At 64.9% G+C, this 56,903-nt stretch carries 55 protein-coding genes and 3 pseudogenes; 28 read left to right on the top strand and 30 right to left on the bottom strand.

Annotation, left to right across the window (positions count from 1 at the left end; all coding sequences use genetic code 11):
* Positions 1-618: 618 nt before the first annotated feature.
* From M3461_18655 to M3461_18640, 4 genes and pseudogenes are all read left to right on the top strand, one after another.
* Entirely contained in the window at positions 619-1,371 is a 753-nt protein-coding gene (locus M3461_18655) for a creatininase family protein (protein ID MDQ3776226.1), read from the top strand.
* A gap of 61 nt (positions 1,372-1,432) precedes the next feature.
* Positions 1,433-1,612, top strand: a pseudogene (locus M3461_18650) (phosphonopyruvate decarboxylase).
* 607 nt (positions 1,613-2,219) lie between these two features.
* Positions 2,220-3,491, top strand: coding sequence for a hypothetical protein (locus M3461_18645; protein ID MDQ3776225.1), 1,272 nt, complete (start codon positions 2,220-2,222; stop codon positions 3,489-3,491).
* A 246-nt stretch (positions 3,492-3,737) separates the two neighbouring features.
* Positions 3,738-3,911: a hypothetical protein gene (locus tag M3461_18640; protein ID MDQ3776224.1), complete on the top strand. Its 174-nt coding sequence runs from the start codon at positions 3,738-3,740 to the stop codon at positions 3,909-3,911.
* A gap of 207 nt (positions 3,912-4,118) precedes the next feature.
* Here the strand turns inward: M3461_18640 and M3461_18635 are convergent, their stop codons facing one another.
* Positions 4,119-4,613 (bottom strand): glycosyltransferase, encoded by a 495-nt coding sequence (locus tag M3461_18635; GenBank protein ID MDQ3776223.1) that lies wholly within the window; start codon positions 4,611-4,613, stop codon positions 4,119-4,121.
* Here M3461_18635 and M3461_18630 point away from each other — a divergent pair.
* Complete coding sequence (locus M3461_18630) at positions 4,524-5,429, top strand: hypothetical protein (GenBank protein ID MDQ3776222.1); 906 nt, start codon at positions 4,524-4,526, stop codon at positions 5,427-5,429. The genes M3461_18635 and M3461_18630 overlap by 90 nt on opposite strands.
* A 17-nt stretch (positions 5,430-5,446) precedes the next feature.
* On the opposite strand, the gene M3461_18625 is transcribed toward M3461_18630, so the two are convergent.
* Both M3461_18625 and M3461_18620 read right to left on the bottom strand, forming a co-directional pair.
* The gene (locus tag M3461_18625; GenBank protein ID MDQ3776221.1) at positions 5,447-6,817 is read right to left on the bottom strand and encodes a methyltransferase domain-containing protein; all 1,371 of its coding nucleotides are present in this window, start codon (positions 6,815-6,817) and stop codon (positions 5,447-5,449) included.
* A gap of 5 nt (positions 6,818-6,822) precedes the next feature.
* Positions 6,823-7,863: a glycosyl transferase gene (locus M3461_18620; protein MDQ3776220.1), complete on the bottom strand. Its 1,041-nt coding sequence runs from the start codon at positions 7,861-7,863 to the stop codon at positions 6,823-6,825.
* 598 nt (positions 7,864-8,461) lie between these two features.
* Here M3461_18620 and aepY point away from each other — a divergent pair.
* Entirely contained in the window at positions 8,462-9,613 is a 1,152-nt protein-coding gene (gene aepY / locus M3461_18615) for a phosphonopyruvate decarboxylase (protein MDQ3776219.1), read from the top strand.
* A gap of 68 nt (positions 9,614-9,681) precedes the next feature.
* Complete coding sequence (locus M3461_18610) at positions 9,682-10,782, top strand: 2-aminoethylphosphonate aminotransferase (protein MDQ3776218.1); 1,101 nt, start codon at positions 9,682-9,684, stop codon at positions 10,780-10,782.
* Here M3461_18610 and M3461_18605 read toward each other — a convergent pair.
* From M3461_18605 to M3461_18545, 13 genes and pseudogenes are all read right to left on the bottom strand, one after another.
* The gene (locus tag M3461_18605; protein ID MDQ3776217.1) at positions 10,748-11,536 is read right to left on the bottom strand and encodes an ATP-binding cassette domain-containing protein; all 789 of its coding nucleotides are present in this window, start codon (positions 11,534-11,536) and stop codon (positions 10,748-10,750) included. The genes M3461_18610 and M3461_18605 overlap by 35 nt on opposite strands.
* Entirely contained in the window at positions 11,533-12,375 is an 843-nt protein-coding gene (gene pstA / locus M3461_18600) for a phosphate ABC transporter permease PstA (protein ID MDQ3776216.1), read from the bottom strand. The genes M3461_18605 and pstA overlap by 4 nt, the downstream gene beginning before the upstream one ends.
* Entirely contained in the window at positions 12,372-13,223 is an 852-nt protein-coding gene (gene pstC / locus M3461_18595) for a phosphate ABC transporter permease subunit PstC (GenBank protein ID MDQ3776215.1), read from the bottom strand. The genes pstA and pstC overlap by 4 nt, the downstream gene beginning before the upstream one ends.
* A complete protein-coding gene (locus M3461_18590) occupies positions 13,198-14,118 on the bottom strand; it encodes a phosphate ABC transporter substrate-binding protein (protein ID MDQ3776214.1) in 921 nt (306 codons plus the stop codon). Before M3461_18590 ends, pstC begins: the two co-directional genes overlap by 26 nt.
* A 43-nt stretch (positions 14,119-14,161) precedes the next feature.
* Positions 14,162-14,600 (bottom strand): annotated as a pseudogene (locus M3461_18585) (type II toxin-antitoxin system VapC family toxin).
* A complete protein-coding gene (locus tag M3461_18580) occupies positions 14,597-14,845 on the bottom strand; it encodes an AbrB/MazE/SpoVT family DNA-binding domain-containing protein (GenBank protein MDQ3776213.1) in 249 nt (82 codons plus the stop codon). The pseudogene M3461_18585 and the gene M3461_18580 overlap by 4 nt, the downstream one beginning before the upstream one ends.
* A 143-nt stretch (positions 14,846-14,988) precedes the next feature.
* Entirely contained in the window at positions 14,989-16,899 is a 1,911-nt protein-coding gene (locus M3461_18575) for a P-loop NTPase fold protein (GenBank protein ID MDQ3776212.1), read from the bottom strand.
* Positions 16,896-19,832, bottom strand: coding sequence for a HEAT repeat domain-containing protein (locus tag M3461_18570; GenBank protein MDQ3776211.1), 2,937 nt, complete (start codon positions 19,830-19,832; stop codon positions 16,896-16,898). Before M3461_18570 ends, M3461_18575 begins: the two co-directional genes overlap by 4 nt.
* A gap of 373 nt (positions 19,833-20,205) precedes the next feature.
* The gene (locus tag M3461_18565) at positions 20,206-20,538 is read right to left on the bottom strand and encodes a nucleotidyltransferase family protein (GenBank protein ID MDQ3776210.1); all 333 of its coding nucleotides are present in this window, start codon (positions 20,536-20,538) and stop codon (positions 20,206-20,208) included.
* Positions 20,539-20,734: 196 nt separating this feature from the next.
* Positions 20,735-22,957: a hypothetical protein gene (locus M3461_18560; protein ID MDQ3776209.1), complete on the bottom strand. Its 2,223-nt coding sequence runs from the start codon at positions 22,955-22,957 to the stop codon at positions 20,735-20,737.
* Complete coding sequence (locus tag M3461_18555) at positions 22,924-24,768, bottom strand: MG2 domain-containing protein (protein MDQ3776208.1); 1,845 nt, start codon at positions 24,766-24,768, stop codon at positions 22,924-22,926. Before M3461_18555 ends, M3461_18560 begins: the two co-directional genes overlap by 34 nt.
* Positions 24,738-26,531, bottom strand: coding sequence for an Ig-like domain-containing protein (locus tag M3461_18550; GenBank protein ID MDQ3776207.1), 1,794 nt, complete (start codon positions 26,529-26,531; stop codon positions 24,738-24,740). Before M3461_18550 ends, M3461_18555 begins: the two co-directional genes overlap by 31 nt.
* An 84-nt stretch (positions 26,532-26,615) precedes the next feature.
* Positions 26,616-26,942, bottom strand: a complete 327-nt coding sequence (locus M3461_18545) for a tetratricopeptide repeat protein (GenBank protein ID MDQ3776206.1) — start codon at positions 26,940-26,942, stop codon at positions 26,616-26,618.
* A 27-nt stretch (positions 26,943-26,969) separates the two neighbouring features.
* On the opposite strand from M3461_18545, the gene M3461_18540 reads away from it, so the two are divergent.
* Positions 26,970-27,146, top strand: coding sequence for a hypothetical protein (locus M3461_18540; GenBank protein ID MDQ3776205.1), 177 nt, complete (start codon positions 26,970-26,972; stop codon positions 27,144-27,146).
* A gap of 144 nt (positions 27,147-27,290) precedes the next feature.
* Here M3461_18540 and M3461_18535 read toward each other — a convergent pair whose 3' ends face one another.
* The 11 genes from M3461_18535 to M3461_18485 all read right to left on the bottom strand — a co-directional run bounded on the left by M3461_18535 (position 27,291) and on the right by M3461_18485 (position 37,379).
* Complete coding sequence (locus M3461_18535; GenBank protein MDQ3776204.1) at positions 27,291-27,869, bottom strand: DsbA family protein; 579 nt, start codon at positions 27,867-27,869, stop codon at positions 27,291-27,293.
* Between the two features lie 351 nt (positions 27,870-28,220).
* Entirely contained in the window at positions 28,221-28,745 is a 525-nt protein-coding gene (locus M3461_18530; GenBank protein ID MDQ3776203.1) for a hypothetical protein, read from the bottom strand.
* 682 nt (positions 28,746-29,427) lie between these two features.
* Complete coding sequence (locus M3461_18525) at positions 29,428-30,057, bottom strand: hypothetical protein (GenBank protein ID MDQ3776202.1); 630 nt, start codon at positions 30,055-30,057, stop codon at positions 29,428-29,430.
* Positions 30,058-30,144: 87 nt separating this feature from the next.
* Entirely contained in the window at positions 30,145-31,518 is a 1,374-nt protein-coding gene (locus M3461_18520; protein MDQ3776201.1) for an NADP oxidoreductase, read from the bottom strand.
* 9 nt (positions 31,519-31,527) lie between these two features.
* Positions 31,528-31,782: a pilus assembly protein HicB gene (locus M3461_18515; GenBank protein MDQ3776200.1), complete on the bottom strand. Its 255-nt coding sequence runs from the start codon at positions 31,780-31,782 to the stop codon at positions 31,528-31,530.
* A 76-nt stretch (positions 31,783-31,858) separates the two neighbouring features.
* Positions 31,859-32,164, bottom strand: a complete 306-nt coding sequence (locus tag M3461_18510) for a ferredoxin family protein (protein ID MDQ3776199.1) — start codon at positions 32,162-32,164, stop codon at positions 31,859-31,861.
* 95 nt (positions 32,165-32,259) lie between these two features.
* Positions 32,260-33,063 (bottom strand): formylmethanofuran dehydrogenase subunit C, encoded by an 804-nt coding sequence (locus tag M3461_18505; protein MDQ3776198.1) that lies wholly within the window; start codon positions 33,061-33,063, stop codon positions 32,260-32,262.
* Positions 33,064-33,073: 10 nt separating this feature from the next.
* Positions 33,074-33,964 carry a formylmethanofuran--tetrahydromethanopterin N-formyltransferase gene (fhcD, locus tag M3461_18500; GenBank protein MDQ3776197.1) on the bottom strand — a complete coding sequence of 297 codons (891 nt, stop codon included), beginning with the start codon at positions 33,962-33,964 and terminating at the stop codon, positions 33,074-33,076.
* Between the two features lie 2 nt (positions 33,965-33,966).
* Positions 33,967-35,634 (bottom strand): formylmethanofuran dehydrogenase subunit A, encoded by a 1,668-nt coding sequence (locus tag M3461_18495; protein MDQ3776196.1) that lies wholly within the window; start codon positions 35,632-35,634, stop codon positions 33,967-33,969.
* Between the two features lie 17 nt (positions 35,635-35,651).
* Entirely contained in the window at positions 35,652-36,989 is a 1,338-nt protein-coding gene (locus M3461_18490) for a formylmethanofuran dehydrogenase subunit B (GenBank protein ID MDQ3776195.1), read from the bottom strand.
* Positions 36,990-37,040: 51 nt separating this feature from the next.
* The gene (locus M3461_18485; protein ID MDQ3776194.1) at positions 37,041-37,379 is read right to left on the bottom strand and encodes a formylmethanofuran dehydrogenase; all 339 of its coding nucleotides are present in this window, start codon (positions 37,377-37,379) and stop codon (positions 37,041-37,043) included.
* 219 nt (positions 37,380-37,598) lie between these two features.
* Here M3461_18485 and M3461_18480 point away from each other — a divergent pair, with 219 nt between their 5' ends.
* From M3461_18480 to accC, 15 genes and pseudogenes are all read left to right on the top strand, one after another.
* Positions 37,599-38,591, top strand: a complete 993-nt coding sequence (locus tag M3461_18480) for a GHMP kinase (GenBank protein MDQ3776193.1) — start codon at positions 37,599-37,601, stop codon at positions 38,589-38,591.
* A gap of 58 nt (positions 38,592-38,649) precedes the next feature.
* Positions 38,650-39,555, top strand: coding sequence for a methylenetetrahydromethanopterin dehydrogenase (locus M3461_18475; protein ID MDQ3776192.1), 906 nt, complete (start codon positions 38,650-38,652; stop codon positions 39,553-39,555).
* Positions 39,542-40,699, top strand: a complete 1,158-nt coding sequence (locus M3461_18470) for an ATP-grasp domain-containing protein (protein MDQ3776191.1) — start codon at positions 39,542-39,544, stop codon at positions 40,697-40,699. Before M3461_18475 ends, M3461_18470 begins: the two co-directional genes overlap by 14 nt.
* Before the next feature lie 135 nt (positions 40,700-40,834).
* Positions 40,835-41,821 (top strand): methenyltetrahydromethanopterin cyclohydrolase, encoded by a 987-nt coding sequence (mch, locus tag M3461_18465; GenBank protein MDQ3776190.1) that lies wholly within the window; start codon positions 40,835-40,837, stop codon positions 41,819-41,821.
* A 46-nt stretch (positions 41,822-41,867) separates the two neighbouring features.
* Positions 41,868-42,437 (top strand): Uma2 family endonuclease, encoded by a 570-nt coding sequence (locus M3461_18460; GenBank protein MDQ3776189.1) that lies wholly within the window; start codon positions 41,868-41,870, stop codon positions 42,435-42,437.
* A gap of 99 nt (positions 42,438-42,536) precedes the next feature.
* Positions 42,537-42,791: a DUF2283 domain-containing protein gene (locus M3461_18455; GenBank protein MDQ3776188.1), complete on the top strand. Its 255-nt coding sequence runs from the start codon at positions 42,537-42,539 to the stop codon at positions 42,789-42,791.
* 152 nt (positions 42,792-42,943) lie between these two features.
* The gene (locus tag M3461_18450) at positions 42,944-43,168 is read left to right on the top strand and encodes a hypothetical protein (GenBank protein ID MDQ3776187.1); all 225 of its coding nucleotides are present in this window, start codon (positions 42,944-42,946) and stop codon (positions 43,166-43,168) included.
* 10 nt (positions 43,169-43,178) lie between these two features.
* Positions 43,179-43,406 carry a hypothetical protein gene (locus tag M3461_18445; protein ID MDQ3776186.1) on the top strand — a complete coding sequence of 76 codons (228 nt, stop codon included), beginning with the start codon at positions 43,179-43,181 and terminating at the stop codon, positions 43,404-43,406.
* 309 nt (positions 43,407-43,715) lie between these two features.
* The gene (locus M3461_18440) at positions 43,716-43,988 is read left to right on the top strand and encodes a hypothetical protein (GenBank protein ID MDQ3776185.1); all 273 of its coding nucleotides are present in this window, start codon (positions 43,716-43,718) and stop codon (positions 43,986-43,988) included.
* A gap of 290 nt (positions 43,989-44,278) precedes the next feature.
* Positions 44,279-45,226 (top strand): RimK family alpha-L-glutamate ligase, encoded by a 948-nt coding sequence (locus M3461_18435; protein ID MDQ3776184.1) that lies wholly within the window; start codon positions 44,279-44,281, stop codon positions 45,224-45,226.
* A gap of 86 nt (positions 45,227-45,312) precedes the next feature.
* Positions 45,313-46,005: pseudogene (locus M3461_18430) on the top strand (triphosphoribosyl-dephospho-CoA synthase).
* 261 nt (positions 46,006-46,266) lie between these two features.
* A complete protein-coding gene (fae, locus tag M3461_18425) occupies positions 46,267-46,776 on the top strand; it encodes a formaldehyde-activating enzyme (GenBank protein MDQ3776183.1) in 510 nt (169 codons plus the stop codon).
* Positions 46,777-47,154: 378 nt separating this feature from the next.
* A complete protein-coding gene (aroQ, locus tag M3461_18420; protein MDQ3776182.1) occupies positions 47,155-47,598 on the top strand; it encodes a type II 3-dehydroquinate dehydratase in 444 nt (147 codons plus the stop codon).
* A gap of 17 nt (positions 47,599-47,615) precedes the next feature.
* A complete protein-coding gene (gene accB, locus M3461_18415) occupies positions 47,616-48,077 on the top strand; it encodes an acetyl-CoA carboxylase biotin carboxyl carrier protein (GenBank protein MDQ3776181.1) in 462 nt (153 codons plus the stop codon).
* Positions 48,078-48,153: 76 nt separating this feature from the next.
* Entirely contained in the window at positions 48,154-49,497 is a 1,344-nt protein-coding gene (gene accC, locus M3461_18410) for an acetyl-CoA carboxylase biotin carboxylase subunit (GenBank protein ID MDQ3776180.1), read from the top strand.
* Positions 49,498-49,660: 163 nt separating this feature from the next.
* On the opposite strand, the gene groL is transcribed toward accC, so the two are convergent.
* Together groL and M3461_18400 are read right to left on the bottom strand one after the other, a co-directional pair.
* A complete protein-coding gene (gene groL / locus M3461_18405) occupies positions 49,661-51,307 on the bottom strand; it encodes a chaperonin GroEL (protein ID MDQ3776179.1) in 1,647 nt (548 codons plus the stop codon).
* A gap of 55 nt (positions 51,308-51,362) precedes the next feature.
* Entirely contained in the window at positions 51,363-51,653 is a 291-nt protein-coding gene (locus M3461_18400) for a co-chaperone GroES (GenBank protein ID MDQ3776178.1), read from the bottom strand.
* A gap of 198 nt (positions 51,654-51,851) precedes the next feature.
* Between M3461_18400 and M3461_18395 the strand changes: the two genes are divergently transcribed.
* The 5 genes from M3461_18395 to M3461_18375 all read left to right on the top strand — a co-directional run bounded on the left by M3461_18395 (position 51,852) and on the right by M3461_18375 (position 56,094).
* Positions 51,852-52,178, top strand: a complete 327-nt coding sequence (locus M3461_18395; GenBank protein MDQ3776177.1) for a divalent-cation tolerance protein CutA — start codon at positions 51,852-51,854, stop codon at positions 52,176-52,178.
* Complete coding sequence (dsbD, locus tag M3461_18390) at positions 52,175-54,025, top strand: protein-disulfide reductase DsbD (protein ID MDQ3776176.1); 1,851 nt, start codon at positions 52,175-52,177, stop codon at positions 54,023-54,025. The genes M3461_18395 and dsbD overlap by 4 nt, the downstream gene beginning before the upstream one ends.
* Entirely contained in the window at positions 54,022-54,618 is a 597-nt protein-coding gene (locus M3461_18385; GenBank protein ID MDQ3776175.1) for a TlpA family protein disulfide reductase, read from the top strand. The genes dsbD and M3461_18385 overlap by 4 nt, the downstream gene beginning before the upstream one ends.
* A 121-nt stretch (positions 54,619-54,739) precedes the next feature.
* The gene (locus tag M3461_18380) at positions 54,740-55,714 is read left to right on the top strand and encodes an ATP-grasp domain-containing protein (GenBank protein ID MDQ3776174.1); all 975 of its coding nucleotides are present in this window, start codon (positions 54,740-54,742) and stop codon (positions 55,712-55,714) included.
* 209 nt (positions 55,715-55,923) lie between these two features.
* A complete protein-coding gene (locus M3461_18375; protein MDQ3776173.1) occupies positions 55,924-56,094 on the top strand; it encodes a hypothetical protein in 171 nt (56 codons plus the stop codon).
* A 380-nt stretch (positions 56,095-56,474) separates the two neighbouring features.
* Here M3461_18375 and M3461_18370 read toward each other — a convergent pair whose 3' ends face one another.
* Positions 56,475-56,759, bottom strand: coding sequence for a hypothetical protein (locus tag M3461_18370; protein MDQ3776172.1), 285 nt, complete (start codon positions 56,757-56,759; stop codon positions 56,475-56,477).
* Between the last annotated feature and the right edge of the window lie 144 nt (positions 56,760-56,903).

Raw genomic sequence — 56,903 nt, 5'->3', positions numbered from 1 at the left:
GACACATTACCGCGGGCGCCGCGTTAGGGTTATTCGAGTACCCTTGTAAAGATTACAAGCTCTATGCAATCCTTTCAACGTTGGCAATTTGTGGGCAAGACCACCCCATCGCTTAATACCTAATCGCGAGAAGCGTCTGGGACACAGGTCGTCATCACTGGCTATCTCGCTCCTCGCGGATCCACTGTGCGGCATTGCCCTCGAGCCGCGGCAGCCGGCTACGGAGCCGTTCCAGTTCCCGGACGATTTCCTCGCGGCGGGTGTTCTTTGGCTTTCGTCCGGTTGACGAAGCTCCCCTTGCCGAAGCCTTGCCAGCGCCGCCCAAACCTCGTCCTCCAGGATCACATTGACACGATGTGACATGGCCTATGACACCCGATCCACACTATAGTGCACGCTTAGTATACATACTGGAGACCGGACGATGATGATCGAAGCGCAGGCAGGGCTTCGTCGAAGCCGCGCGTAGCCGCGGGATCGAATGGTATGCTTGTGTCCCCTGCTTGTTCCTCACGCCGGCGCGCCGGGCGTGAAGGACGAGCCGCAGCACGAGCTGATGGGGCGCATCACCGGCCGCATGTTCGACACCATGGAGCGGCTCCAGGAGAAGTGACGACGATGCTGGGCGCGTTCCTGGAGGATCTGAGCTGGCCGGAGGCCGGGGCGCGCATCACCGCGGGGGCCGTCGTCGTGGTGCCGGTAGGGGCGGCGGCCAAGGAGCACGGGCCACACCTCCCGCTCAGGACCGACTACCTGGTCGCACGGGAACTCGGCCGGCGTGTCGCCGAGGCGCTGCCGGTGCTCGTCGCGCCGGTCATCTCGTTCGGCTACTACCCGGCCTTCATCCGCTACCCGGGGAGCCAGCACCTCCGGGCGGACACGTTCATGGCGCTCGTGACGGATGTCCTGACGGGCTTTGTCGGCCAAGGGGCGCGCCGGCTGGCGATCATCAACACCGGGGTCTCGACCGAGGCGCCGATCCGGATCGTCGTGCGGGACTTCTATGCGGTCCACGGCGTGCGGGTCGCGATCGCCGACCTGGCCACCCTTGGGCGAGCCGTCCGGCCGCGGCTCCGCCAGAAGCTCGGCGGCCATGCGGACGAACTCGAGACCTCGCTCGTCCTCGCCATCGAGCCGGACGCCGTGCGGATGGAGCGGGCGGAGGCCGACTACGGCCATGCGCCGGACGCCCCCGCGACCGTCTTCTACCAGCCGGTCGTCTTCGATGTCGACCCGGGCTCCGGCCCAGACTGGAGTCGGATCGGTGCGCGCGGCGATCCTTCGCTCGCGACCCGCGAGACCGGCGAGGCCGCCCTCCGAGAGATCACGCGCGAGCTGGGTCTCGTCGCCCTCTACCCGGACCTCCAGTAACTGCTGGCAGTTTTTTCCGGCTCGCACCGTAAGGCAGGCTCGTACTTCGGAACGGACGAGGATGATCGAAGCACAGGACTTCGTCGAAGCCGCGCGCAGCCGCGGGATCGAATGGTATGCTTGTGTCCCCTGCTCGTTCCTCACGCCCTTCATCAACTACGTCATCAACGACGAGCGGCTCACCTATATCTCCTCGGCAAACGAGGGCGATGCCGTGGCCACGGCGGCCGGTGCGGCGATCTACAGGACGATATCCGAGCGCGGCTCCTCGGCGTCTCTGGCCTTGCGCCGGAGCACTACGCCGCCGTCCTGCTCACCGGCTCCGGGACCGCGGCAGTCGAGGCGATGCTGACCAGCTTAATCCCGCAGAGCGGCGCGTTGCTGGTGCTCAGAACGGCGTCTCCGGCGAACGCCTCACTTGCTGCATCACTAGAGTACTTGCATCATGAAATACGATGTACATGAGTCAAGTTTTGAACAGGATTGCACACTAACCCCTCTCCCCCAAATAAGCAGTTTAGGAGAAGATCGGGGGCAGATGCCCGTTCGACGATCTTAACTGATCTCGACGCTCCCCATGATGGCAGTTGCCTTGAAGCCCAGCGTCCCGTGGTCGGCAGCCGCTACGCGCCCACCTGTAGGGCGATGATTGGCCATCGTGTCGGGCGAAAGGTCGAGAGGTTTCGACCAGCGACTATGTCGGAAGAGGATAACATGTCTCGTCGGTCTGAGGCGAAGCCTCGTTAGTGTTCTTCTGGCCCTTGCCGCGTTTGGGGTGTAGAAAATTTACGGGCGACAAAATGCGGCTAGAAAGAGAGAAAGTCTACTTATTAACGATACCCTTGTTGATGTCCCTAGGGGTTGCTGCGTTATTCTATCCAGGGTTTATGTCGTATGACACCCTATATGCGCTTCGCGGTGCAAGAAACGGGGTAACAGATTCGCTGTGGCCGCCGATGGTCAGTTACGTCTGGCGCGTTGTTGATCTGGTGTCATACAATCCATCTGCAATGCATTTTTCTCAGGTATTCCTTCTGCTTTTTTCTATTTTTGTTGTCCTATTTCTTTTTACAAAAACAATTGCCTACGCAACGACATTCTTGCTTATCTATTTAAGTATTCCTGTAGTGCTTGGCACTGTAGCGGTTATTTGGAAGGACGTTCTGATGGCAGCTTTTTTTCTGGCAGGCTTTGCTGTCATCGCGTTCATGAGGTCTGTAATAAACAGGTGGTGGTTTATTTTTTTATTGTTGCTGGCACTGTTCATAATATTTTTCGGCGTTTGCTCACGGCATAACGCCATCACTGGCGCCGTTCCATTGCTTTATTACCTTGCGTTGGTCGTATGCTCACGTGTGCTGAAGCGTCCCATACATTTATGGCTGGGTGTAATTTTGTTGGGCTCGGTGCTAACAAGTACAGTTTTTATCACGAAAACTCTGTTGGATAATTATTCTCTTCCTAACTTTGAGAGGCTGAGTAATAGTAGTGATATCATTATTCGATCTGTACGAGTCCTTGATGTTGCTGGAGCGAGCCTGTGTGTGGGTAGTAATCTTTTCGCCGACGTGGCACCAACTTTGTCTCTTACTGAAATAAGAAGTGTGTATGACCCAAGGCATGCAAACCTTTCAAAAGGTTTGCTGGATAGGCGGGATGTCTATAGTAGAATCGACAAAATATGGCTTAGTGTTGCGCTGCATCATCCCGTTTGCTTTTTCAATCACAAACTCCAACTGACAAAATATCTGGTTGGAGCGAACAAAGGGGCTCAATTCCTAATTACGCATCCGTCAATTGACAACAATGATTACGGATACAGTTTGCCGGAATCTTCACTACGTGACGCAGCCTCCGCGTACATAGTTCATGGTTCTCAACTGCCTTTTTTTAGGCCTTGGTTCTTATATCTCATCTCAATCGGCTCTTTCATTTACATGGTTCGGGTTAGAGCATTGACGGCAGGCTATTTGACCATTTTCCTGTCGGCCATTTTTTATTTTGCCGGCCTTGTTGTATATGGTAATGCTGCGGACGCTAGGTTGCTTTTCTATACAACGACCGCTCTTTCAATATTCACATTTATATCCATGTTGGAATTCAAAAAGAGGCATAAATGAACGCCATCATTTTCCATTCCATTTGATTATCCCTCCATCTTGGTGAAGTTTGTTACAGCGGAGCGGTTTTGAACGGCGAATGCCGGCCCGAAGGGCGAAAGCCAGGAAGGGCTTTCGTAAACGGGTGTTCGAGATCGACGCCGACCAGTGCCCCCGGGGCGGTGGCACCTTGAAGATCATCGCTGCTATCGAAGATCCTCCCGGCTCCTACTGCCGGGCCCCTCGGCCGGGATCCGCACGCTGGCAGTGCCGTACGATCAGTTGGTCGTCTTCGCGAGCCTGGTAACGCTCGCCGGGCTGCTCGTGGCCGTGGTGCTGTGGCATCGGCAGGTCGGCGCCTTGTGCGGGATCCCGGTGCTGTACATGGTTCCTCCTCTCACCCTGGCGTCGATCGATCGTTACGCGTTCCGGCGTACCTGATCGTTCTTGCGACCCTCGTGATCGTGCCGGCCCTGGTCGGTCGCGACATCTGTGCAGCACGCGCGCCGCGATGAACAATGGAATCAGGAGATAGCCCCTGTGCGCGCTGACCGCTGCCACGCCCGTTGCTTCGCTCGCAACAAGACTTGGATATCCGCGGGGATTTCGAGGGCAACCGGTTCGGCGTGATGGAGTCGAGCTTCGACCTCAGCGTCGTTCAGAAGCGAGTCGACTCTCGATCCGACGCTCCAGCGCGTCCGCGAACCCCGATTGGAGCTTGTAGTAGTCGTCGATCTCCGCGCCGACGTCTCGAACGCCGCGCGAGGCCAAGTAGTCGGCGACCCGACGCAGCCGGCAGCGGTGGGCATCGAGCTCCACGATCTGGTCCGCGATCGCTTCGTCCGCTCCCCCGACGAGGAAGCCGTCGAGCTCCGGTGTGATCCGTTCGGCGAAGCTCCCCACTTGGGTCGCCACCACGGGGACGTTGTGGGCCCAGAGTTCCGATAGCGTGAAGGAAAAAGTCTCGGGTACCGCGGACAGAAGTAGCGCCACGTCTGGACGGATCGAGGTAAGGATCTCGGGCAGGGCGGCGTGGTCGTAGGACGGGGTCACATGCACTCCGAAACGATTCGCAAATGCGTTGCTTCCCTGTCCGCTGCCGACGAAATAGAGGTCCGCGAGGCAGCGGAGTACGTCGAAGATCCGCCGTATGGTCTCGAGACCTTTGCCGAGGTGGAGGTGGCCGAGGACGATCAAGCGGAGACAACGGCCGTCGTCCGCGCCGCCAAAGGCATTGCCCTTCGCGAATGCCACACCATGTGGGATGATCGAGAAGTCAAACCGCTCGAATCGTGTATCGAGCCGCCGGAGATTCTCGACGACACCTCGGGTGGGTGCTACGTGGTGCGCAGCGCGCCGCTCAAATCGCTCAAAGAAGGCCTCGCGGACCTCGGTCCAGTAGGCTTCGTCATGTCGCCGAAAAATGCGCGAAAACGGGTTCTCACGGAGACAATGAGCAAGCTCGTCGCGCCTACAGGTCTGGCAGATCGCTCCGAAGTATACGTTGAGCGCGGGACAGAACGGGAAGTAGTCGTGGTAGACGACGGTTATCGGCAGGTCGAGAGCGTACGCATCGAGCGAATGGCCGATCACGGAAGAGATGTAGAGGTAATCGATGCCGAGGTCTTCGACCACTCGGTTCAGCAAGGTGGCGTACTCGTTGTGGGAGACGACAACCTCCGCGATTGGCCGCTGAAGTGTCCACTCGCGCACAACGCGAAGCGTTCGTCCTTCCGTGAGGCGGTACGACAGACCGTAGCATTCGGCAAAGGTCAAGGACTCAAAGACAAAATTCTCCGAGTAAGGATCAAAGCGGCAGAAATCTTCTACCCAGCGCGACGTGCCGCCACCCCAGGAGTGGGTGATGTGAAGATTACGTGGTTGAAAGCTCGTGGCTGTCAACCCGGTTCCCGCGATCATATTTGGCATGTCTGTCAATGGACACGCGTGCTGTTCTAAAGAATCCTATTAATACTCTACCTTCGTCCGACCAACTTGCGTGCGAGCCGGGAGACGGCCCGCACGGGTCGCGTCACTCGCCACGAGAACGTTCCATGGAAGGCCTCGCGTTGGCGCACGAGCTTCGCCGAGACATCTGCGACCTGTCGGGCGAGCCGCTCAATGTCCTTTCGGCAGGCGTCACGTTCCCGCGTGACCGTGGCCAGCGCGCGACTTGCCACGCCTCGAGCGGCTTCGATCTCCGCGCGGCTGGCTTCGAGTCGACTTGCCACGCCTCGAGCGGCTTCGATCTCCGCGCGGCGGGCTTCGAGTCGACTTGCCACGTCTCGAGCGGCTTCGATCTCCGCGCGGCGGGCTTCTTCGATCTCCGCGCGGCTGGCCTCGAGTCGATTCATTAACTGAAGGCTGCCGGAGAGGATGCGGGAGATCCTCTGGCGCTCGCTCGCGGTTTCCGCCCGCTCGCGCTCCAGGATAGAGTGGAGCGTCTCGCGCTCGTGAAGCAGAGCTTCACGCTCGCTCCGGACCTGATCCAGAACCGCATCGAGGCTCGCGACCTCCCCCTTCTGCCAGCTCCCGAGCTCGGTGCAGGAGTCGCCCAGGGGCTGCGCAGGCTCGCCAGGTCGCGCGGGAAGCGGCCGAGCATCGGTGGGAGCCCTCCGCGCTCCGGCGATCGGCCGGGCTATGACGAAAAACTGGTAGGTGAGTGCCTCAGGGTCCCTGGAGATCATTTCGAGCAGTTCGGAGGGGAATGCGTCAAGATCCACCCGGATCTCCGTTTCTTCCAGAGATCGAGTCACTCGCCGGCATTCCTCGACAAGGTATCCGGTGCTCTTGAAGAGTTCTTCGACGCCCGCCGAGTCGAAGAACTTCACGTGCGTCCGATCGAGCAGCCCGGCGTCTGTGTAGCGGAACCGGCCGCCCAGCAGCTGGAGCCGTACGGCCCCGTGGGCGACGTTAGGGATGGACGCCAGGACCTTGCCGTCCGCGGCCAGGACCCCTGCCGCTTTCCTCAGCGCCGCAGCCGGATCTAGCAAATGCTCCAGCACGTCCAGGAAGAGCACCACATCGAACGCCGTCCCCGCGAGGGTCTCTTCTAGGTCGAGATCCGCGATATCGCCGAGCACGACCCCTTTGCAGTATGCTCGTGCCAGCTCGGCCGCAACCCGGTCGTTCTCGACTCCCCAGACCGAGCAGCCGCGCTGCGAGAGAATTCTGGCGACGTCGCCTGCAGCGCACCCGATGTCGAGAACGCGGCTGCCGGGCCGCACTTCCAGGATCGCCATCGTGTGAGGGTGATTGGAGTTGTTCAGGTCGATCCGGCCTGCGTAACGCAAGCCTGTCGCCTGCAGGGGGCTCCCCACGCCTGATTGCACCGATTCCCGTTCCACAGTGATCACCACAAGAGCTTCGGATACTGGACGGGCCCGGAGGTCTGCATCCACCGAAGCACTCCACCGTCTTCCGTCGAATAAGGATCGGGAAAAGCAGCCTGCAAGTCCGTCCGCTCGCGATACACCAGGCGATGCGCAGACTCGATCGGAGTTCCGTCGGCGTAGGTGCCGTAGCTCCAGGAAGGCGGACCAGGGACCGAAAGCTCGGCGGTGCGCCGCACGTACCACTGCACGAGCATTCGCAGAGCCTGGTTGTCGGGCGCATACGCGCCAACGACCATTTCGTGTGCCCCGCTGTCGAAGCCCGTGAAATGGTAGAAGCCCAAGGGCTTGCCATCGACGCGGAAGCCGGCGTCGAAGTCGCCGGTCACGCAGCGTCGCGAGAGGTTCCACGGTGCGACGTTGAAGCGCGGGTTGCGAAGGATGGCCAGCTCTTCGAAGAATCCGGGGGCCAGGTCGATCCACTTCTGATCCGTGAATAGACCCGATGCGGTATCCGCCCGGCAGAAGCGCGCCGTGCGGTCGGCCCACCATTCGGCAAAGCGTAGCCCTTCCGGAGTCGGACGCAGGCCGAGGAAACCGAGGTTGAAGGCGCCGTGGCGGAGCGCGCAGATCTCATTGTCCACGATCGCCTTGGGCTCGATCTCCGGTTCGAGCAGGTGTGGCGTCAGCGCGATCGACGAACGGCGCGCAGTTTCCACAAGATCCTCAAGCGGCGAAAATAGGACGATGTCCGGATCGAAATATAGAACGAGCTCGCAGTCGCGGCGGCGCAGCAGACGAAGCGCGACCTCGGCCTTCATCGCCGTCGATAGCTCGACGATGGAGTGGCCGAAGAGTCGTTGTGGATCGCGGCCGATCGGGAGGTCGGATGCATAGATGATCTGCTCGCCGGGCAGCTCCGGGACCTGACAACCTTCGGCCCGTCGTTCGGCGAGGGCGAAGTGGAAGGTCGCCTCGGGAAGGAACTCACCCACTGAAGTGAGGAGCGTTCTCACCTTGCCGAGGTAGTTCAGCGCCGCAGACGTGAAGACGTAGATCATTCGCTTCTTCGCAGGATTGCTTACAGAGTTATCGCGCGCATGAAAGATAAAGGGTAGCAAACCCAACGCGACCTCGCAACGGGTAACGCTTCGGTGATGTTGCGGTCCGCCCTGCCGGGCCAGCGATTTGCAGTTGATCCACCATCGTGGCCCGGACGGCCAAGTGCCTCGCATGTTCGCTAGTCCCAGTAGAATGTGGTGACGAAGAAATCCTACGAGGAGTGTGGTGCGGGTCCCGAGTGTAGAGGACGAAGAGGGGCGGCGCTTACACCGGGAGCTCGCAGCCATACGCCCGGTACGAGAGATCGAGATCGCCGGCGACAAAGGCCTCACGGATGGCTTCGGGCGCGTCGGCGTAGGGCTTCATCGGCTATAGCACACCCTTCGGGATCACGGTAGCGTCTGGGAGGTACATCGCCATCGGTGACTGTCCCGTTCCTCGCGGATCCAGTGCTCGGCATTTGCCCCTTGTCGAAGCCTTGCCAGCGCCGCCCAGACCTCGTCCTCCAAGATCACGTTGACACGATGTGACATGGCCTATCTTCCCGATCCACACTATGGTACATACCCAGTATACCTACGGGAGAGCCGGACGAGGATGATCGAAGCACAGGACTTCGTCGAAGCCGCGCGTAGCCGCGGGATCGAATGGTATGCGGGTGTCCCCTGCTCGTTCCTCACGCCCTTCATCAACTACGTCATCAATGACGAGCGGCTCACCTATATCTCCTCGGCAAACGAAGGCGATGCCGTGGCTACGGCGGCCGGAGCGGTGATCGGCGGCCGGCGGGCAGCGCTCATGATCCAGAACTCCGGGCTCGGCAATGCGGTGAGCCCGCTGACCTCCCTGACCCATGTCTTTCGGATCCCGCTGCTCCTCATCTGCACGCATCGCGGCGCGCCGGGCGTAAAAGACGAGCCGCAGCACCAGCTGATGGGGCGCATCACCGGCCGCATGTTCGACACCATGGAGCTGCCATGGGAATCGTTTCCGACCGAGCCCCATGCGATCGCACCGGTGCTCGAGCGCGCCGCCCGGCACATGGCGCGCGAGCGGAGGCCTTATGGATTGGTGATGCAGAAGGGCACCGTAGCCCCCCATGCGCTGCGCCGGGGATGGAGGCCGCGGGTGGCGAATTCGAAAGCGGGTCCCGGATACGACTATCGCGGTCGGGAACGTCCCGCGCGCAGCGAGGTGCTTTCGCAGGTCCTCGCGCATGCGCCCGAAAACGCCGTGCTCATCGCGACCACGGGCTACACGGGCCGCGAGCTGTACGCCCTCGCCGACCGCCCCAACCACCTCTACATGGTGGGCTCCATGGGCTGCGCCTCCTCGCTGGGCCTCGGCCTCGCCCTCGCCAGACCGGATCTGCACGTCGTGGTCCTCGACGGGGACGGCGCGGCACTCATGCGCATGGGCAACCTCGCGACCGTCGGGGCTTACGGCGGGGCCAACCTCATCCATCTCGTGCTCGACAACGAGGCCCACGACTCGACCGGGGCGCAGTCCACGGTCAGCGCCGGCATCGACTTCGCCGGGATCGCAGTGAGTTGCGGCTATGGCGTCGCGGCCGCCGGCGATCACCTCGGGGTGATCGAGGCGCTGTTCGCGGCGGAAGCGCACGGCCGGGCACGCCTCGCCCAGATCAAGATCCGCACCGGCACCCGGGAAGACCTGCCCCGCCCCGCCCTCTCGCCGACCCAGGTCCTCGATCGCCTCATGGCCCACATCGGGACGGCCTTCTCATGATCCTCTCGGCTCCGCTGGTAGGCGCACACGACGGTGCGCCTCTCTCGGCACATCGGGGCACGCTACCCATGATCCTGTTGAATCCCGGTCCCGTGACCCTGAGCCCCCGCGTGCGCGCGGCGCTCATGAACCCCGATCTGTGCCACCGCGAGCCCGAGTTTGCGGATCTACAGGACGATATCCGAGCGCGGCTCCTCGGCGTCTATGGCCTTGCGCCGGAGGACTACGCCGTCGTTCTGCTCACCGGCTCCGGGACCGCGGCGGTCGAGGCGATGCTGACGAGCCTGATCCCGCAGACCGGCGAGTTGCTGGTGCTCGAGAACGGCGTCTACGGCGAGCGCCTCACCCGGATCGCCGAGATTCACCGCATTCCGCATGTCCGTGTCCAACACGCCTGGCGGGCCCCACTCGACCTGCCTCGGATCGCGGAGACCATCGAGCGGCATTCGGGGCTCAGCCATATCGCCATGGTCCACCACGAGACCACGACCGGGCGCCTGAACGCCCTCGCGGAAATCGGTGCGCTCGGCCGGGTGCATGGCCTCGGGGTCCTGCTCGATGCGGTATCGAGCTTCGGCGCGGAAGCCCTGGACTTCGAGGGTTTGGGTCTGAGCGCCTGTGCCGCGACCGCGAACAAGTGCCTGCACGGCGTGCCGGGCGTGTCCTTCGTCGCCGTGTCGCGGGCGGCGCTGTCTCACCCGGACGGTCCGCGCCGCAGCCTGTACCTCGATCTCCGGAGCTACTGCGAGTCCCAGGACCGCCGCAGCACGCCCTATACCCCATCCGTACAGGTCTTCTCTGCCCTGCGCGAGGCGCTCGCGGAGCTGGCAGAAGAAGGCGGATGGCAGGCCCGAAGCGGGCGCTATCGACACCTCCTCGGCATCGCCCGCGATGGCCTCCGCGCCCTCGGCATCGAACCGCTGTTCCCACGTGAGGACTGCTCGGTGGTCCTGAACGCCTTTCAACTGCCGCACGGAATGGGCTACACCGAGTTGCACGATCGCTTGAAGGACCGGGGCTTCATCATCTACGCCGGACAAGGCGATCTCGCTACGACCTTGTTTCGCGTGTCCGCCATGGGCGCCATCGCCGTCGCCGACATGGAACGCTTCGTTGACGCCGTACGCGGTGCGATCAGCCCACCTCTCCCCCGCAGTAGGCCCGCGTGATGGGGTGCGCGGCACGTTCGAAGAGCACGCCGCACGGTCCGGATTCGACCACGCAGCCGCACCCCTCGCTCACCCAGCAGACCGCGACGGTATCCGCCAGGCGCCGTGCCTGCGGGAGGTTGTGGGTCACGAGCAGGATCGTGTAGCGGCCCTTGAGATCGGCGATGAGCGCCTCGATGACACCGGCGGAGAGGGGGTCGAGGGCGCTGCAGGGCTCATCGAAGAGCAGCATCTCGGGGCCTAGCACGAGCGTTCGCGCGATGCACAGGCGCTGTTGCTGGCCGCCCGAGAGCGCCTGCGCCGGTTTACCCAGCCGGTCCTTCACCTCCTCCCAGAGACCCACGGCGCGGAGCGCCTCTTCGGTGCGCCGCTCGCGCTCGCCGCGGTTCGAGACGCCGTGCTCACGCAGGGGAAAGCGGAGGTTGTCGGCGATGGACAGCGGGAAGGGGTTGGGTTGCTGGAACACCATGCCCACCCGGCGGCGCAGCGCGGTCAGGCGTGTGTCGGGCGCGCGCACGTCGCGACCGCCGACCGCTATGCGGCCCGTGACTGCGCAGCCGGGGATCAGATCGGAGAGGCGATTGATGGCGTTCAAGAGGCTCGTTTTGCCACATCCGCTCGGCCCCACCAGGGCCATGAGCTCGCCCGGCCGCACCGCAAAGGAGGCGCGCTCGATGGCGATGTGTGCACCGTAGCGGACGGTGACCTCTTCGAGCGTGATCCCCGCCGGCGCCGCCGGTTCGCACGCGTTCATGCGCGCTGCATCCTGTGCAGTGCCTGGCCCAGCCTGCGTGCGCAGAGGTTGATGAGCGCGAGAAGCCCGACCAGCACCACGGCGGTGGCCGCGGCGCTGGTCTCGCCGCCCGCGACGTTCATGCTGAGATCGTAGATATGTACGGCCAGAGCCCGGCCGGAATCGAACACGGAATCCGGCAGGCGGGTGACGTAGCCGGCGGTGAAGAGGAGCGCGGCGCTCTCCGCGAGCGCGCGTCCGACCGAGAGGATCAGGGCCGCGGCGATCCCCGGGGCGGCCGCGGGTACCAGCACCCGGCGCAGGAATCCGCCCTGCGACAAGCCCAGGGCCGCCGCCGCCTGGCGGTAGGAGGGCGGCGTCGCCCGCAGCGCTTCCTCGCTGACGCGGATGAGGAGGGGCAGCACCATGCAGGCGAGTGTGAGCCCACCGGAGAGGATCGAGAAGCCGAGGCCCAATTCGATGGCGAACAAGCGGTAGCCGAAGAGACCGAAGACGATGGATGGCACCCCGCCGAGCACATCGAGGCTGTATCCCAGCGCCCGGGCGGGGCGGCCCCCCGCGGGTACGCACTCGGCGAGGTAGAGCGCGCAACCGAGCCCGACGGGCAGTGCGGCGAGGAGGCACACGGCCAGGATGGCGAGCGTGGACACGATCATCGGACCGATGCCGCCGGCGCGTCCGGCATCCATCGGTGGCGCGTAGAGAAACTCCCACGACAGCCGCGGCAGCCCGGCGCCGACGACCTCGACGAGCATGAGGAGCGGTAGGGCCATGATCATGAGCGACGCGCCGCCGAAAAGCGCCGCGGCCCACCGGTCGCGCGCTCCCTCGATCCTCATGCCCGTTTCCTGAGCCCTTGCGTGAGGCCGACGAGGACCATGGTGACCATGAGCACGACCAGCCCGCTCATGAACAACGCCCTTTGGTGCCAACCGCTCGCATAGGCCATCTCCAAGGCGATGTTGGCGGTCAAGGTGCGCACCGGGGCGAAGAGCGAATCCGGAACCTCGACCACATTGCCGCACACCATGACGACCGCCATGGTCTCCCCCAGTGCCCGGCCGAGTTGCAGTACGCATCCCGCGACGATCGCGGGCCAGGCCTGTGGCAAGAGGATGCGCCTGAGCGTGCCGAAGCGCGACAGGCCGAGCGCGGCCGCGGCCCGCAGGTAGCTCTGCGGCACCCGCGCCAGGCCCGCATCGGTGCTGAGCGCGCAGAGCGGCAGGATCATGAGCCCGAGCACCAACCCGCCGGCCAGGAGGCTCGTGCCCGGCGGGCGCACGCGGTTGATGGCGGGTACGATGGCCAGGAGCCCCCAGAAGCCATAGACCACGGAGGGGATGCCCGCCAGGATGTCGATGACCCCGCGGTACAGGCGCCCGAGCACCGGTGGCGCATAGAGCCGTCCCCACACGGCCACCACGATCCCCGCGGGCGCGGCCCAGGAGAGCGCGAGCCCGCTCACGGCCAGACTGCCGGCGATCATCGCGCGTAATCCAAAGGCGTGATCCGCGGGATGCCATTCGGCACCGAGGAGCGCTCGGGCGAGGTGGCCGCCGGCCAGGAGCGGCCCGGTCTCGAGCACCAGGAACACGAGGATCAGGACCAGGACCCCGCCCGAGAGGAGCGCGCAAGCGCCGAGCGCCCCGATCAGGACGCGATCACCTTGCATCGACAGTTGGGGCATCGACAGGCTGACCATCGACAGGCTGACCATCGACGGGCTGGCCATCGACGGGCCGGGCATCGACGGGTTGGGCATCGACGGGCGGATCGACGGGGACGAAGAACTGCTGCTCCACGATCGCGCGCGCGGCCTCCGAACGAGCGAGCTCGATGAACGCCAGGGCCAGTCCGCTCGCGGGCCCGCGGGCCACGAGATTGAGCGGCCTTGTCAGGGGGTAGGTGCCGTCCCGCACCGTGGCGATCGATGCCTCCACGCCGTCGAGCGGCAGGAGGCGGATCGGCTCGCCATGGGTCGCTTCGTATTCGGCGCTGCCGATCGACACATAGCCTATCGACCAGGGGTTGCCCGCCACGGTTTTCAGGCCCTGGGCGTTGTCCCCGATCACGACATCCGGTTTGACCTCGGAATTGCGCAGCCCGAAATGCGCGAGAAACAGCTCGAGGGTCGAGCGGCCCTCCGCCTTGTTCACGACCGTGATCGGCCGGTCCGGTCCGCCGATCTTGGACCACCGGTTGATGCGGTCCGTGTAGATGGCGATGATCTCTGCCCGGCCCAGGGCCGCGACCGGGTTCGAGCGATGGGTGATCAGCGCGACGCCGTCGAGTGCTATGGTGTAGGCATGGAGATCGGCCTCCTCGGCGGTCAAGGCGCGTGAGACCATGCCGAGATCGGCGAGGCCCTCGCGGGCGTCATGGATACCGCGGCTCGATCCACCGGATTGGACATCGACCTCGACGCCGGGTCGCAGCGCCTCGAAACGCTGCCCGAGCTCCGCGGCGAGCGGGGCGATGGTGCTGGAGCCGGTCAAGACCAGCTTCTGCGCCTCCGGAGCGGCGTAGGCAGCCAGCATCGCCATCAGAAACAGCGCCGGCAGCCCGAAAAGACCGGGGCCCATCGTGCCACTACGGGAGCGGGAACGTGCTCGAGTCATGGCGCCCCTATCCGGCCTTGGCGGTCCAGTCCTGCCACGCGAGACCGCGCACGCGGGCGAACTCCGAGAGATTCGCGGTAACCAGTGTCGCCCCGGTCCTGAACGCCTGGGCGGCGATCAACAGATCGTAAGGGCCAATGGGCGTACCCGCCGCTTCCAGGGTGGCGCGAAGTTTATTTAACGTAGTGCACCAGGCCGGCGGTCGCCGCGTCCTCTTCATCGAATGGAACGACGCCGATGGAACCCGAGAGAAAGGCGCGCAGGCGTTCGGCATTTTCGCGGCGGCGTTCGCTACGCGCGACCCCATACCAAAGCTCGAACAACACGACCGATGAGATCGCGACCGCGGCGCCCTTGGCGGCCGCCCGCCGCAGGCGCCTGCGAACGGCGGCGGGCTGGTTTTTTAGCACCGCGATGACGGCGTTCGTGTCGAGGAGGTAGCTCATGCGAACGGATCCTCCGGCTCAGGTACCGGTGGTTGACGCCGGCCGTCCTCCATGAAGGGCACGTCGACGAAGCGATCCCGCTCGGCGAACCAGGCATCGATATCCGTCACCATCGGTTCGAGCAGGATGCCAGTTTCCACGCGGCGCACGCGCACACGGTCCCCGGGCAGGCGAAAGGCCAATGGCAGGCGCACAGCCTGGCTGCGCCCGTGCATGAAGATCTTCGCAATAGCGGTATCGGGCATGACGCCCTCTCACATGGATATGCATCGCAGATATACATCACGCGCCGCCGTGAGGCAAGGCGATGCGTGACCCGGTAACCGCTTTATAGCTAGCGGCGCCTCGGGCATCCGTTCGGCGGAAAGCCCATGCGCCCTACGCGCGCTCATTGCTGACCGGTTTCCGGTTGTGATGCGGTAGCCGCCTCAAGGTCGTCTCGTAGCTTCCTGGCCTTTTCTTTGAGGCGCTCCCTGTCCTTGGCGCTCAGCACCCTTTGTTCTTCCCGCATCGCGTTGTCCGCATTGACGATCGTTTCATAGGTCTTGTAGAGCTGCTCTCGGTCGGCGCCCGCCCAGGGCTCACCGCGCTCGCTCCTCCATTGCCCCGCCATTATGTCCGCGATGGCCTCGTAGGTCGCGGCATCGGTCTGGAGCTCATCGATGTTCCGGCATTGAATCCAGGACGTCCCCTCGACCTTGGCGTCGTCGAAGCACGCGCCAAGCAACTCGCAAGAGAGGAAGCGCGTGTTCTCGAGCCTTGCCGCCTTGAAAAACCCATCATGTAGAAGACAATCCTCGAAGTGACAGGCGCGCAGGTCCGCGTCGTCTAAATGAGCATGCCGGAGATCGCAGCCGATGAAGCGCAAGCCCCAAAACACGCCTCCGCTCAGATCGGCCTGTGAGAAGTCCATTCGCCCAACCGGCCGCGTGCCCGCGAAGGCCGCCTCCTCGAGGAAGGCCCGCCGCCGCCCGAGGTCCATCCCGGCCGCGCGCGCATAGCGGCTCACGACCGTAGGCTCCCCGAAGCCATGCGCGTTGCGGTCCTGCCAGAGGAACGTCAAGACGCGCCGCTGCTCGGCTGTGAACTTTCGCTCGCCTTCCCCGAAGAACAGCTTGCGAGCCTGCTCGATGGGTGATTCACCGTCGGAGGATGGGGACGCAATCTCGAAGTCGAGGCTGGCATACGGGTCGTCGAGAAACCCTTGCTCCATCATGAGCAGCCATTTGGCCATGAGATAGGGCGACGCGGGGCGCAACGCCTCACCCGGTTTATCCCGTTCCTGACGAATTAAATCCAGGCACACCTGGGTGCGGTTCCAGAGCTTCTTGAGCTTGCGCGGGTTGTGGCCCAGGGCTTCGGCAAGTCGTTCCCAGTAAGCGTAGAGCGGCTGGTTGTCGGGGTCTTGGGTCTCGGGCAGAAGCCCCGTGAGGTCCATGCTGTCGTGCGGCGGCAGGTCGATCGAGAGCTGCACGAATTTCTCGAGATAGGAAACCCCCTCCCCGGGATAGCGCTGCTCGATCGCGGCCAGGATCTGCGCGCGGTCCGCGAAGATGAAGAAGAGGCAATGCTTGAGGTGCAGGAAGAGCTTGATCTGCTCCAAGAGCCCCACGACCTGCTCGGGATCGTGGCAGCGATCGAGGTCGTCGATCAGGAACACGAGCCGCTTCCGGCGTTTCGCGATCTTCCCGACCGCGCCAGCGATGCGATCGGAAAGCTCCTGAATCGAGCCGCCCCACTTAGCCTTGCGGACGCTGCTCAAGAACGTCAGGAGCGGGAGGCCGGCCTGGGCCGATTCTAGCCCGAGGTACTTGACCGTCTCGACGAGCGTGGGGGAGAGCGCGAGGATATCCCGGACGAGACCCTTGAATGCGCTGTCCGATTTCGCCAGGGTGGCGAGCAACGGCAACAGGAGCGTCTTCTCGTGCCGGTACATCCAGGGCGAGAACTGGACCACGCGCCACGTGAACGGTCGCTGCGTGCTCGGACTCTGACTGGCTATGAACCTTCGATAGTAGTCCTTGAATCCGACCTTGCCCTTCAAGACATCCGTAAAGGTGGGTCTGCGGCGCTGCCGGTTGTCCGCGTCGAGGCGCGCTGCCAGCATCTTGAGTAGCGTGGTCTTCCCGGTGCCCCAGCGGCCGAAGACCCCGACCACGAACGGCGGCGGCCTCTCCCCCTCGCTCAACAGCGAGTCGTCCTTGTGCAAGACCCGCTCATCGATGATGTCGATGTAGCGTGTCAGGCGGAGCCGGTCTTCCCCAGTGTCGACCGGCTGGTCGTCGAGCAAACGGCTCACAAAAGCCCGCCAAGCTCGATCCCCTCAATGGCATCGGCCGCGGCTTCACGCACACCGAAGTCTTTATCGCGGAGGCCCTGAAGCAAGTAATCGAGAGCCCGGTGGTCCTTCAATTCACCGAGCGCCTCTGCCGCGGCCCGCCGCACGCTGGCGTCGTGATCGCGGAGGGTTTGGAGCAAGGGTTCGACGGCCTGGGGGTCCTGCAACTCGGCAAGCGCCCAGGCTGCGCTATCCCGCACGCTGGCGTCTTTATCGCGGAGGGCCTGGAGCAACGGTTCGAGGGCCTGGGGATCCTGCAATTCGCCAAGCGCCCAGGCCGCGGAGCGCCGCACGCCAGCGTCCTTATCAAGAATGGCTTGAAGCAAGGGCTCAATCGCACGGGGGTCCTGCAATGCGCCAAGGGCCGAAGCCGCGCCGCCCCGCACGTCGGCGTCTTTATCCCGGAGGGCCTGCAGCAAGGGCTCGAGGGCCTGGGGGTCCTGCAACTCGTAGAGGGCCCCGGCCGCCGCCTGCCGCACACCGGTGTTTTGGTCGTGGAGGGATTGGAATAAGGGATTGAGCGCTTGGGGGTCCTGCAATGCGCCGAGGGCCGCGATCGCGGCCTGCCGCACGCCGATGTCCTCATCGCGGAGGGCTTGGAGCAAGGGTTCGAGGGCCTGCGGGTCCTTAAACATGCCGAGCGCTCCGGCCGCGGCCTGGCGTACGTCGGGATCTTTATCGCGGAGGGCCTGGATTAAGGGTTCGAGGGCGCGTCGGTCCTCCCAGTTGCCGAACACGTAGGCCGCGACCTTCCGCAAGCCGGGGTCATTGTCGCGAAGGTTTTGGAGTAATGGCTCGAAGGCGCGGGGGTCCTTTAATTGGCCGAGCGCCCAGGACGCATTCCGCTGCACACCAGCATCTTTATCGCGGAGCGCTTGGAGCAAAGGCTCGAGAGCACGGGGGTCCTGCAATCGCCCTAGGGCCCAAGCCGCCTGCCATTGCACGGCATCATCTTCGTCGCGGAGTGCCCTTAGCAACGGATCGACGGCTCGCGGGTCCTGCATTTCGCTGAGCGCCTCGGTCGTGGCCCACCGCACGCTGGCGTCTTTATCGCGGAGCGTATGGAGCAAGGGATCGAGGGCCCGGGGGTCCTTTAATGCACCGAGCGCTTCGACTGCTACGCGGCGCATGCCGGTGTCCTTATCGCCGACGGCTTTGAACAGGGTGTCCAGCGTCTCGGGCTTGTAGCGCAAGGGATGGCCGGGGCGGCGCAGGAGGGCGAGTAGGCGGCCTCGGAGATGCGGCAGTTCGAGGTACATCCGGACCCAACGCCCCATCCTCTCGTCCGCCGTTTGAAACAGGACCCGGGTCTCGCGCAGACAGGCGAAGGCCATGCGGAAGGCGTACTGCATCTCGGCCTCGTGCGGCATGAGGTCGGTCTGGCGGGCCACCAGCTCGACGAGCTCGCTCGCGTCCTCGTCGCTCCGCTGGCCCTGGTAGGCGGCGGCGAGGTAGATCACCTCGCGCCACCGGGGATCGAAGAGGTGCGGCTGACGGTCGGAGCTGTCCCGCCGGCGCTTGAGGTGGGCTTCGATCTCGCGCCGGCGGCGCGTGATGTACCGGGCGCACAGATACTCCTGGAAGCTCAGGTGGAAGAAGGCGTATTCCTCCGCGCCGCGCTCGATGAAGAGGCCGGCGACATCGCGGATGAGGTCGAGCAGCCGGCCCGCCTTGGCCCTCGCCTCCCGCTCCGGTATCCCGTGCTCGTGCACCAGGAACCTCGCGGCCCAACCGAGGATCGTTTCCCGCGGTGCGCGGTTGTCCACGGTCTCTTCCTGGAGGTGGAAGGCGATGGGCTCGAGGACCTCCTGGGTCTCCTGGGGGTTCAGGCCGCTCTGCTCCTCTTTGCGCCGGCGCTTGTGCATTTCCCAGTTGAAGATGAAGGTGTCCACGCATAGCTTGTAAAGCTCGACGCGCTGCTCGGGCAGGGCGCCGCCCTGACGGTGGATGAGGCCGATGATGGTGCACAGCAGCGGGTTCGCCGCGAGCCGGCGGAGTCCCGGGTTGCCCTCGCTCAGCACGGCCTCGGTCATCTCGTCGGCCTTGCGGTCGGCGCGTGCCTCCGTGTAGGCTTCGATCAGGTCTTCGGCCTTCTCGACGGCCCGGTACCATTTGCGGAAGAAGGTCCGGACCTGCTCGTCGCTGAAGGGCTCGAGGGTGGCGGTCTGGAAGCCGCGCTTCAAGGGCGCGGCGTCGTAGCCCACGATGCGCGAGGTCACCATGCAGCGGTTGTCGGGGTGCTTGTGGGCGAGGGATTCAATGGCCGCGGCGGTCCGCTTCTTGACCGAGGCATCGCGCTGCTCATCGAGCCCATCGCAGAGGATCAGCCCTCGGCCCTCGGTCAGCGCCTGCTCGATTTCTTCACTCAGGCCCCGACGCTGTGCGAGCCCGAAGCCCAGGTCTTCGAGATTCCGGCCGGTCCCATAGCCGAGCAAGGCGGAGTCCACGATGTACGGAGGTTTCGGATCGAAGTACCGCAGCGTGAGGTAGACGGGGACCACCGCGCCGCGCCCTTCCAAGTGATCGTCCGCCGCCTTCCACGCTTGGTGCCGCAAGAGGGTGGTCTTGCCCGAGCCCGGGTCGCCCAGGATCACCCAGTGCCGATTGCGCGCGTAGAGCGCCTCTATGTCGAGCCCGCCTTCCTCGGAAGTCGCTTCCGTCGGGAATTCGATTATCCGGTTCGTTTGATCATGGAGCGTCCAATCCGACGATAGTATGCCACGGACAAGGGGCATTCCCCCGGTGCTCTCTCGTTTGATCCTCGCATTGAGCGTGACGTAGATGTCGTCGAGCGCCATGTCCACCTGGCGTTGCATCTGCATCACGCCGCGGGCGTCGAGCTTCCTGTGTTCGTCCTTGATCCGCTCGAGGTAAGTCTTGAGAAGGGAGGTCATGGTGCCCACATTGAGGTCCGATCGGGTGAGAATCCGCCTCGTTCTGTAACGCCGCTGTTCGCGACATCATAGCGCAAGGGGAATCGGTAGTGCGCCCGCAACGTATTGGTCATTGAAAAATCATTGCTTATAGTTGATATTTCAATATACGATGACCCCTTCAAAGGTGATTGACAGACCGACGACAGACAGACAAAGAGATCTCAGCCGACTCATGGCTGTTTTCCCTGTCGCCGCCATCCTGGGGCGCGCCAGTCCTGCAAGCGGTGCTCGATGGCCGACTGTTTCCCGAAACCCCCGCCTGAAACCATCAATCGCGGGCCTAAGTGGACGAGCTGATAACGGAACGGCGCCGGGCGAATGGGGGGAAAGATTAGAGGAGCTTCCTTCGCTCATATTTCACTTCGGCCTCTCGCAACACGTCGTCGCGAAAATAACGGCTCAAGCTCCGGTTGGTGTGCAGGTCAACCTCATAGCCCAAGAGCTCGGAAATCTCTCGCTGCAACCGCACGAAGCCAAGGCCCGGTGTGCGCTCCGGTTCGAACTCGACCAATACGTCCACATCGCTCTCCGGCCCGAAGTCCCGCCGCAACAGCGAGCCAAAGAAAGCCAGCCGCCGCACGTGGTAGCGCCGACAGAGGACCGCCAGAGCTTCCTCCGGAATTCGAACGTGTGTCTGGCCGCTCACCTGAACCTGTTCACGCAAGCAGAACTACTTTATTGACGCTCGGTAACACAACCATGCTATTGGAGTACCCGCTCCATCTCCCGGTTCGGCACGCTTCCAAAGCCTCCTCACGAAGCTCGACCACGGCCTCGTCGAGCGGCAGCACTTCGGATTGACCCAGGCGGCCTCGTAAAACCGGTATCCGAGGTCGAGATTCCGTGGTTGTTCCCGCGATTCATTCCCCCACCACCAACACTCCGTTCGGCAGCGCCCCGAACATCTCCGGCGCGTACAGGGCCTCGACGCGGGTCTCGGGGAGTTGGAATTCGCCGGCGTTGTTCAGGCGCAAGGTGTATTCAACGGTCCATTTCCCCTTGGGCACGTATTCGTAATAGGCGCGGAAGGCGTCGAAGGTGCGCTCCTCGAAGGCGGGGTAGACCTCGCCTTCCCGCCGTTCACCCGTACTCATGACCTGGGAATCGAGGCCGAGGCCCGTGCCGAGGATGGTGGCGCCCGCGGGGATGGGATCGTTCACCACGACCCAGGTCATGTCCGCTTGGGCCTCGAGCGCGAGGGTGACGCGCAGGACATCGCCGCGGCTCCACCGATCGGGTGCCTGGCGCTCGATGGGGGTTACGGTGCGGGTGATGCGGTAGCCGCTCGAGAGCGGCTCCTTCAAGGGGATCGCGGCGAGGCTCTGGACCATAGCCCAGGGGCGGCCGGTGCCGCGGTGTTCGATAGCGAGCGGTTGGGGCCCGGTTGGCCAGGGGTGGTCGAGCGAGCCGCCGCGCGACTTCGGCGACCATACCAATTCCTGGCGCACACCCAGCTCGGTGCTGGTCACGCCCGCGATCGGTTCCGCCTCGAACGCGCGCCGGAAGCGTTCCATGGCGAGGACGCCCCAGGCATTGGCCAAGGTCGTGTCCCAATGCGCTTGGCGCTGGCGCCCCAGGCTGCCGCGCACCAGGCGCGGGAGGTCCTCGCGCCAGGCGCGGTCCTCGATGAGCGTCAGGATCGTGCGGTTGGCGTTGGCATCCGCGGACTGCATCAACCAGAAGAGGTCGTCGGAGCCCTCGGTCGAGAAACCCATCGTGGTGCCCTGGAAGTTGAGCCGCGAGCGGAGGATCTGCTTCGCGGCCTCGAGACGTGCGGCGCGTTCCGGGACCTTCACGGTGCGTTCGAGCACGTTCAGCCAGTCGAGCACCGCCGAGGTCGGCCAAAGGTTTGGCTCGATGGTGATGGAGTCGAGGAGGGCGGGCTCGATGGCCTGGTAGCGGGCGGCGGCCGCGAGCGCCGCGAGCTTACGCAGCGCGAGATCGGCGGTCGGCAATGCGGAAGCGCGCGACACCTTACCTTGCACGAACTGGACGAGCGCCTCGCGCATCTTGTTCCGCGCGTCCTCGGGGATCGTCCATCCCGCCTCGTGGGCGATGGTCAGCACATAGGCCGTGAGCACATCGCTCCCGTAGACCACAGAGGGGAAGTACTTGAGGAGGCCGTCCGAATCGAGATAGGCGGGCAGCTCGCCGGTAATCGATTGCCAGAGCGCCTGATCGCCCAGGGTGATGGCCTTGGAGACGCGCTGTTCGAGGCAGGTGTACGGATAGCGGCTCATGTAGTCGCGGACCCCGGACAGCTCCTCGGCGAGCGAACGCCGCAAGGTCACGCGCACCGCGCCGCGGCCAGGGAAGGCGTCCTTGGGCGCAGCGGCGACGAGGCTCGTCGCCCCCTCGATCTGGAACAGCGTGGCCTGGTAGACGCGCACCGGCACCGCCTCGATGACCCGCTGGGTCACGCGCATTCGATCGCTCGCACCGTGCGAGCTGGCCTCGATCTCCCAGAGCAACTGCCGGGCAGCGAGCGGGGCAGTCACCTCCCAGGCGGCCTCTTGGGCCTCGCCGGGCTCGAGCGAGAGGCTGACCGGGGGCAGCGGTCCGCCGAGCGCCTCTGGCGCGCCCGCGGCGGGACTCTGGAGCACCTGGGCGACGAGGCTCACCTCCGCGGCCTCTTTGCTCGCGTTTCGCACCGTGAAACCGCCGCGGAAACGGTCTTCCTCGCGCACCACGGGGGGCAGGCCCGAGATCAACATGAGGTCCTGGGTGGTACGCACCGCGGTCGAGCCGCTGCCGAAGAGATCGCTCGCGGCGCTGGCCACGGCCACGATCCGGAACGAGGTCAAGGAATCGTTCAAGGGCACCTCGATGCGCGCCTCGCCTCGCTCGTCGAGCGGGACCCGGCCTTTCCAAAGGAGCAGGGTGTCGAACAGCTCGCGCGCCGCCTGCCGGCCGCCGCCCCCGCCGTGGGGCAGGGCCTTGCGGCCATAGTGGCGTTTGCCGATCACCTGCATCTGGGCGGTCGAGGTCTCGACCTCGATCCCGCGCCGACCCATCATCGCCTGCAAGAGGTCCCAGCTATCGTTCGGCATCAATTCCAGGAGGCCCTCATCGACGCCGGCCAAGGCGATCTCGCCGCGCCCGCCGGCAGCGCCCCGCCATCCGCGCGTTGCACCCGCACATCGACCTGGGCCTTGTCCCGCACCTGGTAGCTCTCCTTGTCCGCCGTGACCCCCACCTTCAGCTCGTGGGCGCGCCAACCTACCTTGATCTCCGCGAGCCCGAGCTTGAAGGCCGGCTTTCCGAGATCGATGAGCGCGGTCGGCTCGACACCCGTGACGCGCCCGCGCAGCGCCAGCACCGAGACGAAGACATTGGGCGCGTAGTGGCCTTGGATGGGCACCTCGACCACCGGCGACGTCCCCGACAGCGGCCGGATGAAGTGCTCGATCACGCCCTCGCGCTCCACGCAGACGAGCGCCGTGGCCTCACGGAACGGCATGCGTACCTGAAAGACGGCGGTCTCGCCGGGCTCGTAACGCTTCTTCTCGGGGATCAGGTCCATGCGGTCCTCGTTGCCCTGTTCGAACCACCAGTCCCCGGATTTCGCCACCCATACCTCGCGGTGCGCGTGGCTCGGGTTGCCGTCAGCATCGATCATCTGGGCGCGCAGGATGAGGTTGCCGTCGGCCGGTAGGTGATGCGTTCGAGCACATCCACCTCGACCTTGGCCGCGCGCACCGGCCGGCCCTGGAGATCGAGGACCATCGTCTGGGCCCGCAGCCGCTCGCGGCTCAGCGCCCAGCCGTCCGGCTTCAAACCGACCACGAGTCGAGCGGGCCACAGGTTCAGATGGGGTCGCCGCCGTGAGCCGCTCGCCGTTCGCGTCCTGGTATTCCAGCTCGGCCAGGACATCCTGAGGCGTCTCGGACTTGGGCAGGCCCTCGAGCTTAGCGCGCACGGCACCCGCCCGGTCCAAGGTCAGGGACTGGGTCGCGAGCGGTGTCGCGCCGTCCTCGGACTCGCGCTGCTCGGCGTCGGGGTCCTCCGTCTCCTCGCCCTCCGCGACATCCCCGTTTGCGAATTCGAAGCCCTCAAAGTCCGGAAAGGTCACGCTCTTGGGGCGCACGAGACCGCGCAGCTTAACGGTTGCCTCGCGCGCGGCGCCGCCGCCGAGATAATTCAACTGGATGTCGATCTCGGCCGTGCCCGTGTCGACCAGATCGGTCTCCAGCGGTTTCAGGACCGCCTTCATGGTCGGGACCCGGAAGGACTCGACCCGGAAGCCACCGGTATCGACGTCCACCGTTGGCTCCTGGCCCGGTTGAGCGAGGGACGCACCCACCCGGTAGCTACCCTGCTTCGCGTCCTTGGGCACCTCGAACTCGCTCTCGGCGATGCCTTGCGGATCCCAGGCGACGTGCAGCTCGTACTCCTGATCGCTGCCCTGATGGCGGACGACGAGCTTGTCCGGGAGGACCGACGGGTCGATGAGCGCGATGCCGGTGCTCAGATGGCGCCGGGCGAGGTGCTTCATGTGGACGGTCTCGCCGGCCCGCACCAAAGTGCGGTCGAAGACCGTGGAGACCAGGTTCGGTGCGGTGTACGAAGCGGTCGGGAGGTTGAAGCGCCACGGCGAGATCCCCTGGCTCCAGTCGGACATGGCGAAGCTCCGGTCCTCGCCCAAGCGCGCGCTCACGAAGAAGGCGCGCCGCCAGGGCAGGCATTCGGGGAGCGAGCCCGTGCGCGGCAGGGTCTGGTTCATGCGGACGACCCCGTCGTTTCCCGTCTGGCCCTCGAAGTACACCTTGCCCTCGCAGTCCGAGACCACCACCTCGGCGCCCGCGACGGGCCGGCCTTGGTCGAGGCTCGTGACCCAGACGAGCGAGGACTCGCGCCCGAGCTTCAGGTGTACACCCAAGTTTGTGACGAGCACGGACGACTGGGCGTGGAACGGCACGTCCTTGCCGTAGAGCGCGGCCCCGAGGCGCGGGCTCGCCAGCTCGACGACATAGAAGCCCGGTCTCTCGAAGGGGATCCCGATGACCTCAAAGGTGCGCCGGCCGAGCGGCTTGGGGAGCTTGAAGGCCTCGGTGGCCTCTGTTGCGTCGAACAGCGACTTCTCGCCCGCACGGTGCTCGACGATGTATTTGTCCACCTCGTAGTCGTAGTGGCCTTTGTCTTCTTGCAACTCCACGACGCGCCGCATCCAGGGATGGCCTTCGGATCCTCGATGCGCAGGCGCCGGCCCTGGACCTCCGAGGGCTCGGGCAGCAAACGCTCGCGTAGGTCTTGCCACCATTTCGTGAGGCCGGATGCGGGCTTCGGTTCGGGGGCATTCGTCACATCCGGTGCGGCCGAGAGGGGCGGCGGCGATGCGCCTGGCGCCGGCAGCGGCGGAAGCGGGAGCAGCGCTTCGAGGTTGCGCAGGGTCACGGGCAGCGCCGCATCGGCGTGCAATTCGACGATCCCGAAAGTCGCGGGGAACTTGACGAGCGGGGGCACCTCGTCGGTTTTGACCTTGAGCGGAAAGCTCGCCTGGTTCGCGAGCGTGCGGCCGGCATCGTCCTGGAGTCCCGCGGGGACGGCGAGTGTGAGCTCGATGTTCTCCGGGAAGGGTCCCTTAAAGGCGACATCCTCGACGAAGGCGACGCGGGGATCGCCGGGGACCGTCGGGCGGTATTGCGTGCCGTCCGCGTCCTCGAGCGTGATCGCCCCGGCATCCGCGCGGGTGATGGGCGCGCTGAAGTTCAGGGACAGGGGCAGGAACGGGATGCAGCCCCGATCGCGCTTGACCCGCTCGCAGGAGAAGCTCGCCCGGAATTCGTCGCGTACCTTGAAGGCCAGCGTTTGGTCCTCTTCGGTGGCGATGCCGGTCTTCGCGGTCACGCCCTTGCCCCACACGAGCTTCACGTCGGCGGCACTGGGAAAGCGCCTCTGGCATTGCAGGACGACGATGGGCGAGTCCTCGCCCTCGACGATGGCCCGCAAACGCCCCGGATCGGGTTCGGCCTCGCCGCTGCGCAGAACGATTTGAGCGTAATCCCGGAGGAAACCCCGCCGCCCCTCAATGACGGTCTTACGCTCCTCGCCCGCGACGAGCCGCACACCCACGCGCTCGGCGATCCCCTCGATGGCGCAATGGACGTGCTCTTCTATGGAGGCCGCGACGGCCACGGCATCGAGCCCGAGGACGAAAACTTGCTCCTCGTCGATGTCGCTCGCGCCCTCGTAAGGCGCCGAGAGGCGCACCGCGGGCCCCCCGGTCGAGAACGAGAACGCCTGCGTGCCGGTCAGGGGCTTGCCGTCCAGGGTCTTGAGCTTGGGCTTGAGGGTGAAGGTGCAACGCACCCCGGCCGGCAGATCGCGCTCGAAGTCGTAAACGAAGTTACGCGAATCCGCCCAACGCCCCTTGCCCGCCTCCGGGCAGTCGATGGCGAACGGCTCGCCGAGCCTAGGATCCCCGAACGGCACCATCGGCTCGCTGAAGCGCGCCGCCACCTGCCGCACGCCCTTGACCGTGCCTTGCGGCGAGAATGACTCGACCTCTGGGCCGGCAGTCGCGGCATGAGCGGCCGCCGATGCCAGGACGAACGCGACGAGACTCCCCAATACGCGCCGGTACATGAGCGGCTCCTTGTGGTGGTTGTCCGCGGATGATAGCAGGGGGAACCGCGCTACCGGGATCGCGCCGGGCATGCGGGCCGTACCGGGCGGGGTAGGGCGCCTTTCAGCGGATCCTGAGGCGACGCCGGGCTTCGTTCCCCCGCGCACCGTTTACAACTACAAGGAGGAATTTCGGTTCGACGCCGCCGACTCCCCGGATTGTTCTTGTAAGGCCCTGATGTCGGCCTCGACTTCCGCCTCGCTCCGGCCCCGGTGTTTGAGGATGGCCTTGTAGTTCGCCAGGCCCGCGTCGAGGTTCGGATGCGGATGGCCGGTGCGGCGGGTGAAGTCGAGCAAGATGGCCAGGTGACGCCGGCTCAAGGATTCGGCCTCGGGGAGGCGATTGGTGATCGCGAGCAGGTTGGCGAGGTTGTTGAGGTCGTGGGCGACAGCGGGGTGCTCCGGGCCATGGCTCTGCTCGTCGATGGCGAGCGCCCGCCGCATCAACGGCTCTGCCTCTTGGAGGGCGGTATGCTCGGCCTCTTCGAGCAGGACCTCGGGGAAGTCGATGTCGTTGCGATCCAGCTCGTCGTCCGCCTGGACCCGGACGACGAAGTATCCCGCCTCGCCATCGATCGGGTTCTCGAGGTCCTTGCAGACCCGCCCGAGCTCGGTGGATTTGCCGCTGCCCCGTTGATCCGCCCGTAAGGGGCTGGGAGCAAAGACGGAATAGATTCCTGGAGCGGGATGCTCATGCGCAATGCCGTGATAGTGATGATGATGAAGGGGCCGTTGCGATCATTTTACTGCATCGATACCCGGGAACCCGATGGGTATTGGAGGCAACGGCGCTCATAGCCCGAGTTGCTCCAACACCACGGTAGGGTCGCGATAGTCATAGGCGATCGGCCGCGCCTCCCCGCCCGCGGTCAGGATCAAGCTGGGAAATCCTCGGGCGCCCAGGCGCGCGGCGAATCGTATCTGGCGGCCCAGCTCCACCTGCGTCGCAGCGCTGTTGAGGTCCAGCGTGAAGCGCTCGCGCTCCAAGCCCGTCGCCTCCGCGAGCGCGATCAAGGTTTCGTCGTCGGACGGATTGCGGGCTTCGAGATAATAGGCCCGCTGGATGGCCTCGATCATCGGTTCCTCGAACTCAGGTCCTCGCGAGATCGCCGCAATCACCGCGCGGCAGGCGGGATAGGTCGAGCGCCTGGGACGGCAGCGGTTCCAAAACCCGTAGTTGAACCGGATCCCGGGTACCTCGCGTTCGATCCGGCGCCACGTTCCTTGAATATATTGCCGCATCGCTTCGGGCATCGGTTCGCGGGTGTCGGGGGCGAGGCCGCCCAAAACCCGCTCCGTGGCGATGCGCGACGGGAGCCGCGCGCGGATCTCCCTCCATGCGGGCCCAAAGGCCCAGCACCAACTGCACATGGGGTCGTGGACGTAATGGAGCTTCACGACGCGGCCTTGCGGATCGTCGCGGCGCCAAGATACCGGATAAGGGGACCGGACATTCCTCGCTGCCGGCAGGTGGCGGTCGGTGACGTTCTCGCGCCCTGAACCGGGTCACGATAGATCTGATTATGAGCTAGCTAGCCGAGGACGGCGAGCATCTCCTCGATGCGGGTGAATTTCTCGCGGGGTTTGCCCTTGGGTTTGCCGCGCTCGACCTCGGCGGTGTCGAGCTTGAGCCACTCGGGATAGGAAAGCACCCGCACGCCGCGCGTTTCGAGGAGGGGATAGAGGGCGTCTGCGCCGGCCCTGTATGCGATGGGATCGCCGTCACTGCCTGGGCCAAGTTTGGTCAGCTTTTTCCAATGCCTTCTTCCCTTTCTGTATCGAGCTTTCCCCAATGTCGCCAGATTCCAGGAAGTCTGCTATTCGCTGCGATAACCCCTGTCCTGCCACAGTCCGCACCGTATCTTCGCCGGCGCGACTTCGTGCAACGATCTGGCGCGCCAAACCTCTAAACATCGCTAGATCTCCGACGAGATCTCGATGCATCACGTCGATATGACGCACATCGGTGACGCCTGAGGTCTCCTTAACCTGCAGTCCTGCCGCTGCGACATCTTCGACCGAAATCCGTAGCAGGTGCATTAGGTCTTTGAGACTTGCCCCCTTCGTTAGCCATAGGGCCGCCGCTACCTCTGCTTCTTGAATATCGGTGGCGACTTGGTAGACCGAGATGTCTTCAGGTAAGCTCGCGAACACTTCCGAAATGTCGGCGGATTCTACAGTAGCCATTCGCCATTTACTTGGGCGCTCGATCCGGCGCAACAACCAGGGCATCCCCTGCCGAAACATGACTCGCTAGGCTGCACGCTCAGTGATACTTTGGGACCTCATCCGCTCCCGGATCCGACCCCGCAAAGCAGCCGAAAGCCATGTGAGAGCCGACTCTAAGCGTTCACGGAGGTCTACATCATCGTGCGCCGCTCGGGCGATACGAACCAAGAGCTCTCCTTTCTCATCGCTGGTTAGCTTGTCGGATGTCGCCATTCCATCGACAAAGTAAATGAGCTCGGGACGATACCATCTGGTCAAACGTTCTAGGGCTTCGTAAGCTCTAGACCCAGCGCACGCCAGAAGGTCGGCCGTCAATACGAGGCGATCGCCATTGCCACGCGCCGCGTATTGTTCAAAGCCAACCGCGAGTATATCTGACGGATCAGCCCAAAGCAATCGCTGAAAAATCTCTTCTCGTGCACGAGCACCTCTCGCTTTCATACACGATTCGAACTCTGCTCTTATCCCTTCCAGTCGATCGCGTGTCGGTTCCACACGGGACAGCCACTCAACTGGCACCGGAAATATTGGCGCCGAAGGTGTCGGAGAGGGATACGCATGGAAAGCTGCGGATCTTGTCAAAGTGCCTTCGTAGATCCCCCGATCGAGTGGGACCTGCGGCTGGCTAACCGGGCCAGCCTCTCTAACCGCCGTCGGCGAAGGCGCTATCCGCAGACTTGTCGACGCGCGTTGAACCCCGTCATGCATTATGGGCATTCTGTGCCTCCTCACCCACCAATAGTGTATCAGCCAAAGCATTCGTGACGAACGTTGCGTCGGCGTACGCGGTTCGCAGCGGTGGAGACAGGTCGAAATAGCCGCTCTGCGCGAGCTCTATGTCGTGATGAACATTTGAGTGCAGCACCGCTGGCGCCTCGGCCTTTACTTCCAAGACCACGTTCAACTGCCGGCGCAGTGTGACACCGCGGAAAGAGATCGGATCCATAGCACGGGCGAACGCAACCTGCCGAACGCCATAAAATTCCAGGTTCAGCGTCGACATTAGCCGCTCGAAGGGGGCTGTACCACCCCGGAGAACTCCAGAATGGTCGTAGTTCAGGCCGAACGCCGAGATTGGTGTTTCGCGCAGGCGCTCGAACGTGCTGCACGCGATGTCTACGACGTTGTCTACTGCGTCGTTCAAAAGGGTGAAGATCGTCCACCGATCCGGAAGGCACTCCACGCGCCATCTGTCGGTCTCGAACCGCGCGAACTGAGGAACGATCACAACACCTCCGCGGACAGAGATGGCCTCCGATTGCTCAGGCGTTAGGCTCCCGCCCGCAAGGTACCATGCAGGGTGATGAATCGCAGGATTCATGCTGCCCACTACGACGACACTAAGAGTTGTAGGCATCATCGACCTGCACGCATCGTTATCGGGCCGGTATTGGTGCTATGCGTCCCCGGCTGCTGGTCAACCGAGGACGGTGAGCATCTCCTCGATGCGGGTGAATTTCTCGCGGGGTTTGCCCTTGGGTTTGCCGCGCTCGACCTCGGCGGTGTCGAGCTTGAGCCACTCGGGATAGGAGAGCACCCGCACGCCGCGCGTTTCGAGCAGGGGATAGAGGGCGTCTGCGCCGGCCCTGGGGGTCGCGTCGAGGTTCGGTAGATCGGCCAGGAGGGAGCCGACGGTGTCCACGCTGCACGCGCGGTTGGTGCCGATGATCCCGGTGGGGCCGCGCTTGATCCAGCCGGCGCAGTAGACCTGGGGGACGACGGACCCGTTGGCGTCCTGGACCCGGCCCGACCGGTTCGGGATCACGCCGCTGCGCTCGTCAAAGGGCACACCGGCCATGGGCAAACCCTTGTAGCCGATGCTGCGGAACAGGATCCCGCAGGGTAGCTCTTCGGTCTCGCCGGTCCCGCGCGCCGCTTGCTGGAAGGCCGCCCCTTGCAGCCGGTTGCGCTCCAGGACCAAGCCTTGGAGCCTTCCTTCGCCGAGCAACCGCACCGGGCTCTTCAAGAAGTGATAGACGAGGCGCCGAGCTTTGCCGCTCGGGGAAGCGGTGAAGCTCCGGAAGATCTCGACGTTTTTGGCGCTCACGACGTTGTTCTTATCCGCGATCTCCTCGAGGCTTTCCCGGTTCAGCTCCAGGTCATGAGCCTCGGCGACGCCATCGCAGTCGCCGAGCTCGCCGAGCTCACGCAATTCGCGGTTGGTGAACTTGGCCTGGGCGGGGCCGCGCCGGCCGATCACGTGGATCTCCCGCACCCGGCTCTCCGCCAGGGCCTCCAGGGCGTGCCCGGCGATGTCGGTGTGTTTCAGCTCATCCACCGTCTTGGCGAGGATACGCGCGACGTCGGCCGCGACATTGCCTTGGCCGATGATGACCGCCACCTCCTGAGAGAGATCGAATACCCGCTCGCGATAATCGGGATGACCGTTGTACCAGCCGACGAACTCCGTGGCGGTGTGGCTCCCGGCCAGATCCTCCCCCGGCACCCCCAGGCGCCTATCGGTCTCGGCCCCGCAGGTGAACAGGACCGCATGGTAGTGGGTGCGTAGCTCGTCGATGGTGACATCGCGGCCCACGGTGACGTTTGCGAGAAAGCGGAACTCGGCGGACCGCGCGATCTTGTCGTAGACGAGGATCGCCTGTTTGAGCTTGGGGTGATCGGGCGCGACGCCGCTGCGCACCAGGCCGAAGGGGACCGGGAGCCGCTCCAGCATGTCGATGCGGACCGTCTTGCCGGATTTGATGAGGGCCTCGGTCGCATAGAAGCCGCTCGGGCCGCTGCCGATGATGGCCACTCGAAGCGGGTTTTGTTCGGAACCTAAGGTGCTCATATCCTGGCTTTACCGACTGATCGCGCTCGGAACACCGCGCCGCTCACGCGACTTCCTGCATGGGTTGGATACGGGGTGACGGCAGCGGACGCCCTCGGATTCGAAGTGACGAACGATGTCCTCGACCACTTCCAGCAACTCGGCATAGAGCCGGATGGGTTCGTCGCCATGGATGCCCGTGATCAGATCCGGACACTTGCCGACGTAGACTTGATCCTCATCGCTCCATTCCACCCATTTATGATACTGCTCGCTCGGATTCATTTCTGAACCTCTTCGATAGCCCGCTTCACCCGCCGTTCCTGGTACGACTTCGCGTCATCGCCGGCTCGAGGTTCCCTCAGTACCCCAACTCCGCCTTGCGCGCCTCGGCGGTCGGCAGGGGGTCCTGCTTGCCGTCGATTTCGGGAAGGTTGGGCGCGCGCTCGGCGTTGATCTGGATCCAGTGTTTCTTATCATCCGGGATGTCCTCGCCCTCGTAGATGGCGTGCACCGGGCACTCGGGGACGCAGGCGCTGCAGTCGATGCACACCTCGGGATCGATGTAGAGCATCTCGTCGTCGCCGTGGAAGCAGTTCACCGGGCATACGGTAACGCAGTCGGTAAACCGGCAGAGCAGGCAGTTGTCCGTTACGATGGTGGTCATGGCTCTCTCCTCTTTTTAATTTTCGGTGCGGGGATCCCCTCGCTCCGATCCTCTCCCGGAGGGCGAGGGAGAACAAGGCGTGGTTCAGTGATGCTTCAGGCGTCCAGGAGCAGGATCTCGCCGCGATTGGTTTCGATTGCATCACCGCTGTAGCGCCGGTACCGGCCCTCGATGCGGGCGTCGCCGACGGACATCCCGAGGCGCTCGAGGTGCAGGAGATACAGGCGCAGATACAGGGGCTCGTAGTGGCACGCGTAGCCGAAGGTCGGGAGCAGTGGCGCGGGCTGCATGGAGACGATCGAGCCGCGCTTCATGCTGGCGCCGCAGCGCGAGCCGAGTCGGCCGAGCACGATGAGGGTGCCGGCGCGCATATTGACGCCACCGAAGTCGCCGCAGTCCCCTCCGATCGCGATGAGGCCCCGACGCATCGCGTTCCCGACCTCGTTTCCGGCATTGCCGTGGATCAGGATCTCGCCGCCACGGATCCCCATCGCGCTACCGCGGTAGGCGCTCCCGACCAGGTGGCCGGCGTTACCATGGATGGTGATGCGCCCGCCGCTCAGGTCCGGCGCGACCCAGTCGCCCGCGTTGCCTTTGACGACGATCTCGCCGCCCGACATCCCGGTACCCAGGTGCATGCCGACGTCGCCGTCGACGACGATCCGACCCGCGCTCATGCCCGAGCCGATCATCTTGACCCGGGAGAGGTCGCCCTCGACCCGGATCTCGCCCTCGTAGCGCCCGCTCACCCGGAAGAACTCCCCGAGCGGCACCCGCTCGTTGCCGTACTGGAGCGGCAGCGCCGAGACCTCGGCCTCGCTCAGACCGGCGAGCCTCTCCGGGGTGATGACCTCGGCCTCGATGGGCACCTCGGGGCTATGATGGAAGGTGAGCTTCACGGGACTCGACCTACGCCGCTACGAGACTGTGCAGGCCGATCTGGTACTGCCCCAGGTTGCCGCCGTAGTTCCCGGCCGTGATGCAGAGCGCGCCGTGCGCGGCGGCGGCGCCGATCCCGACCCGCATGGCCTGTCTCACGCCTTCCAGATCCAGCCCGTCGATCACGATCTCCAAGACGCACCCGGCCTCTGGGATCACCTCGGTGGCCGGCGCGAAGGCGCGCAGGGTCGGGCAGTAGGCGTCGTTGGTGGACGCGGGCAGGCTCTTGTACTTCGATCCGGGTTTGCTGCCGCTGCGCACGATGCCATCGGGGAAAGGGAGGATCACACCGCGTACCTGACGCATCGCAGCCACGGCGGCCTCAGCGGCGGCTAGGGTCACGGGAAGGTCCGGGCCCAGGATCAAGAGGTTGCCCCCGCCCACGGACGGCTTCAAACCGAAGCGGTCCTCGACCACGAACTCCCCGTCCATCACGGGGATACGCCAGTAGCGCCGGCCATCGAGGAACTTGGCGATCTGGTAGCCGTCTCCGAAATAACGTAGCTTACCGCCGACCGCCACCTCTTGCTCGGCCGTGAGGCCGTTGAAGCAGGCGGTGGTCGCGGCCGTCATGACGCACTGACCGACCCTCTCCAGGAGTCGCTTGCCCACGGAATCGGCGCTCATCGAGAACAGCAGCACGCTCACACCCGGTCGTCCGTCCGGGGCATCGGAAGGAGACAACTCGCGCTCGATGCCCGCCTCGCACTTGCAACCGATAACGGAGGTGGCGAAGCCCGTCATGGCGCGCGCCGCCGCCATCGCCCAGGCGGGGCTTACAGCGGTGATGATGACGCGTGACCCCCACATGGCGAAGGCCTCGGCGAAGGTATCGACGATCTCGGCGTTCGCGACGCGCATCCTTATTGTTGTTGTGCGGCCGGGATCACTTGGCCAGGGATCACCTGATGGTTGTCTAGATAACGGTCCGAGACGGCGTAGTTGTCAAACCGGATGCTGTAGTAGTCCTCGAAGAACGGCCGGATGGCCTTCTCGATGTCGGGGTCGTAGGCCGGCGTCGCGTGCAGGACGCGCCCTTCGTGGTCGGCCCGGAACTCGTGGTCCTCGATGATGGGCTTGCCGTCCTTGAGGACGTAGCGCGGTGTGCTGAACATCTTCTCCCGGTCCGGGTCATCCTCGTAGATAGTGATGTCGGCGTCGGCGCCCACGCCCAGATGCCCCTTGTCCTTGAGACCCAGCGCCCGCGCCGGGCCGGCGCGGCTGATGATCGCGATCTCCGAGAGGGTGTACTCCCGATCCAGGTCGTCCCCGAGGCACGTCTTGCGGATGGCCCTCTGGTTGACCTTACGGATCTCGTCGTTGCGGAATTCGCGGTCCATGAGGAGCCGAATGAGCTTTGGGTACATCGTGAAGGAGCCGCCGTTCGGGTGATCGGTCGAGAGCAGGATGCGCCAGGGGTCCTTCGAGAGCAGGAACAGCTCGAGCCCGATCGCCCACTGGAGCGCATGGACATAGACCTTTTCCTGGTAGGTGAAGGGCACGATTCCGCACCCGCTCTCGTTTTCGGTGTCGGCATTGACCCATTTATTGCCGGATACGCCCTTCAAGAGGTGGGCGAGGGGCGCGTCCGCGGTCATGGCCGTGGCCTTGCCGAACATGACCTGACCCACATCGGCCGTGATGTTCGGGTGGGTGTTGATGTAGTCCGCGATCTCCGGCCCGCGCGAGGTCGGGTTCTTGCCCGGTTCGCCCCCGTAGCTGTGGAACTGGACATGGGCGATATGGACCCGGCGGCCTTCGGCGGCGCGCATGGTGTCGAGGGTGGTCGTGGCGTTACCGGAATGCCCCAGGTTGTTGCAGTGGATGTGCGCGGGATGCGGGAGGCCGAGGTCGTTGACCGTCTCGATGAAGGCACGGATGACATCGATCGGGGTGAGGTCGAATTGATCGATGTTCTCGTTCAGATCGGAGATGTTGGCGTTGCGCCGCCCCTTCCACAGCTCATCGCTGCCGGGGTTGACGAGCTTGACCGTGTAGGCCTTGGTGGCGTTGACCCACCAGGCTACGGCCTCGCGGAACTCCTCGCGCCGGCCCTCCTTGAGCAAGCGGTACAGGAACACGTTGTTGCCGAGGAGCACGTAGAAGCCCTTGTCGATGATCGGGGTGTCGTGGAATTCTTCGAGCACATGGCGTGCGCCGATGGGTGTCACGGCGGCCTCCATCGCGGTCGTGTACCCCATCGCGGCGTAGCGATAGCCGGTCGCGAAGGTCGAAGGGATGATCCCGCCGCTACCGGAACGGGTGTAGGGCGTGCTCGAGACGACGTCCAGGCGCTTGTCCTCGGGCTGGAGCTTGCGCGCCAGGTTGACCTTGGGACCGGCGATGTGGCAGTGGATGTCCACGCCGCCCGGCATCACGACCATCCCGGTCGCGTCGATCTTGCGGGCACCGGCGGGCACCTCGGCCACAATCTTACCGTCCTGGATACAGAGGTCCTGGACGCGCCCATCGACCCCGTTCGCGGGGTCGTAGACGCGCCCGTTGGTGATGCGGAGCGCCGCCGATCCCATACTCGGAACGGGATGGCTCAGGCGGCCTTACGCAGACCGACGCCGCGCTTCTCGTTCAAGAGCTCGCGTAACCGGTCTTTGAGGGCCGTCAAGACCTCTTCATCGCCCGGGAACGGGGAATCGAAGGCCGGGCGTAGGGTGATGGGCACATCGTCCATGCGGTACACCGTGCCCGTGGTGTTGATGCCGTAGGTCGCGGTCCGAAAGGCGACGCGCGCGAGCTCGGTCGTGTCGGTGTCCTTGGCATCGAGCACGATGACCGGGATGCGCTTCAGGTGCTCGATGGCCGGTTTGGGGAAGTTCGAGCCCGGATCGCTGGCGATGATGAGGGCGGCATCGGCCTCGCCGCGCGAGAGGAGGTCCACGGTCGTGAACTCGCCCGGGTTGAAGCGCGGATAGCCGCGGCTGAAATTCACGCCGAAGGGATAGCCGGTCTGCCAGGACACGACGTTGTCGGCGCCGGTGACGTTGCCGTGGCCGCGCACGGGCTTGGCGACGAAGTGGGTGTACTCGTTGAGATCGGTCGCGAGCGCCAAGATGGCGCCCGAGTTGAAGTGCCGGCCGCGGGTCATGGTGAGCCCCATGCCGAAGAACAGCACCCCGTAGCGGCAGCTCTTCATGCGCTCGACCAAGTTCTCCAAGGTCGCGAGCGGTATACCGGTGGTCTCTTCGATCGAGGCATCGATCGCGCGGCCCTTCACCAAGGCGCGCAGTGCCCACAAGAGCTCGAAGTCCCGGCTCGGCTTGACTAGCAGGAAGAGATCCGCGACCGGGGCGCTCGGGGTGCGGCGCACATCGGCGAGGACGACGTAACGATCCTTCCGTCCGTTCGGGATGTACATGCCCTTCGGCGTCACGGCATAGCGCGTGAAGTGCCTCGGGTGGGATTCGGCCGGATTGCCGCCCCAGTAGATCACGAGGTCCGCGCGGTTCTTGATCTCGCCCAAGGTGGCGGTGCTCTCGCCCACGCCCTGGAAGGCGATGCCCGAGGGGCCGTGGCAGACCGAGGTGGTGGTGTCGATGTTGCCGTTCATCAGATCGGCGATGGCGACCGCCTGGCGCTGGGCCTCGCAGGTGGTGTCGGAGAGGCCGTAGATGATGGGCAACCGGGCCCGGACCAGTATCTGGGCGGCGGCCTCGATGGCCTCGGCGGTGGTGGCAGGTCTGCCGTCGATCCGGGCCGGCGGTTTGTCCTCGATGGTGTGCTCGGCGAACCAGGCGCGGCCCAAGGTACAGGCGTTCTTGGCCTTGGTGATGCGTTTGGCGTCGAGGTCGACGGTGAGATCCATGTCGTCGCAGACGCAGCCGCAGAAGGTGCAGGTGGCGTGCTCCACGACACGGAGGTTTTGATTCATGGTTGGCTCACTCATAATCCAGTCCTCGTAGGTTTCAGGGGTTTCGACGGCTCAAGGCACATCCACGCGTTCCACCTGCACCTCGAAGTTCTTGGAAATGGGCATGCCGCTCCCGGCCGTATCGCCACCCATGAGCTGACTGGAGGGTGGCCCGTAGGCGATGAACAGCATCCCGGAGGGCAAGTCGCTCGGTTTCTTGCCCTTGCAGCGGACCACGGCCTCGCCCTCTGTGTTGCTGAGCCGAACGGCGTCGCCGTCCTTGAGACAGAGGCGGGCCATGTCGTCCTGATTCATCTCGACGGTGGAGGTGACCTCCCGGTATTCGTGCTTGAGCTTGCCGGCATTGAGCGACGTGCCTTGTTTGTTGGACCGGCCCGGGATCAGGATCATGGTTTCAACCACGGATGTAATTCCTCCACCTGCGGCGCCCCATTTCGGACCTATCGGCTCGGAAATGTCGGCGCTCGCGAATAGTGCAATTGTAACATGCTATGAGCCCCGTCAACGGCCGCTCGCGCGGTGCCCATCCGGTATCATGCGGTGGCCGCATGATCTATCATGCCTGCCATCGCGTCCCTAGAACGATAAGCGTCAACCGATCCGCAGGTGGTGGCACTGGACCCCAACTTCACGCGCCCAGAGCACGAGGCGACGATCACGATTGCCGCCCCGGCGCGCCTGCACATGGGCTTCCTCGACATGAGCGGTGACCTCGGTCGGCGCTTCGGCGGGCTAGGCCTCGCCCTCTCGGAGGTGCGGACGCGGCTTTCAGTGCAGCGTGCCAAAGGGGTTTCCGCCGAAGGACCCTCGTCGGAGCGCGCCGCACGTTCTGCGGCGACGCTCTTGGAGGTCCTCGGGAGCGGGCAAGGGGTGCGGATCCACGTCCACGAGGCTATCCCCGAGCACGCCGGCCTCGGCTCGGGCACACAGATCTCGCTGGCCTTGGGCGCGGCGCTCATGCGCCTCTTCGAGCGCGACTGTCATCTTCCGGCATTGGCCCAGGCGACGCGCCGCGGGTTGCGCTCGGGGATCGGGATCGGGGCCTTCGAATCGGGGGGATTCGTGGTCGACGGGGGGCATGGCGAGCGCACCGCGATCCCGCCGGTGATCGCCCAGATGCCGTTCCCGCAGGACTGGCGCGTGATCGTGATCCTGGATCGCGCGCGCCAGGGCTTGAACGGCGCAGCCGAGGTCTTGGCCTTCAAGCGCCTCGCGCCCATGACACAAGAGACCGCGGGGCGGTTGTGCCGGCTCCTGGTGATGCAGGTCCTGCCGGCGCTCGCCGAGCGCGACTTCGTGCCCTTCAGCACCGGGATCGCCGCCATCCAGGACACGGTCGGGGATCACTTCGCGAGCCTGCAAGGGGGGCGGTATACGAGCCCGGCGGTCGCCGAGGCCCTCGCCCGGTTGCGCGCTCAGGGGCTCAGGGGCGTCGGGCAAAGCTCCTGGGGTCCCACGGGCTTCGCGCTCTGTGAGGACCCGGCAGAGGCCGAGCGCCTGGTGCGCGCGGCGCGCCCGAGATGGGCGGACTCACTCACCTTCCTCGTGTGCACGGCCCAGAACCGGGGCGCCGAGGTGATGGTGAAGCGCAAGGCGGCTTGAGGGCATCGACGGAGCACACGCTTAAAACAGGCCCTGGCGGCCATTGCGGACGGAGACCATGAAAGACCCTTACCTCTTGCACATGTTCAATTCCACCAAGAACGTGAGCCCCTTCGACGTCAACATGGCCTACGAGGCCGATTTCGACGGGGTCATCCCCTATGCGGACGTGACGCTCGATGACATCCACGGACTGACCCAGGACACTATCTTCTCGCGCGGGCCGACCGGGGTGAAGCGGACCGGGATCTTCATCGGCGGCCGCGATTTCGGGCTCGCCCTCGACATGCTGGAGGAGGCGCGCAAGGCGATGGTGCCGCCCTTCGAGGTCTCCGTGTTCGCCGATCCCAGCGGCGCCATCACGACCGCGGCGGCGCTCATGGCCTGCGTCGAGGTATGGCTCCGCAGGAAGGGCGCGGGCGGCCTCGCCGGACGCAACATCTACCTCTTAGGTGGCACCGGCCCGGTGGGGCTGTGCGCCGGGGTGATCGGGGCGCGGGCCGGGGCCCATATGTACCTGGCGAGCACCCGTGGTGCCGAGGCCGCCCTGAAGGCGGGGGCGCCCTACCACATGCGTTACGGGGTCGAGATGCGGGGCGCCGACAGCAGCGGCGATGCCGCCATACGCGCCTTCCTCGCGCACGCCGATGTGGTGGTCGGCGCGGCCAAGGCCGGTACCCAGGTGCTCTCTAGTGCCCAACTCGCCGAGGCGCCGCGGCTCCTGGTCGCGGCCGACGTCAACGCCGTGCCGCCCGCCGGGATCGAGGGCGTGGGCGTGCAGGACATGGGCAAGGAGCTACCATCGACCCCCGCCCGAGCGGCAGGGATCGGGGCGCTTGCCATCGGGAACGTCAAGTACAAGGTCCACTACCGGCTGTTCCAGATGATGATCGAGGCCCCGAAACCCGTGTACCTCGATCACACCCAGGCATTCGCCGTGGCACGGGAGTATGCCGCCGGCTGAGAGGCCCTCTACCGGCCGACCGATCGTCGTCGTGGCCCAGAGCGGACGGGCCTTGGCGCGTTCGGCGGGACGGGCGGGGATCCCGGTGCATGTCCTCGACCTCTATGCCGACCGGGACACCTCTGTCCTGGCCCGATTGGTGTCCCGGATCGGTTCGATCGTCAGCGGGTTTCGCGCGGACCGCTTGCTCGACCGCCTGCATCGAATCGAAGCCCGAGAGGGGATCGACGGCATCGTAGCGGGGAGCGGCTTCGAGGAGCGCATCGATCTGCTCGAAGCGATGGCGCGCGTCGGCCGGCTCCTCGGCAACCCGCCCGAGGTCGTGCGGCGCGCCAAGGACCCTATTGGCTTCTTCGCGCTCCTCACCCGCCTCGGGGTCCCGCACCCGGAAACGGTGACGGAGGCGCCGCCAGGACCGCCAGGCGAAGGCGCGGGCTGGCTTTGCAAGCGTATCGGCGGGGCGGGCGGCGCACATGTCCGGCCGGCCGAGGCATGCTGCCCGGCCGGTCATTATCTACAACGCCAGGTGTCCGGCCGGCCACATTCGGTCGTGTTCCTAGCGGACGGCCGGCACGCCGCGATCGTCGGATACAACGAGATCCGGGTCCAGGGCGGGACGGGCGCCGCGCGTTTCCGCTACACGGGCGCCGTGACCGTTTCGGACCCGCTCAACGCCCCCGCAATCGGAGACGCGCTCCAAGCACTGGTCCCGGCCCTCGGGCTCGTCGGGCTCTGCGGGCTGGATTTCATGCTCGACCGGGACGGGCGGTACTCGGTGCTGGAAGTCAATCCGCGCCCGACCGGGACCTTCGAGCTTTACGAGGACTTGGGTGTGGAGGGGCCGGGCCTGTTTCAGATGCACCTCGCTGCCTGCGAGGGCCGGTTGCCTCGCACGGTTCGGGTACTCGGCGCAGGGATCGCGGCGCAAGAGGTGCTCTGGGCATCCGAGACGTTCGCGATCCCGGACGATCTCCAATGGCCCGACTGGGCACGAGATCGTCCCGCGGCCGGGACCCTCCTCCAGTCCGGCGAGCCGATCTGCACACTGCATGCGCGCGCGGCAGAGCGAAAGGCCGTGGATCGCCTCTTGTCGGACCGGCGAGCCAAACTCTGCGCGGTGCTCGGGTGGCCGCAAGCGGCATAGACTATACTGGCCACGGCCATAAATCGCCGCCTCAGATCCCCTCTCCCTCCGGGAGAGGGCTAGGGTGAGGGGACAAAAATAGGGCGCTGGTGACCGGTCGATCCAGGGGTTCAACAAGACACGAAGATCGCTGTCATGACGAACAAGTCGGTTCCGGTGAGCGTCAACGCACGCACCCGTCCCCTGGTGGATGCCCTGGTTGCAGAGGCGCCGTCCCTGCGGATCGCAGTCGAGCGCCTCGCCAACGGGACGCAAGTCATCGATGCCGGGATCAAGGTTCCCGGCGGCTTAGAGGCCGGCCGGCGCATCGCGGAGATCTGCCTGGGCGGGCTCGGCCATGTGGGGATCCGGGCGGGCACCGCCTTCGCCAACTGGATCCTGTACGTCGATATCTTCACCAGCAACCCGGTCCTCGCCTGCCTCGGGAGCCAGTACGCCGGCTGGAGCCTGGAGCACGGCCAGGGCAAGGGCGCGTTCCGGGCGCTGGGGTCCGGGCCGGCGCGCGCGTTGGGCAGCCACGAGCCACTGTTCGATGAGCTCGGGTATCGGGACGCCTCGACCACCGGCGTGCTGGTGCTCGAGGTGAGCGCCCTCCCGCCCGTCGAGATCGCGGACCGGATCGCGCAGAATTGCGGGATAGAGCCCGAGAACCTGACGCTGATCCTGACCCCGATCACGAGCCTGTGCGGCGCGGTGCAGGTCGTGGCGCGCTCGCTCGAGGTCACGCTTCACAAGGTCCACGCCCTCGGTTTTCCCTTGACGGCGATCGTGGACGGTATGGCAACGGCCCCGTTGTCCCCGCCCTCGCCCGACTTCATGACCGCCATGGGCCGCGCCAACGACGCGATACTCTACGGCGGGGACACGCACCTGTTCGTGGATTGCGGCGATACCGACGCCGCCGATCTCGCGCAACGCTTACCGAGCAGCGCCTCGCGAGACTACGGCAAACCCTTCGCCGAGGTTTTCGAGGACTCGGGCCATAATTTCTACGACATCGACCCCATGCTGTTCAGCCCCGCGCGCGTGTGCATCACCTCGCTCCAGAGCGGGATGAGCCACAAGGCGGGGAGCCTCAACCCGGCGGTCCTGGAGCAGTCCTTCGGCCACACGGTGAGCTAAGAGGCTGCCGTCAGTTCCTGCGCCTGCCCTGAGGCATACACACACGATGTCCGCAGTGCTGCAGACCGAGGTGCGCCGGCATCGGCTCACCGTGGACGACTTCCACCGCATGGGCGAGGCGGGGATCTTCCGTGCCGACGAACGGGTGGAGCTGATCGATGGAGAGGTCATCGACATGGCGCCGATCGGAAGCAACCACGCCGGAACGGTCGGGTTCTTGGCCAAGAGACTGGAACGTGCCGTGGGAGATTCGGCACTGGTGTTTGTGCAGAATCCGCTATCGCTTACGGCGAGTAGCGAGCCGCAGCCCGACATCATGCTGCTCAAGCCACGAGCGAACTTCTATCGCAGCGGCCATCCCCTCCCGGAGGATGTCCTGCTCATCATCGAGGTCGCGGACACCACGCTCGCCTACGACCGCGACATCAAGGTGCCGCTCTACGCCCGCCACGCCATCCCGGAAGCGTGGCTGATCGATCTGGAAAACAAGCGCCTCCACGTGTTTACCTCACCGTCCGACACCGGTTATCTTGAATCCCATTCGCTGGCGCGGCCAGGCGTGCTCTGCTTGGTTGCACTATCGGGGTCCCAAGTCGATGTCGGCGGGGTGTTTTAGCATCACGGTCGGTCGGGCAGACGCATAGCCGAGCCGCGGCGATACGGCGGCAAGGGTCGGGGTGGGGTCCGACGGACAAGTCGAATGTAGGAGAATCTCATGGCCGACAGAGTGAAAGTGTGGTTCGATCCGGAAGGCGACTTCTTGGAAGTGCAGTTCGGCGATGCCCCGGGCTACATGCGTGAGACCGCGAACGATGCCGTCATGGAACGCGTGGACGAGCAGGGAAGGGTTCTGGGTTTCAGCATTCTTGGAGTAAGCCAGTTTCGAAAGGAACGGTCGTTGGAGGCCTTACCCATGAGCGGAGGTACTATCCGGCCCTGCTCCGCGCATGTGGCGGAGTTCGTAGATTGACTCAGCCTACCGTGCTGGTGCACGATGACAACCCCGGTAGCATTCGGTGATCGAACGGACCCGCATCGTTGGCGAGACGGGCACCTTTTATCGGCTACTGCGGAGATGGTAGGAAATCACTCATACAATTCCCTTGTCGATAGAGGCGGTATATGGTGACTATCACGTTCCCCGACCGCGAGGCCGAGAAGCGTGCACTTGCGTTTCTGCTCGGGCGCTTCTCGGGGCGGGTGCTCGGCTCAGGAGAACATCTGGTCCCCGAAGCAGCCCTGGAAGCGCTCGCCGACCAGAACATTCCGTTTGTCGTCAAGGGAAAGGCTACCTATGAGCAGCAGATGGCGGCGATTCGAGCTGCTGCTTCCCGTCCGGTTCAATGACGGCCGGGACGTGCCGCCGGAATGGCTCGCTGAGGCGGTGTTGGAGATCGTAGACCGTTTTGGTGCGGCCAGTTACGAGACCCAGAAAGTCGAGGGTCACTGGCGGTACGGCGGCGTTCTTTATAGAGACGATATGGTGCGGGTCGTCGTTGATGTGCCCGAGTCGGCTAAGAATCGAGAGTGGATGAAAGAGTTCAAGAACCGGTGGAGAGCTCGTCTTGAACAGCTTGAGCTATGATGGTGAGTTATCGCATCGAGGTCGAATAGTCCGCAGGATGCGGACGCGTCGCCTTCTGGTGCAGTATGGACCCATTCGACTGGAGGGCCATCTATTACCAGTCCGCCAGCCTGCATGCCGGCCTGCTCCATACGTTTTGGGAGGACTTCTTATTCGCGCGCCGCTGGCGCCCACGAATCGTGTTCGAGCCGCGCCACGACACGCCAGCGCGTGCCGCCTGCGCCGCGTTCTGGCATCTGCACGAGGGCGCCGCACAAGAAGCGGCCGCCGCCTTCGTAGCGCATCCGCGACCTTCCCCACGGCGAGGAGTTGTACGCCAAGGCCTTTGCGATGGCGCTCGATTGCGGGTCGCTGGAGCAGATCGCCTACTGGCGGTCACCCGAGCGCCCCCCTGGGGAGCTGTCACGACCGGAGGTGCGTAACGCACTGGATTTAAGGGAGTTCTGCGGCCTCGACCCAGTCGCGTTCGACGCGGCGCTGGATGCGCTCCAGCGCCACGATGTGCTCACGACGAACAACGGCCATTATCGCTACAGCGTCGAGCTGATGCGCCGCTGGGCGCTGCGTTCAAGAGACGCGTAGTAGGAGGAGACGTACCCCGGGTACGTACCCCGGTAGCCTACTATGTCGTCCCGCTCGAAGCCCGTGAGCGGCAATGGATTTGCACCCTACCGTTGTCCTGCTATGCTGCGATGCCATCGCGCGTGGAACATTGCCTGCCGCAAGGGAACACCTCCTCGACCCCAAAAAAGCGGATATACCGCGCACAATCACGAAACACCCCCTCACCCTAGCCCTCTCCCGGAGGGAGAGGGGATCAAAACGCGGCGATTCATGGCCGTGGCCAGCATAAATTCCAAAACCAGAACCAAGTGAACAGAGCCGTCGTACCGGATCCCTCTCACCTCGCGCCCTGCATTGCCATCGTCACCGACGAGCCGGGCTGGCACGGGGCTGAGCTCAAGCGGGCGCTCGCGGCGCGCGGCTACGCGGGCCGCTACGTCTCGCTAATAGAATGTCAGATCGACCTCGGCGCCCCGCACTCGGTCGTGATCCCGGGTTTCGAGGCGGCGCTGCCGGCCGGGGTATTCGTGCGCGGGGTGCCGGGCGGGAGCCTCGAGCAGGTGACCCTGAGGCTCGATGTGCTGCACATCCTCAAGATACTCGGGGTCGTGGTCTACAACGACGCACGCGCCATCGAGCGCACGGTCGACAAGGCCATGACCAGCGTGCTCCTGAAGCGGTCGGGCATCCCGACGCCCGAGACGTGGGTGTGTGAGTCGCGTACCGAGGCCGAGTCCTTGGTCGCTCGCGAGCTGTCCCTGGGCCGGCGGCTCGTCGTGAAGCCGCTGTTCGGTTCCCAGGGGATCGGCGTCACGCTCATCGATTCGCCCGCGTCCGTCCCCGACGTCGCGGAATCCGGGGGCGTCTATTATCTCCAGCGCTACGTCGAGAGCCGCCATGATGACGCGTGGCGCGACTTTCGGGTCCTGGTAGTCGCCAACCAGGCGATCGCCGTGATGCAGCGCCGCAGCCCGCACTGGATCACGAACCGGGCACGCGGTGGGCGTTGTCATGCGGTGGACCTCGAACGGCCGTTGTGCGAGCTCGCGGAGCACGCGGCGCGCGCCGTGGACATCGACTACGCCGGCGTGGATCTCTTGCAGGACGGCGAAGGGCGGTTGCTGGTGACCGAAGTCAACAGCGTACCGGCCTGGTATGGGCTTCAAGGGGTCTCTAGCTTGAGTATCACCGAGCGCCTCGTCGATCACCTGCTCTCGCGCATCGCCGGTGCCACCCCTCTCGAGGCCGTCCCCTGACGGGAGGCGCCCCGGTCACAACGCTGGTCCGCGAGGCGGTGCTCGCGAGTTGCCGGCTGGACGTTTCGGCATTCAAGCCCGGCAACGTGAGCCTGCGCTCGCCGGGCCGCGGCATGACGGCCTCGGATTTCCTCACGAGCGCCGAGGCCGTCGCGCCCATCCTGTCGGCGCCCGGTCTCTCGCTAGGCCGGCGGGTGTTGATGAGCGTCGAGGCGACCCGCAGAGCCGTGGGTTGCAACACCAACCTCGGGATCGTGCTCCTATGCGCACCCCTGGCGCAGGCCGCGCTCGAGGCCGGTGTGTCCCGCGACTGGCGTCCACACCTTCGGGCCGTGCTGCACACGCTCGACGTGCAGGATACCCGCGATGTGTTCCGAGCCATCGTGCTCGCCGCGCCGGCCGGTCTCGGCCAGAGCGGGCGCCATGACGTGCATGAGGCTCCCGAGGTCCGGCTCCTCGATGCCATGGCCGAGGCCGCGTCCCGAGATCGGATCGCCTACCAGTACGCCCACGACTATGCGGATGTCCGGTCCCTGGGCCTGCCCTGCCTCCACGCCTGTGCGAGCCGCTGGGCGGCACGCGAAGACCGGCTCGAATGGGCCACGGTGGCCTGCTACCTGGCCTTCCTGGCGCGCATCCCGGACACCCACCTCTTGCGCAAGCACGGGCCGGATGCGGCCCTGGCGGTGCGCCGCGAGGCCGAGAGGGTGGAAACCGGCTTCAAGGCGTGCGAGAATCCCGCTAATGCAATAGCTTTATTGCAGGATTTCGATAACAAGCTCAAGCGGGGGGGGCTCAATCCCGGTACGAGTGCCGACCTCACGGTGGCCAGCCTCTTGGCGTTCCACCTGGATCACCTTTTGGGGATCAGCCCCGGGGATCGCCTGGGGGATCACCGTGATACGCCGGAAGGCGCGGTCGTGGCTCGTGAGACCTGCAACAGGGCGCGTCCCGTACGATTACTAAGGTGGCAAGCGATGTCTATCTTCAGAACACTTGTCGAACAACAACCATCCGCAGCAACCACAGGAGTTAAAACCATGGCAGTCGTTGATCGAGTATTGGTAGGGGAGTCGTTGGTCGGTGATGGCAATGAGATCGCCCACATCGACCTCATCATGGGCCCGCGGGGCAGCGCCGCAGAGGCCGCATTCTGCAACGCGCTCACCAACCAAAAGGACGGGTGCAGCATCCTGCTCGCGTTGGTGTCGCCGAACCTGGCGTGCAAGCCGAACACGATCCTGTTCAACAAGGTGACCATCAAGGGCGCCAAGCAGGCCGTTCAGATGTTCGGGCCGGCGCAGCGCGCGGTCGCGGTGGCCGTGACCGACTGCGTCGAGGATGGCACCATCCCGGCGAGCGAGGCCGACGACATCTTCATCTGCGTCGGCGTCTTCATCCACTGGGATGCCGAGGACGACAACAAGATCCAGGACTTCAACTACCAGGCCGTCAAGGAGTCCATCAAACGCGCGATCAAGCGCGAGCCGAAGCCGATGGACGTGGTCGCCAAGAAGAAGACCGCGCATCCCTTCGCCGCGCACGCCTAAGGCGCGAGCCTCTAGACGCCGCACGGCGCGAGGGTCGTTGGATCCGTGATGCCCCGGCCCCGGCCGGGGCATTTTTTTGGCGGCCCGAAGCCGCGGATGCGGCCCCCCGATCCGTCGCAGCTCCTGGCCCAGGGCTATGGTGAAAATCCGGGCTAGCCAGGAAACCCGCCTCGAGGTCGTGCGGGCTTCGCCTCCGCCGTCCCCTCGGCGACCGCAGAGACCGGCACCTGGACGGTCTCGCGACATTAGATCGATCGAACCGGCAGGCAGCCCGTCCCATTTCGATGCGGCTCGGGTTCGAGGGTCGATCGTGCTCGTATCCGCTGTGATTTCATGCTAGTGTGCCACCAAGATCCACAATGATCGGAATGAGAGCCCATGGCCGCCCTCCTGCTCCTCAACGGCCCGAATCTCAACCTGCTCGGAACGCGCGAGCCGGAGCGTTACGGTACCACCACGCTCGGGGAGATCGAGCAACGGCTTCGGGACATGGCGGCGGCCTCCGGGCACAGCCTGGCGGCCTTCCAGAGCAACGCCGAGCACGAGCTCATCGACCGCATCCATGTCGCTAAACCCCAGGGCGTCGCCTTCATCCTCATCAACCCCGGGGCCTACGCCCACACCAGCATCGCCCTGCGTGACGCCTTCCTGGCGGTCCAGATCCCGTTCATCGAGGTGCATCTATCGAACGTCTACGCGCGGGAGGCGTTTCGGCACCATTCCTATCTCTCCGGGATCGCGCTCGGGGTGATCACGGGGCTCGGTCCCCACGGTTACGAGCTGGCACTGCAGGCGGCGCTGGCGCGCGTGGCCGCGCCCTGATTTTCCACGGAAACCGGATGGACATACGAAAAATAAAAAAACTGATCGATCTCGTGACGGGATCCGGGATCGCCGAGATCGAGATCCATGAGCGCGAGGAGTGGGTCCGCATCAGCCGCCATGGGCCGCCGGCCCCGGCCCATACGGTTTTTCGCGTCCCCGAGTCCGCGGCGTCCGACATGGTGGCGCGGGCGAGCCTGACGGCGCAACCGGAGGTCAAGGCGAAGTCGGACTTCGAAGGCCATTCCATCACCGCGCCCATGGTCGGGACCTTCTACCTCGGGCCTTCCCCTACCAGCCCCCCGTTCGTCGAGGTCGGGCAAAGAGTCAAGCGCGGGGATGTCCTGTGTATCATCGAGGCCATGAAAGTCATGAACCAAATCGAGGCCGATACCGATGGTGCCATCGCCGCCGTCCTGGTCGAGAACGGCCAGCCCGTGGAGTACGACCAGCCGCTGTTCGTTGTCAAGCGCGGGTAGTTACATATATTTTTTGGGGACCGTGCCGGTCTGTGCACGCCCCGTGGCGACAGCGCACTGAATACTCGATCCTCCCATGCTCGAAAAGATCGTGATCGCCAACCGCGGGGAGATCGCCCTCCGCATCCTCAGGGCGTGCCGGGAGATGGGGATCAAGACCGTCGCCGTGCACTCGACCGCCGACCGCGATCTCAAGCCGGTGCGGCTCGCCGATGAATCGGTGTGCATCGGGCCGGCGCCGGCCTCGGAGAGTTACCTGAACGGTGCCGCGGTGATCAGCGCCGCCGAGGTCACCGATGCCGTCGCCATCCACCCGGGCTATGGCTTCCTGGCCGAGAACGCCGACTTCGCCGAGCGTGTGGAGGAAAGCGGCTTCGTCTTCATCGGGCCCAGGCCGGACACCATCCGGCTCATGGGCGACAAGGTCTCGGCGATCCGTGCCATGAAACGGGCCGGTGTACCGTGCGTGCCCGGATCGGAGGGCACGCTGGGGGACGACCCCGACGAGAACCTGCGCATCGCTCGCGACATCGGTTATCCGATCATGATCAAGGCCACGGGCGGGGGTGGGGGGCGCGGCATGCGCGTGGTGCACTCCGAGGCCGCGCTCCTGAACGCCATCGGGCTGACCCAGGGCGAGGCCCAGGCGGCCTTCGGCACGGGCGCTGTGTATCTGGAGAGATTCCTGGAAGCGCCGCGGCACATTGAGATCCAGGTACTCGCCGATATCTGCGGCAACGCCATCCACCTGGGCGATCGCGACTGTTCCATTCAGCGTCGTCACCAGAAGATCATCGAGGAGGCCCCGGCGCCCGGCGTGTCGTCGGCAGAGCGTGCCGCCGTGGGTGCCCGTTGCGTAGAGGCCTGTCTGGGGATCGACTACCGCGGGGCCGGGACCTTCGAGTTCCTTTATGAGGACGGGCAGTTCTACTTCATCGAGATGAATACCCGTGTGCAGGTCGAGCACCCGGTGACGGAGATGGTTACCGGCGTGGACATCATCAAGGAGCAGATCCGGGTCGCGAGCGGCGAACCCCTCTCCTACCGCCAGGAGGACATCGTGTTGCGCGGCCATGCCGTCGAATGCCGGATCAACGCCGAGGACCCGGCGACCTTCGCCCCCTCGCCCGGCACCATCAGCCTGTTCCACCCCCCGGGCGGGCCCGGGATCCGGCTCGACACCCACATCTACCAGGGTTACAAGGTCCCCCCCTACTACGACTCCCTGATCGGTAAGCTCATCGCCCATGGGGAGGACCGCCACGCGGCACTCATGCGCATGCTCAACGCCCTGACCGAGGTCGTGATCGACGGGATCAGGACCAACCTCCCTTTGCACCGCGACATGATGCACGACGCGGGCTTTCGGGCCGGCGGTATGGACATCCATTATCTCGAAAAGAAGCTGGGCCTATTCTGAGTGGGCCTATTCTTAGTAAAGGGGGCCGCGCGCCCATCATGGCCCTGGCGCGAACCTGAATGACTCATTCTTAAGAAAAAGAACCCCGCACTGTGGCGGGGTTCTCGATCGGGCGGCGCCCATGTTAATTAAATAGAAACTCGGCGCGTCAGTCCTCTATCCCTTACATCATATCCATGTCGCCCATGCCGCCGCCGTGGCCGTGGCGGCCCGGCATCATCTTGTCCTCTTCCTTAGGGAGCTCGGCCACCATCGCTTCGGTCGTGATCATGAGCCCGGCGATCGACGCGGCGTTCTGGAGCGCCGTGCGGGTCACCTTGGTCGGGTCCAGGATGCCCATCTGGACCAGATCGCCGAATTCGCCGCTGGCGGCGTTGTAGCCGAAGTTGCCCGCACCTTCCCGGACCTTGTTGACGACCACCGAGGGCTCGGCCCCGGCATTGGCGACGATCTGGCGCAACGGCTCTTCCATGGCGCGCTTGGCGATCTGGATGCCCATGTCTTGGTCGTGGTTGTCGCCCTTGAGCTTGTCGAGGCTCGCCAGTGCCCGGATCAAGGCCACGCCGCCGCCCGCCACCACCCCCTCCTCGACGGCCGCGCGGGTCGCGTGCAAGGCATCCTCGACTCTAGCCTTTTTCTCCTTCATCTCGGTCTCGGTCGCGGCGCCGACCTTGACGACGGCCACTCCGCCGGCGAGCTTCGCGACGCGCTCCTGGAGCTTCTCCTTGTCATAATCCGAGGTGGATTCCTCGACCTGGGCGCGGATCTGCTTGACGCGCCCCTCGATGGCCTTGGGATCGCCTGCGCCGCCGATGATGGTGGTCTCCTCCTTGGTCACCGTCACGCGCTTCGCCGTCCCGAGATCGCCCAGACTGGCCTTCTCCAGGCTCAGACCGACCTCCTCGGCGATGACCGTTCCCGCGGTCAGGATGGCGAGGTCCTCGAGCATGGCCTTGCGGCGATCACCGAAACCGGGGGCCTTGACACCACAGACCTTGACGATGCCGCGGATGTTGTTGACCACCAAGGTCGCCAGCGCCTCGCCCTCGATGTCCTCGGCGATGACGAGCAGCGCGCGCCCGGACTTGGCCACCGCCTCGAGGATCGGCAACAGCTCGCGGATGTTCGAGATCTTCTTGTCGTGGATGAGGATGTAGGGGTTCTCCAGCTCGACGCTCATGCTCTGCTGGTTGTTGATGAAGTAGGGCGAGAGGTAGCCGCGGTCGAACTGCATGCCCTCGACCACTTCCATGGTGTTCTCGAGCCCCGAGCCCTCTTCCACCGTGATCACGCCCTCCTTGCCGACCTTGCTCATGGCCTCGGCGATGATCTCGCCGACGGCGGTATCGGCGTTGGCCGAGATGGTACCGACCTGGGCGATGGCCTTCTCGTCGTTACAGGGCTTGGAGAGCTTCTTCAACTCCTCGACCGCGGCGCTCACGCACTTGTCGATGCCGCGCTTGAGATCCATCGGATTGAGACCGGCGGCCACGGACTTGATGCCCTCGGTCAGCATCGACTGGGCCAGCACCGTGGCCGTGGTGGTGCCGTCACCGGCCTCGTCGGAGGTGTGAGAGGCGACCTCCTTGACCATCTGGGCCCCCATGTTCTCGAACCTATCCTTGAGCTCGATCTCCTTGGCGACCGAGACCCCGTCCTTGGTGACCGTGGGCGATCCGAAGCTCTTTTCCAGGACCACATTGCGGCCCTTGGGACCGAGTGTGATCTTCACCGCGTTGGAGAGCACGTTGACGCCGGACAGCATACGCTTGCGGGCGTCTTCGCTAAACCTGAGTTCTTTTGCAGCCATGTTCAATACCTCTCGTAGTGTTCTAAGGGATCGGGCTCAGAGATCGGGCCGCCGATCAGCCTTCGATGATGCCCATGATGTCGTCTTCGCGCATGACCACGAGGTCCTGGCCATCGACCTTGACCTCGGTGCCGGAGTACTTGCCGAACAACACCTTATCCCCGGCCTTGACATCCAGCGGCCGGAGCCTGCCTTCGTCGCTCAGCTTGCCGGGGCCGGCGGCGACCACCTGACCTTTCATAGGCTTTTCCGCGGCCGTCTCGGGGATCACGATGCCCCCGGAACTGGTACGCTCTTCTTCGAGCCTCTTGACGATGACCCGATCGTGTAAGGGACGGATATTCATACGGTCAACCTCCGATGGTTCTTGTACAATAGGATCCAAGAGCGAAATTGTTAGCACTCGCCCTCAGCGAGTGCTAATTATAGGGCGAGGAAACCCCCTGTCAAGCCTTGGGCATGGGGTGGTGGCGAAATGACATTGAACGACAAGGGAAATCCAGAGCAGACCGGCGACGGTCCGGGGGCCGAGCCCGATGTTCGCATGGCCGCCCCGCTCGTGATCATGGCCACTTGCCCCGATGCAGAAAGCGCCGATCGGCTGTCGCGTGGGCTGGTGGAAGGGCGGCTTGCGGCCTGTGTCAACGTCCTGCCCGAGGTCGGATCGGTGTATCGCTGGCAGGGGACGATCGAGCGGAGCCGTGAGACGCTGCTCTTGATCAAGACCACATGTGGTCGGTACGAGGCGGTCGAGGCGTTCATCTGTGCTGGCCACCCCTATGAACTCCCTGAGGTGATCGCGGTCCCTATCGAACGGGGATCCGCGGCTTACATATCCTGGCTTGAACACATGGTGAGTGACGCGCAATGAGACGATGGCTGCTCGTGATGCTGGGGCTCTTGACGGCGCTTTCCGCATTCGCGGGTGAGCCCGCGGGGTCGGGCTGGTTCGCCGGTTTCGGGGATCCGTCCCGGTCCGCGGCCAAACCGCGTGAATTTCTGCACCCGGACCAGGCCTTCACGCTTTCCGCGGAGGCGCAGGACCCGCACACCCTCCTGGCACGGTTCGCTATCGAGGACGGTTATTACCTTTATAAAGACAAGCTCGGCTTTGCGTCTCAGGATGCGCGTGTGGCCCTGGCCAAGATCGAGCTTCCGGCGGGCAAGTTCAAGGAGGACCCGGAGTTCGGGCGGGTCGAGGTGTACACGGGCGACACCGCCGTCCGGATACCGCTGATGCTGGGCCCGGGGGAAGGGCGGCCTGGGGAAGGGCGGTCTTTCGATCTCCGTGTCGCTTACCAGGGCTGTGCCGAGGACGGGATCTGTTATCCGCCCATCACCAAGACGGTCGCGGTCACGCTCCCGCCCCTAGAAAACATAAATAAATGGGGTTCATCGCTGGCTCAGGGGACCGCTACGGCACTGTCGCCGGAGGACTCCCTGGCCCAGCGACTCGCGGGCGGGGAGACGATGTGGACGCTGCTGTGCTTCGTCGGCTTCGGGCTGCTGCTCTCGTTCACGCCTTGCGTATATCCCATGATCCCCATCCTCTCGGGGATCGTGGTCGGCCAGGGGGAGGGAATCACCACCGGGCGGGCCTTTTCGCTGTCGCTGGTGTTCGTCCTGATGCTGGCCGCGACCTATGCCGGTATGGGCGTGATCGCCGGGCTCTTCGGCCACAATCTCCAGGCGACCTTCCAGAATCCCTGGGTGCTCTCGAGCTTCGCGGGGGTCTTCGTCGTGTTGGGCCTTTCCATGTTCGGTGTCTTGAACCTCCAGATCCCGGCCGCCTGGCAGGGCCGGATCGCGCAGCTCTCCGGCCGGCAGCGCGGCGGGACCTGGGGCGGGGTGGCGGCGATGGGGCTCTTTTCGGCACTCATCGTCGGGCCGTGCGTGGCCCCACCGCTGGCGGGAGCGCTCATCTACATCGGGCGCTCGGGGGACGCGCTCCTGGGCGGGATGGCACTGTTCGCCCTCGGCCTCGGTATGGGCATACCGCTTTTGGCCGTCGGCGTCTCGGCCGGCAGGCTCCTGCCCAGGGCCGGGGCCTGGATGGAGAAGGTCAAGGCGGTCTTCGGCGTGCTCATGCTGGGCGTCGCGATCTGGCTCTTGGAGCGCCTGCTGCCGGCCCCAGTCACGGTGCTCCTGTGGGGGCTCTTGATCTCGGGCTCGGCCATCTACCTCGGGGCCCTCGATCGCTTCGATACCGCCCATCCGCGCACCGCGCCCCTGTCGCGGGGTCTCGGGCTCGGGCTCCTCGGGTACGGATCGGTGCTGGTGGTCGGCGCCGCGGGCGGGGCCACCGATGCCTTGACTCCACTTGCGCAGCTGACAGCCGACCGTTCACCAAGTTTGGCGTTCAATGCCATCAGGGGGCAGGTTGGTCTCGAGGAGGCGCTCGATCGGGCCCGTTCGCAGGGCCGGCCAGTCATCCTGGACGTCTATGCGGACTGGTGTGTCGAGTGCAAGGAGCTGGAACGTGACACGTTCACGGATAACGGCGTCCAACACCGCCTGTCACGGCTCGTGCGCCTCAGGGCCGATGTCACCGCCAACGACGACATCGATCAACGGCTCTTGAAAGGCCTCGGGGTGTTCGGGCCGCCGGCCTTGATATTCTATGGATCGGATGGGGTCGAACGGCGCCCGGAGCGCGTCGTCGGGTTCATCGGTCCTCGGCCATTCCGTGAGCACCTCGATGGGATCCTGAGCCCGTGACGGATGCGCCGCGCTTCGCCGCCGTCGCTTTGGTATTGGTCCTCGCGGCGGTCCTGGGGCGGGTCGCTTATGACTGGGGCTTCGCAAACGCCCCGAGTCCTGCAGGCGAGCCGGGGGCAGGTGATGCCCCGGGGGCGGGTGATGCGCTGGGCGACGCGGGGCCGGTACGGCCCGAGTTCTCACTGGCCGGGCTCGACGGCAAGACCTATGGTCCCGGGGCTTGGGCAGGCAAAGTTCTGGTCCTCAACTTCTGGGCAACCTGGTGTCCGCCCTGCCGCGAGGAGATCCCCGATCTCATGGCCTTGCAGGCGACCTATGGCGAACGTGGCCTCCAGATCGTCGGGATCGCCATCGACGATCCCAAGGCGGCGCATGAATACGCCAACCGGCTTAAGGTCAACTACCCGACCCTGGTCGGTGCCTGGGATGGCCAACGGGTGGCCGAAGACTACGGCAACCGCATCGGGGCGCTCCCATTCACCGTGATCGTGGACCGCCACGGCCGGCTCGCCTATACCAAACCCGGCCAGATCGCCCGCGACGAGGCCGAGGCTATTGTAATTCCCCTCCTGGGCGCCGCCGGCCCAACCTAGGCTACCTTCTCTCACACCACCGCAGTGCTCGCCGATCCGCCGGGTCTCTCGGCCGGTCCACTCGCAAGTAGGTTCGACATTGCACCGGCTGCGGCGTTTCTCAGCTCCTGCGGCGGAGACGATGGCATGCGCCAAGCGTCTGTTCGTAATCGAGTTTATCACCGGTGGTGGGCTAGCGGACGAGCCGCTGCCGGGAGCGCTCGCGCATGAAGGCGAGCTGATGCTCGCCGCGCTGTTAGGGGAGCTTAGCGCCATACCGGGCATCAAGGTCACGACCACGCGAGACCACCGGCTGTCGCCCCTCTCCGGGCCCGCTCGCTGCGTTACGATAGGGCCTTCGGACGATCCCTTCGCCGTCTGGGGCCGGTGCACCGAGGACACGGATGCGGTGTGGCCGATCGCGCCGGAGACGGGGGGCGTACTCGAAAGGCTGAGCCGCCTCGTGTTGGAGCAGGGCCGGCAGCTCATCGGATCGAGTCCCGAGGCCATTGGCGCAACGGCCAGGAAGCACCGGTGCGCCGAGATCCTCCGGCGGGCCGGCGTTCCCGCGATCCCGACGCGCCCGTTACAACACGGGATCCCCGAAAGCGATTCGGGTTGGGTGGTCAAGCCGGACGACGGGGCGGGTTGCACGGAGACCTTCTACTTCGACGATGCGCGCGCGTTGCGGGCCTTCGCCGCTGGGGCGTCGAACCGCGGCTACGTGGTCCAACCCTACATCGCCGGGACCCCCGCGAGCCTGTCCGTGCTGTGCCGAGACGGTCACGCGGTGCTCTTGTCGTGCAACGAACAACGGATCGGGCGACAGGTGGACCGACTGTCCTTTGAAGGGGTCCTGGTCAACGCCCTGCGCCGCGAGCGGCCCGCGTTCGAACCCCTGGCCCGGGCGATCGCCGGGATCATGCCGGGGCTCGCGGGCTATGTCGGGGTGGACCTCATCCTCACGCCCTCGGGTCCGATCGTGGTCGAGGTCAATCCGAGGCTCACCACTGCCTATGTCGGGCTCGCCGAGGCGTTGGATATCAACGTCGCCGCCGCGATCCTCGGGGTCTTCGACCGGCAGTGGTGCCCTGCGCGTGGCCATCCACCTCGATGACGACTTGCAAATACTCGCGGCCGCGAGGCCCCGCGGTTCGCCCGTCGGCGATCAACTCGTGGTGGCCCGGCTTGATGCCGGTTAACTCGAACCGCCCATGGCGAATCGGTGCGGACCGAGCGCTGACCGATGGAGACGGTGACCCCGGCGAGGGGCTGATCGCGAGACGCAGCATGGAACCACCCACACCGGTCACCGCCGGATCATCCATGAGAACCTTTCCGTTTGGCGAGCGCCGGCCGGCCGGCCTTGTCGCGGTGCGTGCGGGCTCGCATATACGCGATGCGTTTGCGGTGCGGCGCCTAGAATCGCGTAAGGCCACCACGGCCTCGGGCAGGGCTCGCCCCGTGCTGGACGACGAGCCCCTTCGGTCGGGGTGATCGTGACGGGCACATGCCCTCCGGAACCGACCAGGGCGATGGTCTTCGCGTTCAGGCTTGTGACCCGAAGCGGCCCCCTGCCATTCGCGTATCGTTCATCGGCTACCTCGAAATGCATGGCGGTCTTGGGTCCGGAAACCCGCGCCTCAGTCGCCCCGCAGATTGTCCGAGGGTGACATCGACCATGAGCTCATTGGCCAGTGCTTCCAGCAGGCGGCGAAGCTCCGCAGTCGGCGCTCCGCGTTACGGAAAGCTCGGCGACGGCCTTGAACAGCGTTTCCCCCGACCAGGAGGCGCTCAGGCATTCGGTCGACAATTCTTGGATGTTGCCCCCCCGCCGGGCGATGGCCTGGGAGACGTCCCGGACGATCCCTGGCCGATCAGTTCCAGCTTGACCGTGCGCTACTCCCCGATCCCGGCTCCAGACCGCTGTCCTCGACGGTGATCCGCAGCCCCTCAAATTCTAAGGTCCCCAAGGCCTCTTTCAGGGCGCGCGCCTCGGCCTCCGGGACCCCTGCCACCAGGATCCCGGCGAAACGGCCGCCGAGACCCGCGATGCGGCTCTCCAACCAGTTGCCGTGGTGGGCGGCGAGCGCTTTGGACAGGGCCTCGACCAATCCCGGCCGGTCTGTCCCCATGACGGTGACGACGAGTGAGGTGGTCATGGTCACAGAGGAAATCGTTAAACCAGACGAGTTCACGCTAAAAGAATTTCGCGGATATAACTGGAATGACAAGGAGCCAGTCTGAACAGTTAGCGGCTATAGTAACATCTAGTGTAGTGTCCCTTGAATAACTTTACAGATTAT

Source organism: Pseudomonadota bacterium (assembly GCA_030860485.1).
In the GTDB taxonomy this organism is placed as follows: domain Bacteria; phylum Pseudomonadota; class Gammaproteobacteria; order JACCXJ01; family JACCXJ01; genus JACCXJ01.
Note: the sequence above shows the minus strand (reverse complement) of the source record. Positions and strands in the feature narration are given on the sequence as shown.

Coding starts and splice junctions, on each gene's coding strand:
- M3461_18655 (MDQ3776226.1), top strand. CDS start 619: ATGCTGGGCGCGTTCCTGGAGGATCTGAGCTGGCCGGAGGCCGGGGCG.
- M3461_18645 (MDQ3776225.1), top strand. CDS start 2,220: ATGTCCCTAGGGGTTGCTGCGTTATTCTATCCAGGGTTTATGTCGTAT.
- M3461_18630 (MDQ3776222.1), top strand. CDS start 4,524: ATGCACTCCGAAACGATTCGCAAATGCGTTGCTTCCCTGTCCGCTGCC.
- M3461_18620 (MDQ3776220.1), bottom strand. CDS start 7,863: ATGATCTACGTCTTCACGTCTGCGGCGCTGAACTACCTCGGCAAGGTG.
- aepY (MDQ3776219.1), top strand. CDS start 8,462: ATGATCGAAGCACAGGACTTCGTCGAAGCCGCGCGTAGCCGCGGGATC.
- M3461_18610 (MDQ3776218.1), top strand. CDS start 9,682: ATGATCCTGTTGAATCCCGGTCCCGTGACCCTGAGCCCCCGCGTGCGC.
- M3461_18605 (MDQ3776217.1), bottom strand. CDS start 11,536: ATGAACGCGTGCGAACCGGCGGCGCCGGCGGGGATCACGCTCGAAGAG.
- pstA (MDQ3776216.1), bottom strand. CDS start 12,375: ATGAGGATCGAGGGAGCGCGCGACCGGTGGGCCGCGGCGCTTTTCGGC.
- pstC (MDQ3776215.1), bottom strand. CDS start 13,223: ATGCCCCAACTGTCGATGCAAGGTGATCGCGTCCTGATCGGGGCGCTC.
- M3461_18590 (MDQ3776214.1), bottom strand. CDS start 14,118: ATGGGCCCCGGTCTTTTCGGGCTGCCGGCGCTGTTTCTGATGGCGATG.
- M3461_18580 (MDQ3776213.1), bottom strand. CDS start 14,845: ATGCCCGATACCGCTATTGCGAAGATCTTCATGCACGGGCGCAGCCAG.
- M3461_18570 (MDQ3776211.1), bottom strand. CDS start 19,832: ATGACCTCCCTTCTCAAGACTTACCTCGAGCGGATCAAGGACGAACAC.
- M3461_18550 (MDQ3776207.1), bottom strand. CDS start 26,531: ATGCCCGGCGCGATCCCGGTAGCGCGGTTCCCCCTGCTATCATCCGCG.
- M3461_18545 (MDQ3776206.1), bottom strand. CDS start 26,942: ATGCGGCGGGCGCTCGCCATCGACGAGCAGAGCCATGGCCCGGAGCAC.
- M3461_18540 (MDQ3776205.1), top strand. CDS start 26,970: ATGCTCGGCCTCTTCGAGCAGGACCTCGGGGAAGTCGATGTCGTTGCG.
- M3461_18535 (MDQ3776204.1), bottom strand. CDS start 27,869: ATGTGCAGTTGGTGCTGGGCCTTTGGGCCCGCATGGAGGGAGATCCGC.
- M3461_18530 (MDQ3776203.1), bottom strand. CDS start 28,745: ATGTTTCGGCAGGGGATGCCCTGGTTGTTGCGCCGGATCGAGCGCCCA.
- M3461_18520 (MDQ3776201.1), bottom strand. CDS start 31,518: ATGAGCACCTTAGGTTCCGAACAAAACCCGCTTCGAGTGGCCATCATC.
- M3461_18515 (MDQ3776200.1), bottom strand. CDS start 31,782: ATGAATCCGAGCGAGCAGTATCATAAATGGGTGGAATGGAGCGATGAG.
- M3461_18510 (MDQ3776199.1), bottom strand. CDS start 32,164: ATGACCACCATCGTAACGGACAACTGCCTGCTCTGCCGGTTTACCGAC.
- fhcD (MDQ3776197.1), bottom strand. CDS start 33,964: ATGCGCGTCGCGAACGCCGAGATCGTCGATACCTTCGCCGAGGCCTTC.
- M3461_18495 (MDQ3776196.1), bottom strand. CDS start 35,634: ATGGGATCGGCGGCGCTCCGCATCACCAACGGGCGCGTCTACGACCCC.
- M3461_18490 (MDQ3776195.1), bottom strand. CDS start 36,989: ATGAATCAAAACCTCCGTGTCGTGGAGCACGCCACCTGCACCTTCTGC.
- M3461_18485 (MDQ3776194.1), bottom strand. CDS start 37,379: ATGATCCTGATCCCGGGCCGGTCCAACAAACAAGGCACGTCGCTCAAT.
- M3461_18475 (MDQ3776192.1), top strand. CDS start 38,650: ATGAAAGACCCTTACCTCTTGCACATGTTCAATTCCACCAAGAACGTG.
- M3461_18470 (MDQ3776191.1), top strand. CDS start 39,542: ATGCCGCCGGCTGAGAGGCCCTCTACCGGCCGACCGATCGTCGTCGTG.
- mch (MDQ3776190.1), top strand. CDS start 40,835: ATGACGAACAAGTCGGTTCCGGTGAGCGTCAACGCACGCACCCGTCCC.
- M3461_18460 (MDQ3776189.1), top strand. CDS start 41,868: ATGTCCGCAGTGCTGCAGACCGAGGTGCGCCGGCATCGGCTCACCGTG.
- M3461_18455 (MDQ3776188.1), top strand. CDS start 42,537: ATGGCCGACAGAGTGAAAGTGTGGTTCGATCCGGAAGGCGACTTCTTG.
- M3461_18450 (MDQ3776187.1), top strand. CDS start 42,944: ATGGTGACTATCACGTTCCCCGACCGCGAGGCCGAGAAGCGTGCACTT.
- fae (MDQ3776183.1), top strand. CDS start 46,267: ATGGCAGTCGTTGATCGAGTATTGGTAGGGGAGTCGTTGGTCGGTGAT.
- aroQ (MDQ3776182.1), top strand. CDS start 47,155: ATGGCCGCCCTCCTGCTCCTCAACGGCCCGAATCTCAACCTGCTCGGA.
- accB (MDQ3776181.1), top strand. CDS start 47,616: ATGGACATACGAAAAATAAAAAAACTGATCGATCTCGTGACGGGATCC.
- accC (MDQ3776180.1), top strand. CDS start 48,154: ATGCTCGAAAAGATCGTGATCGCCAACCGCGGGGAGATCGCCCTCCGC.
- groL (MDQ3776179.1), bottom strand. CDS start 51,307: ATGGCTGCAAAAGAACTCAGGTTTAGCGAAGACGCCCGCAAGCGTATG.
- M3461_18400 (MDQ3776178.1), bottom strand. CDS start 51,653: ATGAATATCCGTCCCTTACACGATCGGGTCATCGTCAAGAGGCTCGAA.
- M3461_18395 (MDQ3776177.1), top strand. CDS start 51,852: ATGGCCGCCCCGCTCGTGATCATGGCCACTTGCCCCGATGCAGAAAGC.
- dsbD (MDQ3776176.1), top strand. CDS start 52,175: ATGAGACGATGGCTGCTCGTGATGCTGGGGCTCTTGACGGCGCTTTCC.
- M3461_18380 (MDQ3776174.1), top strand. CDS start 54,740: ATGGCATGCGCCAAGCGTCTGTTCGTAATCGAGTTTATCACCGGTGGT.
- M3461_18375 (MDQ3776173.1), top strand. CDS start 55,924: ATGAGAACCTTTCCGTTTGGCGAGCGCCGGCCGGCCGGCCTTGTCGCG.
- M3461_18370 (MDQ3776172.1), bottom strand. CDS start 56,759: ATGACCACCTCACTCGTCGTCACCGTCATGGGGACAGACCGGCCGGGA.